Raw genomic sequence first — 42,676 nt, 5'->3', positions numbered from 1 at the left:
GTCCGCAGGCGGCCTTGGCGGTGCGGGTGGCGCCGGCGGCGCAGGCACTGCGACCGGCGGTGCAGGAACCGCGACTGGCGGTGCCGGCACGACCGGTGACACCACGGCGACCGGCGGCGCAGGCAGCGGCACCGGCGGCAATGGCGGTACGGCCACTGCGACCGCGGGCAACGGCGGCGCGGGTGGCACCGGCACGGGCGGCGTGGCGTCGAACGGCAGCGCGACATCGACGGCGACCAACGGCAGCGCAACCGGCGGTGCAGGTGCGGCCGGCGCAGCAGGCGTGGCCGGCGCGGAAGGCGCAACCGGAACCGGTGGGACCGGAACCGGTGGCGCTGGCGGTGCGGGCGGCGCGGCTGGCAGCAATAGCGTCAATGCCGGGACGTTCAACATGAGCAACACGATGACGGCAGCGGCGCAATCGGCGGCGGGCATCTCGGTGATGAACCAGACGACTGCTGCAGCTTCGCTTGCGCAACAGGCAATCACCGTTCAGGCGAATCTCACCGTCGGACATTGATCCGCGGACGCCTCGAACGTCGATGCCGAGGAGCGAGCCGCGGAACGTGCGTCCCCCCAGCACGTTCCGCGGCAAGCGCTCCGCGACCGGACGGGCAACGCAAGCCGGTTGCCTCGTCCGGCGCTGACCCTGGATCCGGTCCCGGCGCGGCGCGTGTCGCCGCAGCGGGACGAAGGAGATGCTCATGCAAGCGCGCAAGAGCTTTTCGTTGCTCGTCGTACCGATCATGCTCGCCGTGCACGGTCTCGCGTGCGCCGGCGATGGAACGGCGCCGGTGTCTTCGACGGCGCAAGCGGTCGCACCCGATGCAGCGGTTTCCGCCGCAGCCGACGTGCGGTCAGGCATGACGCCCGCGGCCGTTGCGCACACCACGCAAGCGCCGCAGGCCACACAGACGACACAGACGACACAGACGACACAGACGACACAGACGACACAGACGACACAGACGACACAGACGACACAGACGACACAGACGACACAGACGACACAGGCAACATCGCCGGCGCAGGACGACGGATTCGGCGTCGCGATGACAGAGGACGAACTGGACGCGCATCGCGGCGGCGACGCGCTGATCGGTCAGAACGACCTGACCGGTACGGTCCAGAACAATACGGCTAATCGCGTTGTGACCGGATCGAACTCGATCAGTCAGGGTTCCTTCGCGAATGCGAGCGGCTTGCCGACCGTGATCCAGAATTCAGGCGCGAACGTGCTGATCCAGAACGCGACTGTGCTGAACGTACGTTTCGGCGACTGAGTGGGCACGCTGCGATGATCCATCCCGCCCGTTTCGCGGCCTGGCCGACGGTCCTGCTCGCGTGCGCGCTCGCGCTCGCGCCCGCCGCGCGCGCGGACGACATTACGGTTGTCGATCCGGAAGGCGCGAACTTCGCGATGCACGTGACGAGCCTCAAGGAGGCCCGTTTCAAGCGGACGATCAAGCAGCAATATGACTTCAGTTGCGGGTCCGCCGCGGTCGCCACACTGCTCACGTACCAGTACAACTATCCGGTCAGCGAGCAGACCGCCTTTCAGGAGATGTTCCTGGACGGCGATCAGCAGAAGATTCGCCAGCAGGGCTTTTCGCTGCTCGACATCAAGCGCTTTCTCGAGCGGCGCGGTTTTATCGCGGACGGCTATGAGCTGCCCTTGCAGAAACTCGCGGAGACGAACACACCGGCGATCGTGCTGATCAGCGAGAGCGGATATCACCATTTCGTCGTGATCAAGGGATTGCGCAACGATCGCGTGCTGATCGGCGATCCGGCGACCGGCACCCGGCCGATACCGAAGGAAAGCTTTGAAAAGAAATGGGAAGACCAGGTTCTGTTCGTGATCCACAACAAGCCGGGCGTGGGCATATTCAATAGCCCGGCGGACTGGCGCGTCGCGCCGAGCGCGCCGCTTTATACGGGCGTCAATCGCGACGGGCTCTATTTCGTCGTGGTGCCCAAACACGGACCGGGCCAGTTCTGAGGCGATCATGGAGACGCAGACCTACAAGCTCGCGCGTATCGCTACTGTCGTGTGTGGAAGCATGGCGCCGTTTGCGGCGCACGCGCAACAGGTTGAACCCATCGCGGAGCCTGCGACGCAGACCGCTGGCGTGGCTGCCGGGGTGATCGCGGCGAGCGCGCAACCCGATGCGGAAAGCGTGCGCGAGTCGGCAAATTTGCCGATTGTCGATGCGACGCAAACGGATGCACAATGCGTGACCGATGCGGTGAATGCGCGCAGTGTACCGGTTTCGTATGCCGCGCCGATTGCCGTTCCAGGGCATACGGACACGGTTGCGGATATGAGTACACAGACAGCAGCACCGGTCGTCGCCGAGGCGCAGGCGAATGAACTGGAATGGGGCGAGCCGCGCGCCGACGCGGCGCAGCTGGCAGACGCCGGCGTGCCGTCTGCGGCGCAGCCCGCACCGCTCGAGGACGCCGCGCGTGTAGACGGCGCATCGGTCGCGCCGCATCACATCGAAGCTTCCCCGCCGCGCGCGACGCATGCGGACGAGCCGGCTCCCGCAAAACCGGTGCTGTTGCTGGATGTGCAGCGGCCAGTGCGCAAGGCGCCGGTTTCCTACGCCGTGCCGATAGCGGTTCCGGTTCACACGGCGCAGACGGCCAAAGCGAACGACGCCGAACCGAATGCGGCCGAAGCGGCGCCGTCATCGCGCGTTGTCGCGCGAACCGATGAACAAACCGACGCGCCAACCAGCAACGCAGCGCAGCGACGGCATGTGTCCTACGCGGCACCGGTCGCGGTGTCCGCGCACGGCAGCGCGGATGCCTTTTCTCAAACGCTTGAAGCGGCGCCGTCCTTCCCGCAAGCAAAGCCGTTTGCACTCGCGCACGTGAAATCGTCGGACGTGGCGATGCCGTCGCCTCGAGCCGATTCACGCGACACGTCGGCACCGGCCGCATTGCCGGCCCCGCAAGCGAAACCGCCGATATCGTACGCCGCGCCGATTGCGGCGCCATCGCGCAAGGATTCGTCCGCTACCGGGAACCAGAGGGCGCAACCCGCTCAGGCTGGAGCGAGCACCGAAGATCCGAAATGGTCGATGCCGGAGAAGGTCGCGATTAGCGACGAACGGCTCGACAAAATGCGCGGCGGCTTTGATCTGTCGTCCGGACTGAAAGTGTCGTTCGGCATTTCGAGAATGGTGGTCGTCAACGGAAATCTGGTGACGACGATGAGCTTCAATATCCCGGACATCAGCAACATCAACGCGCAGCAGGCGCAGCAGCTGGCTTCGATCAACGCAGGCGCGCTGATCCAGAACGGGCCGGGCAATGTCGTGCAGCCCGGCGCGTTGCCGGCGCTGTCGGGCGCGGTGATCCAGAATACGCTGAGCAATCAGCAGATCCAGGCACTGACGACGATCAACACGACCGTCAATTCGCTATCGATGTTCAAGAATCTGAATATTGGTTCGACGCTCAGCGGTGCGTTGATCAACTCGGTGCGCGGTCAATAGTACGATCGCCGATGCATGCGTGAGGCGGCACGCGCCGCATCGATCACGCGGCGCACAGCACGTAGCCATCAGAACGTGATCGGCAAGCGGAACGTGAGGGTGAGGTCCGGCGTATCGCGCGTGAGGCCCGCGCCGATCGAAAAGTTCAGGGTGGTCCTCGGCGACAGCCGGTACGAATAGCCGATAAGCAGCGTGCCGAGCACGACCCGTACTGAACCGGGAACGGTCTCGCCATTCTCCTTGGTCGGCAACACGATGCTCTGGTCGTAACCAATACTGACCGACGCCTTCTCGTTCAGCGCGAGGCCCATGCCGACGTTGAAGCCCCAGATATCGCCGGGTTGCACACGGCCGATGAAGTCCTTTTCGCCGTCGAGAATCGTCAGGCTCAGATCGCTGCGCCCGAAGCTGTGCAGATAGCTGAAGTTGCCGAAGAACACAACCGGATCGCTTGGGAACAACCACGTGAGACCAGGCTGGATCGCATAGAAGCCCGTACCGGTCGGCTGCTCGAGCGGCAGGCCGGTACCGGTCGTGTCGGCGACGCAGCGTGTCACACAGTCGGTCACGACATCGAACGGGCTCTTGCCGGTCGCAGTCTTGAAGCGCAGCCAGCCGACGTAGTAGAACTTGTCGGGGCCGCCATCGTTTAACTGGTAGCGCAGCGTCATTTCGACGTCGCCGATGTTGTGACCGCTACTGTTGAAGACGTTGTCCTGCGCGGTGCCGGTGAATATTTCGCGGCTGACGGTATCGTTGGTCGAGTACACATACGGCACACGGACTTCCACCTCCAACCGGTTCGTGATCCCGTAGCGTGCCGCAATGCCTCCGGTCAGCACGGTCGACTTGACCTCGCGTACATCGACCAGGCCGATCAGCAGCGCCGGGATGATCGTGTAGCCGACCAGCGCGACCTGGTCCGACGATGAATAGCCGAACTGAAACGACGGCTCGAGCACGAACTTGTTGCGCGGCGTGAGCACGCCCGGCTGATCGAAGATCGGCGCGACTGCGGGCGGCGCGGTGTCCGGCACCGGCGCCTGGCCGACCGGCTGTTGCGGTGAAGGTGCGGCGTTTTGCGCATTCTGCGCAGGGGTTGCAGCAGGTGCCGCGGCCTGCGCTGCGCCGGCCGTCCCGCCGGCCGCCCCGCTCGCATTCGTACCCGCGCCATTCACCGCATTCGTGCCGTTCGCGGCATCCGCAGCGCCACTCGCATTGCCGGCTGCCGCACCCGCTCCGGCTCCCGCATCCTGCGCGACGCCGGGCGTCGTCGCGCCGCCGGCACCCGGTTCGCCCGCGCCGCGCTTCGATTCGAGCATGCGTGCATCGAGTGCGTGGCTCAATTGCTGGAAATTCGCCTCCTCTTCGGCGAGTTTCCGCTTCAATACGTCGAGCTCTTTAATGCGGTTGTTCAATTCCTGCCGAAGCGTTGCAATGTTTTCCTGTGTGGTCTGATCGTCCAGCGATTGCGCATGCAATTCGGCATGAAAGAAAAACAATAAAGTCGCATAGCTGATCATGCGCAAATGTCGCAATGGCTCGCGCTTCATGGCTGGGTCTCCATGTCAGGCTTGCAGGTTCTACCGCGCACACTTCGACAACAGGCCAACCCGGTCGGCGGGGAACAGAGGTGCCGCCAGACCAGAAAATGATTGCAATTCGATAGAGGCTTGTATGCGCGCTACGTGAAAAAGCGGCATCTGAAGCGCTTGTCCAGTCGTGCGGAAAGCATCGGCATACAAGCCGCGCTTTACCAGGAGACGCTTGCGTTATGCGGATTCGCCGGGGAGCGACACACTCTAAGAGACTAGCGCATCATACGCAGGTTCGCTAATCAGAAGAACCCTGGCTGATATGTCAATTAACAAACGAAGCATCCCGAAACGATTTTAAAAATTCATGAAAAATTCATCACGCACAGGAATGCCTATTCGAATGCGCGGATTCACTCGCGAATAGATGCGGCGGTCGTTCGTATTTCCATGTGCGCATGCACACAGTGGCGTCACAAGCAGGGTGCATAATGCCCATCTATCGACGATGCAATGAATCGCCACCCGCCGTGGAGGACGTCATGCTAGCGAAGAACGAGGAAGCCGTCGCGCACCTGCTCAACGATGTCGTCGAATTTGCGCGGGGCCGATTGCCTGAACCGGCCTTTGCGATTGTCGAACCTTTCCTGCGGCACTACTACGATTTCGTCGATGCCGACGAACTGCAAAGCCGCAGCATCCCCGACCTGTACGGCGCCGCGATGGCGCACTGGCAAACCGCGCAACGCTTTGTGCCGGGCAGTGAACGGTTGCGTGTCTATAACCCGATTCTCGAACAGCACGGTTGGCACTCGGACCACACGGTGGTCGAGATCGTCAATGACGACATGCCGTTTCTGGTCGACTCGGTATCGATGGCGGTCAATGGCCTTGGGCTCGCGCTGCACTCGGTGCTGCACCCGGTATTCCGCATCTGGCGTGGCAAGGACGGCAGCATCGCGCGCGTAGCGGTCGGCGGTTCGATACCTGACGACGGCCAGTCTCAGCTCGCATCGTTTATCCACTTTGAAGTGGACCGTTGCGGCGATGCCGCGAAGCTCGACACGCTGCGCACGTCGATCGCGCGCGTGCTTGGCGATGTACGCGCCGCGGTCGAAGACTGGCCGAAGGTGGTTGACGCCGCGCGCAGCACGATCAAGGATCTCGCCGCGCGCGAATCCAGCGCGGACGGTGTCGAGGCGCGCGCGTTTCTCGAATGGATGGTGGCTGATCATTTCACCTTCCTCGGCCAGCGAGACTACGAGCTGGTGTCGCACGGCGGCGGTTTCGGCCTGCGTGCGATTCCGGGCACGGGCCTCGGCATCTTGCGCGAAGCATTGGGCGATGAACGCACGCCCGATGTGACGCCGCTGCCGCCCGCGGCCGCGGCGATCATCCATGGCGCGTGGCCGATTTTTCTGACGAAAGCCAATTCGCGCGCGACCGTGCATCGGCCGGGTCACCTCGATTACGTCGGCGTCAAACTGGTTGGGCCGGACGGCAAGATCGCCGGCGAGCGGCGCTTTATCGGGCTGTACACGTCGACCGCATATATGGTGTCGGCAGCGGAGATTCCGATCGTGCGCCGCAAATGCGCGAACATCGTGCGGCGTGCGGGCTTTCTGCCGAAAGGTCATCTCGGCAAATCGCTGGTGACCGTGCTTGAAACATATCCGCGCGATGAACTGTTCCAGGCCGACGAAAACGAGCTATACGACATCGCGATGGGCATCCTGCGCTTGCAGGAGCATCAGCGCACGCGGCTCTTCGTGCGTCGCGACCGTTTTGACCGCTTCGTGTCGTGCCTCGTGTTTGTACCGCGCGACAAGTACAACACCGATTTGCGCCGGCGCATCGCAAAGCTGCTGCTCGACGCGTTCAATGGCGCAGCGGTCGAATTCACGCCGTTGTTGTCCGAGTCGACGCTCGCGCGGATTCATTTCGTCGTGCGGGCGGAGCCCGGCGCGATGCGCGACGTCGATACGCGCGAGCTCGAAACGCGGCTCGTGCAGGTCACACGCCGCTGGCAAGACGATCTGGCCGACGCGTTGCTCGATGCGTTTGGCGAGGAACAGGGCAACCGTCTCTTGCAACACTATGCGGATTCGTTCCCGGCCGGCTATCGCGACGACTATGCGGCGCGCACGGCGGTGCGAGACATCGAATTGATCGAGCGCGTGCAGGCGTCGGGCCATCTGGCGATGAACCTGTACCGGCCGATCGAGTCGGCGCCGCGAGCGTTCCGCTTCAAGGTATACCGCGTCGGGCAGCCGATCGCGCTGTCGCGCAGCCTGCCGATGCTCGAGCATCTGGGCGTGCGCGTCGACGAAGAGCGCCCGTACCTGATCGAAGCGCCGCATGCGCAGCCCGCGTGGATTCACGATTTCGGCCTGGAGCTTGCCGACGAAACCGAGTTCGACATCGAACGCGTGAAGGACCTGTTCGAAGACGCGTTCGAACAGGTGTGGTGCGGCACGATCGAGAACGACGATTTCAACCGCCTCGTGCTACGTGCGCACCTGGCCGCGCGCGAGGTGACGATTTTGCGCGCGTACGCGAAGTACTTGCGGCAGGTCGGCTCGACGTTCAGCGATGCGTATATCGAGCGCGCGCTGACGGGTAACCCGGCGATCGCGCGCATGCTGGTCGAACTGTTTATCGCGCGCTTCGATCCGTCGCCGGGCACCGGGCGCGAAGCGCGCATCGACAGGATGCTGAAAGTGATCGAAGGGGCGCTCGATCAGGTGCCCAATCTCGATGAAGACCGGATCCTGCGGCAGTTTCTCGGCGTGATCAATGCGTCGGTGCGCACCAACTACTTTCGTCGCGATGCGCATGGCCGGCCGATGCCGTATCTGTCGTTCAAGTTCAACCCGGCGAAAGTGCCGGGGTTGCCCGAACCGAAGCCGATGTTTGAGATCTGGGTCTATTCGCCGCGCGTCGAGGGCGTGCATTTGCGCGGCGGAAGGGTCGCGCGCGGCGGACTGCGCTGGTCCGATCGTCGCGAAGATTTCCGCACCGAAGTGCTCGGGCTGATGAAGGCGCAAATGGTGAAGAACGTCGTGATCGTGCCGGTCGGCTCGAAGGGCGGCTTTGTCGTGAAGAACCCGCCGCCGCTGACCGATCGCGAAGCATGGCTGCGCGAAGGCGTCGCGTGCTACCAGACGTTCTTACGCGGGCTGCTCGATGTGACCGATAACCGTTCTGGCGCGGAGATCGTGCCGCCGCCCGAAGTGGTGCGGCACGATCCGGACGATCCGTATCTGGTCGTGGCGGCGGACAAGGGCACCGCGACGTTTTCCGACTACGCGAATGCGATCTCGCAGGAGTACGGATTCTGGCTCGACGATGCGTTTGCGTCAGGCGGCTCGGTCGGCTACGACCACAAGAAGATGGCCATTACCGCGCGCGGCGCGTGGGAGTCGGTGAAGCGGCACTTCCGCGAGATGGGTATCGACACGCAAGCGACTGACTTCACGGTGGTCGGCGTCGGCGATATGTCCGGCGACGTGTTCGGCAATGGCATGTTGTTATCGCCGCATATCAGGCTGGTTGCGGCGTTCGATCATCGTCATGTGTTCCTCGACCCGAATCCCGATCCGGCGACCAGCCTCGCCGAACGGCAACGCCTGTTCGGCCTCGAGCGATCGAGCTGGCAGGACTATGACCCGTCGCTGATCTCGGCGGGCGGCGGCATCTTCCCGCGCACCGCGAAGACCGTGCCGATATCCGCCGCGGTGCAGGCGGTGCTCGGCATCAGCGCGGCTGCGCTGACGCCGAACGAGCTGATCCGCACGATTCTTCAGGCGCCGGTCGACCTGCTGTACAACGGTGGCATCGGCACCTATGTCAAAGCGAGCCACGAAACGCATGCGCAGGTCGGCGACCGTACCAATGACGCGGTGCGCGTCAACGGCAGCGAGCTGCGCTGCAAGGTGGTCGCTGAAGGGGGTAATCTTGGCTTGACGCAGTACGGCCGTATCGAGTTTGCACAGCGCGGCGGACGGGTGAATACCGATGCGATCGACAATTCAGCCGGTGTCGATTGTTCGGATCACGAAGTGAACATCAAGATTCTGCTGGGTCTCGTGGTCGCGGACGGCGAGATGACCGAGAAGCAGCGCAACGCGCTGCTTGCGGAAATGACCGAGGAAGTGGGGCTGCTGGTGCTGCAGGACAACTACTACCAGACCCAGGCGCTGTCGATCGCGGGCCGCTACGCCGCGCAGATGCTCGATGCGGAGGTGCGGCTGATGCGCTGGCTCGAACGCGCGGGGCGGCTGAGCCGCGTGATCGAATTCCTGCCGACCGACGAGCAGATCAATGAACGGCACACGGCGAAACAGGGCCTCACGTCGCCGGAGCGGGCGGTGCTGCTCGCATACAGCAAGATGTGGTTGTACGATGCGCTGCTCGAATCGGACCTGCCCGAAGATGCGCTCGTCGCCGGCATGCTCGCCGAGTATTTCCCGCAGCCGCTGCGCCAGCGTTTCGACGAGCCGATGCATCGCCATCCGCTGCGCCGCGAAATCCTCGCGACCTACCTGACGAATGGGCTCGTCAACCGCGTCGGCTGCGCATTCGTGCATCGGCTGATGGAGGAAACCGACGCGCGGCCAGGCGATATCGTGCGTGCCTGCCTGATGGCGCGCAGCGTGTTCGATCTCGACGACGTCTGGCGCAAGATCGACGCGCTCGATAATCGCGTGCCGGACGACGTGCAGGCGCGCATGTTCGTCGAAATCACGCGCCTGCTCGAAAGCGCGGCGCTGTGGTTCCTGCGGCATCTGCAAGCGGGCGAGCTGAAGGAGGGCGGCGCCGCGGCGCTGATCGCGCGCTGTCGCGATGCGGCGCAGCGCCTCGCGCCGCAACTGCCGGCGCTGTTGCCCGCGGCCGATATCGAAGCGCTGTCCGAGCGGCAGCGCGTACTCGTCGATGCCGGTGTCGACAGTGAGCTCGCGGTACGCGTCGCAAGCGGCGAGATTCCGGCGGCGCTGCTCGATATCGCGGAAGTCGCGGCGACCAGCGGGCGCAGCCTCGAGCAGGTGGCAGGCGTCTATTTCGCGCTTGGCACGCAGCTGAACTACAACTGGATCAGCGAGCGTGCGGCCGCGCTGCCGACGCCGACGCACTGGGATGTGATGGCGCGTGCCGCGGCGCTCGCCGAGCTTGCGCGTCTGAAGCGCCAGCTTGCGACGAGCGCGCTGGCGCAAGCGCCGGACGCATCGGCGATGACCGACCCCGGCACGTTGGTCGACGCGTGGCGGACTCGGCGTGAGGCTGCGCTCGCGCGTTACGCGCAGTTGCTGGCCGATCTGCGTGCGGCGGGCGGCGCGAGTCTGTCGATGCTGCTGGTCGTCGTGCGCGAAATGGCGGCGCTGGAGCGCCATTGAGCGTGGTCGGCACGCGAGGACGCGAGCACGCGCCGGCGCTGGGGCCGACGCGGGTTCGCGGGTTCTTCGCGGGTTCGATGCGGGTGGCTCACCTGTTCCAGCCGGATTGTCGATAATATCGGTTGTTCCCACCACGGCATCCTGTCTGTCATGAATGAAACCGCTTCGACGAATCCGACCATTCCACGCCTGACGAGCCTGTCGCACGGTGGCGGCTGCGGCTGCAAGATCGCGCCGGCCGTGCTGTCGAACCTGCTCAGGCGCAGCATGCCGCTGCCGACCTTTCCCGATCTGCTGGTTGGCACCGAAACCGCCGACGATGCCGCCGTCTATCGGCTCAACGACGAACAGGCGATCATCGCGACCACCGATTTCTTTATGCCGATCGTCGACGACCCCTACGACTTCGGCCGCATCGCCGCGACCAACGCACTGTCGGACGTGTACGCGATGGGCGGCAAGCCGATTCTCGCGCTCGCGCTGGTGGGCATGCCGATCAACGTGTTGCCGCACGACGTGATCGCGGCGGTGTTGCGCGGCGGCGAAGACATCTGCATGGAAGCGGGCATTCCGGTCGCGGGCGGCCATTCGATCGATTCGGTCGAACCGATCTACGGGCTCGCCGCACTCGGCGTCGTGCATCCGCAGCGCGTCAAGCGCAATGCGGCCGCGCAGGCCGGCGATGTGCTCGTGCTCGGCAAGCCGCTGGGTGTCGGTGTGCTGTCAGCGGCACTGAAGAAAAACCAGCTAGGCGATGCGGGCTATGCGCAGATGATCGCGTCGACGACCCAGCTGAATCGGCCGGGCACCGAGCTCGCGTCGTTGCCCGGTGTGCACGCGTTGACGGATGTGACCGGCTTCGGCCTGCTCGGGCACACGCTCGAAATGGCGCGCGGCGCGGGGCTCGTCGCACGCGTGCGCTACGCGGACCTGCCGTGGCTCGACGGCGTCGATGCGTTCGCCGCGGCGGGCGTCTTCACGGGGGCGTCGGGCCGCAACTGGGCGTCATACGGCGAGCACGTGCAGCTTGCCGCCGGCCTGCCGGAGACCGCGCGTACGTTGCTGACCGATCCGCAAACCTCGGGCGGCCTGCTGGTCGCATGCGCGCCCGAAACCGTTGATGACGTGCTCGCGATTTTCCACGCGGACGGCTTTTCGCGTGCGGCGGTGATCGGCGAAATGACGAGCGGCACGGCGCGCATCGAAGTCGTTTGACACAGACGTCCAACCCCTCTTCTCTCGCACCGCCGATGAAGGAAGAATCGCCGAAAGCCATCTTCTACGCGCTGGCTGCCAACATGGGCATCGCGGTGTGCAAATTCGCAGCCGCGGCCTTTACCGGGTCCGGCGCGATGTTTGCCGAAGCCATTCACTCGAGCGCCGACTGCGGCAATCAGGTCCTGCTGCTGTTCGGGCTGCGCCAGGCGCGCCGGCCGGCCAGTCCGCTGCATCCGCTCGGCGCGGGCCGTGCGATCTACTTCTACTCGCTGATCGTCGCACTGCTGCTGTTCTTTGTCGGCGGCGCGTTCTCGGTTTATGAAGGCGTGCATCGTGTCCTTGTGCGCGAGCCGCTGTCGTATGCCTATGTCGCGCTGACGGTGCTGGGCGTATCGGTCGTGCTCGAAGCGCTGTCGCTGGCGGGTGCGATGCGCGAGATCCGCAAGACGAATCCGGATAAATCGCTGTGGCGGTGGTTTCGCGAAACACGCGAGTCCGAATTGCTGGTGGTCGCGGGCGAAGACATCGCGGCGCTGGCGGGCCTCGCCATTGCATTCGTCGCGGTGCTGCTCACCATGCTCACCGGCAACCCGTTATTCGATGCGCTCGGTTCGGTCGGCGTCGGCTTGTTGCTGATGGTGATCGCTTATCTCGTCGCGCGCGAAGTGAAATCGATGATCATCGGCGAATCGGCGAGCCCGGAGGTTCGGCGCGCGATCGATGCGCATTTGCGTGCGCGCAGCGAGATTCGCAGCGTTATCAATCTGATTACGCTGCAATGGGGACGGCACGTGGTGGTGGCCGTGCAGGCGGAAATGATCGAGTACGACAGCGGACGCGCGATGGTCGACGCGATCAATATCATCGAAGCGGAACTGCAAGAGAAGTTTCCGCAAGTGCGCTGGGTGTTCTTCGAACCGGATGTGCCGCGCGTGTGAGCTTGCCGCGCTTTAGCATCGCGGCGCCGGCAAAATTTAATCAACGTGTAGACGCGCGCCACTATACTGGGTCGCGCGTGGAGCCTGGCCAACGCCGTTGTCGCGACGCATTCCGCATTTCCTTAAGGGCGGCATATTCGCTGAAGCATCGCAATGGTTGAACGCATTGCGTTTGCTTACCGCGACCGCAGCGGGTTTTGTCACCGCTCTTGCGAAGCCGCTCGATCCGATCCGATCAGTACAGAATAAAGGAACGACGCTTGATGAACACTCGCCGCTCTTGCCGTTCGACCATTGCCCGCGCGTCGCGTGCATTCACCGCATTGGCTTTCGCAACCGCGGCCGTATGCGTGTCTTCGCTGCCCGGCGTAGTCGATGCGCAGACTCGTACGACGCCGCATGCCGCAAGAGCGGCTCATGCCACGCCGAAGATTCGCGCGCCGAAGGTGATGATCGTGTCGATGTTCGGCCCGGAGGGCCAGGTGTGGCTCGACAAGCTGGGCCCATGGCAGCCGATTCGCGTGGTGGGCTTGTCGCCGGACTATCCGGTGGTTCGGTGCAATGAGCAGGACGTCTGCGTGATGACGACCGGCATGGGACACGCGAATGCCGCCGCGTCGATGATGGCGTTGACGTTCTCGCCGGAATTCGACTTGCGTCACACGTATTTCCTGATCGCCGGCGTGGCCGGTATCGATCCGGCGCGCGGTACGCTGGGTAGCGCGGCATGGGCGAATTATCTGGTCGATTTCGGCATTCAATGGGAAGTCGACGACCGCGAAACGCCGCCGAACTGGACCAGCGGCTACCTGGGTATCTTCGCGAAGAGCCAGAGCGACAAGCCGCCGCTCGAATACCGGACCGAAGTATTTGAACTGAACCATCGGTTGACCGATGCGGCGCTCGCCTTGTCGCGTAACGTCGAACTCGCGGATGCGCCGCAAGCGCGGGTGACGCGCGCGAAGTACGACTATGCGCCGGCGAATCAGCCGCCGCAGGTGATTCAGTGCGACACGGCGACAAGCGATACGTGGTGGTCAGGTGACGCGATCGGCGAGCGCGCGCGTGAATGGACAAAAATCGTCACGGACGGCAAAGGCACCTATTGCACGACGCAGCAGGAAGACAATGCAACGTATGAAGCGCTCAAGCGTGCGGCCAGCGCGCAACGCGTCGATTTACAGCGTGTCGCGGTGCTGCGCACCGGCGCCGATTTCGACCGTCCGCCGAAGGGTCAATCGAGCGTCGACAATCTGCTCAACACCAATGAGCAGGGCGGCGGCGATATCGCGCTGGCGAACCTCTATCGCGCGGGCAGTCCGCTCGTGCAGGCGATCGTTGCGCAATGGGACAAATGGCGCGAGGGTGTGCTGACGCATTAATGCATCGGCACACCCTCTTCGCTGGCAGCGCTTGCGTAGATGCACGCGCTGCAATTCAGTATTGCTTTATCGGGAACGATACGGCGTCCACACAGGAACGCTCGTTTCCCAATGATCGAGTTCGGACGGGCTCATATTCGGCTCCTTGATCAACATTTCGCTTTGGCCGTGTGACTTCGCCACATCAAACATCGCTTCACACGGCATCGTGAACTTACTGACCGCTTACGCCATTGGCAGCGTGACCGCTTTGTGACGCGACCGGGTCGGCGCCGCCTACATCGGCGCTTTTCGCGCTATAACCGTGTGCTTCAGCGATCCCCGCCTTAACCTCGGCGCGCGGCACGCTGCTGCCTTGCGACCACCACGGCTGGTTGTAGCTGCCTGCGCGGCCGATTCCGCCGCCACCGGCTGCGAATGCGGACGTGCTAGCCAGTACCGACAGAACGAGGGCTGCGAAGAGACTGCGTTTCATGTTTCACTCCTGTCATTCATTTCAGCGCCGACGGTTAGCGCTGCGACAGGATGAAATGTAGGCGGGAGCGCGCGGTTGATAAATCCGCGAATTGCGAAATGAATTGTCACGAATGCGGAACAATCGCAGCGGGCGCCGCGATTGTTCATCAGACGATCATTACGCGACCCATTCGGTTATCACGGGCGTCTCGTGCGTCGTTGCGAATTCCCGCTGTTCGAACGTCCGTTCGGTACATGTCTTGTCGAGACTCGAGCGGCCACTGAGCAGCGGACAGCGATCGAACAGTTCGGCCACCCAGTCGACGAACACACGCACCTTTGACGACAGATGCTTGCTCGTCGGATAAACGACCGAGATCGGCATCGGCAGCGGTTTGTAGTCGGGCAGTACTTCGACGAGCTGACCCGAGCGCAGATGCGGCAGCACCATGAAGAGCGGCGGCTGGATCAGCCCGAAACCTTCGAGGCCGCAGGTCACATAGGCATCCGCATCGTTGACCGACACAATGCCCTTCATCTTCACAGGGACTTCCTTGCCTTCGACGAGAAATTCCCAGTCGAACGTGCGGCCCGTGCGGCTCGAAAAATAGTTGACCGCTTGATGACGCTCGAGGTCGTCGAGCGTCTGCGGGATACCGGCGCGCTCAAGATAGGTCGGCGCCGCGCACGACACCCCTTCGAACAGACCGATGCGGCGCGCGACCAGTGACGAGTCCTGCAGCGCGCCGACGCGCACCACGCAATCGACTCCTTCCTGCAGAAGATCGACCGGCCGGTCAGTCAAACCGAGCTGCAGGTCGATATCCGGATACAGCTTGTGGAATTCGCACAGCGCGGGAATCACCAGCAACCGCCCGAGCGAGCCGGGCATGTCGACACGCAGTTTGCCGTTCGGCTTCTTGTTGCCGCGCTGGAAACTCGCTTCGGTTTCCTCGACATCCGCGAGGATGCGCATGGCCCGCTCATAGTACGCGGCGCCATCGGGCGTGAGCGACAGCCGGCGCGTGGTCCGATGCAACAGACGCGTGCCGAGAAACGCCTCGAGGTTCTGGATGATGGTCGTCACCGAAGCGCGCGGCAGGTCGAGCGTTTCCGCTGCGCGCGTGAAGCTGTTCGTGTCGACGACCCGGGTGAACACTTGCATGGCCTGGAGCCGGTCCATTGCAAACCTCCGGAAGATTGGGTGCAAGCGGCGCGCGGTGGCAACAGGGGAAGCGGCGAAGCAGGCCTCACTGCGAACAACGGGATTTATTGTTCAGGCGCACCGAATTGTGTTGCCGGATTATAGGCATTTATTTGGAAGTTTGCAGAACGCACAATTCGCCCCGTCTGATTAATTTCGCGCATTGTCGCCGTTCAATATGGATTCATTCCACTCGCGTCACTCGCTGGTTCCTCCGGGCAGCGGCCCGGCAGGCGGTCATGCGTCGCTCGACGTCAGCGACGTGCGGATTGACGGGTACGCGCAGGACATCACGTTGCGGCTCTACCGGCGTACCGGCAAGTCCGGCCTGCCGATCCTGCTGTATTTCCACGGCGGCGGCTTCGTACGCGGATCGATCGAAGAGGCGGAGTTTGCGTCGCGCTACTTTGCTGAACACTTGCCGGCGCTCGTGGTGTCCGTCGGCTATTCGCTGGCACCGCAATATCCGTTTCCGGCCGCGCCGGAAGACGCGCATCGCGCCGTGCTGTGGGTGAAGACCCGGGCGCGCGCGTTTGGTGCGGACACGAAACGGATCGGCGTCGCGGGGTACGACGCGGGCGGCCAACTGGCGAATTGTCTCGCGTTCATCACGCGCGACCGCGGCGACGTGCGCATTCTCGCGCAGGCGCTGTTCGGGCCAATGCTCGACCCGAGCCTGACGCGGCTCGGCGACGAACGCACGCTCGGCTCGGACATCACCGCAAGCGAATGCGCGGCGTGCTACCGCGCGTACCTGCCGCAAGCGGCGCAGCGCATGCATCCGTATGCGGCGCCGCTTGAGGCGGTGCGGCTCGCGAACCTGCCCGACACGCTGATCGCAACCGCGGGCAACGACGTGCTGCACGTCGAAGCCGAGAAATACGCCGGCAATCTGATTGCCGCCGGCGTGCTGACCCAGGTAGTGCGCTTTCCGAATCTGTCACACGCGGCGCTGGCGGATCATCCGGCCGCGCTGCAGGAAGCGGTGCGGTTTTTCCGCTGCCGCTTCGATGCACGAGATGCACGCGACGCGCGTTGATACGCGCACGCCCAAAAAAACAAACCAACTTGAAACAATCAAACGGGAGTCCGTCATGTCATTGCTTCATCTCAAGCGTTCCAGGCTGGCGCTCGCCGCCGCCGCGGTTGTTGTTATCGCCGGACTCGGCACGCTCGGCGCGATGCGCGTCGATGCGCGTTCCGAGTCCGCGGCGGCGCCCGCTCCGCTGACCGAAGTCGACGTTGCCGCCGTCGTGCAGAAAACGATTACAGACTGGCAGTCGTATTCCGGCCGTCTCGAGGCGATCGATAAGGTCGACATTCGTCCGCAGGTGCCGGGTACGATCGTCGCGGTTAACTTCAAGGACGGCGCACTCGTGAAGAAAGGCGATGTGCTGTTTGTGATCGACCCGCGTCCGTACCAGGCGGAAGTCGATCGCGCGGCCGCGCAAGTGGCCGCCGCGCAGGCGCAGCGCCTCTACGCGCAGACCGATTGGGAACGCGCGCAGCGGCTGATCGGCGACAACGCGATCGCAAAACGTGACTACGAGGAGAAGCAGAATGCCGCGCGCTCGGCCGATGCCAACGTGAAGGCCGCGCAAGCGGCGCTGGAAGCCGCGCAGATCAACCTCGGCTATACGAAGGTGAGCGCGCCGGTGTCGGGCCGCGTGTCGCGCGCCGAAATCACGCTCGGCAATGTGGTGAGCGCGGGTGCGGGCGCGCCGGCACTGACCACACTGGTATCGGTCTCGCCAATCTATGCGTCGTTCGATGCGGACGAGCAGACCTACCTGCAATACATCAGCCAGGTGAAGAACAGCGGCAAGGTGCCGGTCGAACTGGGCCTCGCGAACGAAACGGGTTACTCGCGTTCGGGTGTGATCGATTCGGTCGACAACCGTCTCGATACGTCGTCGGGCACGATCCGCGTGCGCGCGCGCTTCGACAACGCTGATGGCACGCTGGTGCCGGGTCTGTACGCACGCGTCAAGGTAGGCGGCAGTACCCCGCATCCGGCGCTGCTGATCGACGATGCCGCGGTCGGCACCGACCAGGACAAGAAATACGTGCTGGTGGTCGACAAGAACAATCACGTGGTCTATCGCGAAGTGCAGCTCGGTCATCTGCAAGGCAACCTGCGTGTTGTCACGGGCGGCCTGCAGAACGGCGAGCGGATCGTCGTGAACGGCACGCAGCGCGTGCGTCCGGGCGAACAGGTGAAGGCGCACATGGTGCCGATGACGGGCGGCGATGGCAACCCGGACGATTCGTCGGTGGCGCAAGGTCAGCCTGCACGCACGAACGCGCAAAACAATTCGTGATGCTCGCGCGGCGCACCCCAGCGGTGCGCATCCGCCTCAATAAACAGAGCCTCCCATGAACATATCCAAGTTTTTTATCGACCGGCCCATTTTTGCGGGTGTGCTGTCGGTCCTGATTCTGCTGGCAGGCGTGATCGCGCTGTTTCAGTTGCCGATCTCCGAGTACCCGGAAGTCGTGCCGCCTTCGGTGGTCGTGAAGGCGCAGTATCCCGGCGCGAATCCGAAGGTGATCGCCGAGGCCGTTGCGTCGCCGCTCGAAGAGCAGATCAACGGCGTCGAGAACATGCTGTACATGCAGTCGCAGGCCAATAGCGACGGCAACCTGACGCTGACGGTGACGTTCGCGCTTGGCACCAACCCGGACCTCGCGACGCAGCTCGTGCAGAACCGCGTGAATCAGGCCTTGCCGCGTTTGCCGGAAGACGTGCAGCGTCTGGGCGTGACGACCATCAAGAGTTCGCCGACGCTGACGATGGTGGTGCACCTGATCTCGCCGAACGACCGTTACGACATGACGTATCTGCGCAACTACGCGTTGCTGAACGTGCGCGACCGGCTGCAGCGGATTCGCGGCGTCGGTGAAGTGCAGTTGTGGGGCGCGGGTGACTACGCAATGCGCGTGTGGCTCGATCCGACCAAGGTCGCGCAACGCAATCTGACCGCAACGGAAGTGGTCAACGCGATTCGCGAGCAGAACATTCAGGTCGCGGCCGGCGTGATCGGCGCATCGCCCTCGGTGCCGGGCACGCAGCTGCAACTGCTTGTGAACGCGCGCGGGCGCCTGAAGACCGAGAGCGAGTTCGGCGATATCGTCGTGAAGACCGCGCCCGATGGAGCTGTCACGTACCTGCACGATATCGCGCGGGTCGAGCTCGCGGCGTCGGAATATGGGCTGCGCTCGCTGCTCGACAACAAGCCGGCGGTTGCGCTCGCCATCAACCAGTCGCCGGGTGCGAATTCGCTGCAGATCTCCGATGAAGTGCGCAAGACGATGAAGGAACTCGCCGCCGATATGCCGGCAGGCGTGCAGTACAAGATCGTCTACGACCCGACGCAGTTCGTGCGTTCGAGTATCGAAGCCGTCATTCACACGCTGCTCGAAGCGATCGCGCTGGTGGTGATCGTCGTGATCGTGTTCCTGCAAACGTGGCGTGCGTCGATCATTCCGCTGATCGCGGTGCCGGTGTCGATCATCGGTACGTTCTCGCTGCTGCTCGCGTTCGGCTTCTCGATCAACGCGCTATCGCTGTTCGGCATGGTGCTCGCGATCGGTATCGTGGTCGACGATGCGATCGTGGTGGTGGAAAACGTCGAGCGGAACATCGAACGCGGGTTGACCGCGCGCGAAGCCACCTATAAGGCGATGCAGGAAGTGAGCGGGCCGATTATCGCGATCGCGCTCACGCTGGTCGCGGTGTTCGTGCCGCTTGCGTTCATGACCGGCCTGACCGGCCAGTTCTACAAGCAGTTCGCGATGACTATCGCGATTTCGACGGTGATCTCCGCGTTCAACTCGCTAACGTTGTCGCCGGCGCTGTCGGCGATGCTGCTGCGCGGCCACGACGAGAAGGAAGACTGGCTCACGCGTGCGATGAACCGGGTGTTCGGCGGTTTCTTCCGGGGCTTCAACAAGGTGTTTCATCGCGGTTCCGAGGCGTACGGCAAGGGCGTGACGGGCGTGCTGCGTCACAAGGGCCTGATGCTCGTCGTCTATGCGGTATTGCTCGCGCTGACGGCGGTCGTCTATCGCGCTGTGCCAGGTGGCTTCGTGCCCGCGCAGGACAAGGAATACCTGATCGCGTTTGCGCAGCTGCCGAACGGTGCATCGCTTGACCGCACCGAGAAGGTGATTCGCGATATGAGCGCGATCGCGCTGAAGCAGCCGGGGGTCGAGAGTGCGGTCGCGTTCCCGGGGCTGTCGGTGAATGGCTTCACGAATAGCTCGAGCGCGGGCATCGTGTTCGTGACGCTCAAGCCGTTCAGCGAGCGCAAGGGCAAGGCACTGGCCGCCGGCACGATCGCGGGCGCGCTGAACCAGCAGTACAGCACGATCAAGGACTCGTTTGTCGCCGTGTTCCCGCCGCCGCCGGTGCTGGGTCTCGGCACGCTCGGCGGCTTCAAGATGCAGCTGGAAGATCACGGTTCGGTCGGCTATGCGGCGCTGAATGACGCGGCCGAGGCGTTTGTGAAGAAAGCCGCGCAAACGCCGGAACTCGGCCCGACGTTCTCGAGCTATCAGATCAACGTGCCGCAATTGAACGTCGATCTGGACCGGGTGAAGGCGAAGCAGCTCGGGGTCGCGGTGACCGATGTGTTCAACACGATGCAGATCTATCTGGGCTCGCTGTACGTGAACGACTTCAACCGCTTCGGCCGGGTGTATCAGGTGCGGGTGCAGGCGGATGCGCCGTTTCGCGCGAACGCCGAGGACATCGGCCAGTTGAAGACGCGCAATGCGAACGGCGACATGGTGCCGCTGTCGTCGCTCGTCAGGGTGACACCGACCTTCGGGCCGGAGATGGTGGTCCGCTACAACGGCTACACGGCGGCGGACATCAACGGCGGCCCGGCGCCGGGCTATTCGTCGGGTGAGGCGCAGGCGGCGGCTGAACGCGTCGCGGCGCAGGTGTTGCCGCGCGGCGTGAAGCTCGAATGGACCGACCTCACGTATCAGCAGATTCTCGTGGGTAATGCGGGGCTATGGGTGTTCCCGATCAGCGTGCTGCTCGTGTTCCTCGTGCTCGCGGCGCTGTACGAAAGCCTGACGCTGCCGCTCGCGGTGATCCTGATCGTGCCGATGAGCGTGCTGTCCGCGTTGACCGGTGTGTGGCTCACGCAGGGCGACAACAACATCTTTACGCAGATCGGTCTGATGGTGCTGGTGGGCCTCGCGTCGAAGAACGCGATTCTGATTGTCGAGTTCGCGCGCGAGCTGGAACACGACGGACGCACGCCGCTCGCGGCGGCAATCGAAGCCAGCCGCTTGCGTTTGCGGCCGATTCTGATGACGTCGATCGCGTTCATCATGGGGGTGGTGCCGCTCGTCCTGTCGTCCGGCGCGGGTTCGGAGATGCGCCATGCGATGGGTATCGCTGTGTTCTTCGGGATGCTCGGCGTGACGCTGTTCGGCCTGATGCTGACACCGGTGTTCTATGTGGTGCTGCGTCTGATGGCGGGCGGCAAGATTCACGTTGCACAGAAAGATGCGCCGCATCTGGTTGCACAAACAACCGATGCATAAGGACGGGAATATGGAAAAAGACCAAACGATGCGCGGCCTGGGCCGCGCGGCAGCCAGCGCACTGCTGCTGATGCTGCTTGCGGCGTGCTCGGTCGAGCCGACCTACAAGCGGCCGGACGCGCCGACGCCGACTGCATTCAAGGAAGCCCCGGCGCTCGACGCGAAGGACGCCGGAACGTGGAAAACCGCCGAGCCGGCCGACGCCGCGCATCGCGGCGAGTGGTGGAAGATTTTCGGCGACCCGGCGCTCGATACCCTCGAACAGCAGGCGGCCGACGCGAACCAGGATCTGAAGGCGGCCGCGGCGCGCGTGCAGCAGTCGCGCGCACTGGTGCAGAACGCGCGCTCCGACTGGTATCCGACGATCGACGCGGGCTTCGGCCCGACGCGTCAGCGCCTGTCGCCGGCGTCGCAATTCCTGCCGCCGAATGCGAACGTGCCGGCGCAAACCTTGTGGCGCGCGCAGGCGACCGCGTCGTATGAGGTGGATCTGTTCGGGCGCATCAGCTCGAATGTTCACGCGACGCAGGCCGACGCGCAGCAAAGCGAGGCGCTGTTCCGCTCGGTACAGCTTGCGCTGCAGGCCGACGTCGCGCAGAACTTCTTTCAGCTGCGCGAGTTCGATACGCAAGTCGACCTGTTCCGTCAGACCGTCGCGTTGCGTGAGGATTCGCTGAAACTGGTCCAGCAACGCTTTGACGAAGGGGAAATCAGCGAGCTCGATCTGTCGCGCGCAAAAAACGAACTCGCGAGCGCGCGAGCGGACGCGGTCGGCGTTGCGCGTCAGCGTGCGATCTCCGAGCATAGCCTCGCCATTTTGCTTGGCAAGGCGCCGGCCGATTTCTCGTTCCCCGCGACGCCGCTCGTGCCGGTGACCGTGCGCGTACCGGCGGGCTTGCCGTCCGCGCTGCTCGAGCGCCGCCCGGACATTGCGGCGGCTGAACGCGCGATGGCCGCGGCGAATGCGCGCGTCGGTCTGGCGAAGTCCGCGTATTTCCCGCAGCTCGACATCACGGCCGCGGGCGGTTTCGAGGCGGGGACGCTGGCCGATCTGTTCCACTGGTCGAGCCGCGCGTTCCTGCTCGGGCCGTTTGCCGGCACCGCGCTGACCATGCCGCTGTTCGACGGCGGACGCCGCCGCGCTGGTGTAAATCAGGCTCGTGCGAAGTACGACGAAGATGTCGCGCAGTATCGCCAGCAGGTGCTGCAGGCATTCCGCGAAGTCGAAGACAATCTGTCGGACCTGCGTCTGCTCGACGATCAGATCCAGCAGGAAAACGAAGCGGTGAATGCGTCGCAACGGTCCTCGCATCTGTCGGCCACGCAGTATAAGGAAGGGCAGATTGCATATCTCGATGTGATCGATGCGGAGCGGCAGGTATTGCAGACGCAACTGCAGGCCAGCCAGCTCACGGCCGTGCAGGCAGTCGCGACCGTCAATCTGATTCGTGCGCTCGGCGGCGGTTGGGGCGATCTGAAGGCTGACGATGCGACAGCGGTCGGCATGAGCGACGCACAGCAGCAGGTGGCGAAGCAGTAGTTTCGGCGCGATCGGGCGCCGCTGTCTCCGCAGGTATCCCGCGATCCGGCTAGACTGTCGGCTCGACGGATACCGCTGGAGACAGCATGAACGACTCACAAGGCCGCGCGCTCGACCCTCATGACGCGCATCCGCCCGTGCATGATTTGCCCGCGCTTATCGAGGCACTGCGCGCAACCGCCGCGCAGCGCGATCGCGCCGGCGGCCACGCGGCGCGCGAAAAACAATGGATCGCTGACGCAGGCCTGCTGACCCTTGCGGTGCCGCGCGAATTCGGCGGCGCCGGCGCACGCTGGCGCGACATCTACGAGACCATTCGTGCGATCGCGAGCGTCGACAGCGCACTTGCGCATCTGCTTGGTTTTCAATGTCTGCAGGTGGTGAGCGTCGACGTCTGGGGCACGGACGAGCAGCGCTCCCGCTATCTGGGCGGCACCGTTGAAAACCGCTGGTGGTGGGGCAATGCGGTGAATCCGCTCGATACGCGTCTGGTTGCGACCGCAACGACCGATGGCGGTTACCGCCTCGACGGCGCGAAGGGCTTCTGTTCCGGCACGCGCGGCTCGCAGATGATGACCGTGTCCGCGCACGATACGGCGGCGGGCAAACCGGTGTTCGGCGTGGTGCCGACCACGCGCGCGGGCATCACGGTCCACGATGACTGGGACCCGATCGGCCAGCGCCAGACGGATAGCGGTAGCGTGTCGTTCGACCATGTGCGCCTCGAGCCGCACGAAGTGCTGCAGCGCTCGGAGGCGCCGCGCGCGACTCTGCGCACGCTCGTTTCGCAACTGGTGCTGACCAATCTGTTCGTCGGTATTGCCGCCGGTGCGCTGGATGAGGCGCGCCGCTATCTGATGCAGCACGGACGCCCGTGGATTACCGCCGGCGTGGCGCGCGCCGCCGACGATCCCTACCAGGTGCAGCGCTTCGGCGAGATGCGCCTGAAGGCGATCGGCGCCGAAGCGATGGCCGACCGCGCGGCCCGTGTACTCGACGACGCGTGGCAGCAGGGCTTCGAGCTCGATGCGCAAGCGCGCGCGCATGTCGCGCTCGCCACTTCCGAAGCGAAGGTGTTCGCACATCGTGCCGCGCTCGACGTGAGCGAAGCGCTGTTCGACGCATGCGGCGCCCGCGCGACCGGCGCACCGCTGGCGCTGGACCGCTTCTGGCGCAACGCGCGCGTGCATACGCTGCACGACCCGCTCGACTACCGCATTCGCGACATCGGGCGTTACGCGCTCGAAGGGACATTGCCGGACGTTTCTTTGTACACTTGAGGGAGTCGGCGGCGCACGGCCTCGTAGTGCGGCTCGGCTTCAATCAACTCGAGGGTCTCCGGCTTGCAGTTCAAACTACCGACAACGGCGACAGCGCCGTTTTGCCCGGCGGAAGTCCAGGGCTCCGTTGCCGTCACGCCCGGCGCGCCGTTCTGGAAACGGATACTGCAGTTTGCGGGTCCCGGCCTGCTGGTATCGATCGGCTACATGGACCCCGGCAACTGGGCGACCGATATCGAAGCCGGCTCGCGTTACGGCTATAGCCTGCTGTTCGTGGTCGTGCTGTCCAGCCTCGCGGCGATGGTGCTGCAGTGCCTGAGCATGCGACTTGGCATCGCAACCGGCAAAGATCTCGCCCAACTGTCGCGGGACCGCTATTCGCCACGCGTCGTGCGCGGCCAGTGGGTGCTCGCTGAACTCTCGATCGTTGCATGCGACCTCGCCGAAGTGCTCGGCGGCGCGCTCGCGTTTCATCTGCTGTTCAAAATATCGCTGACCTCCGGCGTGCTGCTTACCGCGCTCGATACGCTGATCGTGTTGGGTCTGCAGGGCAAGAAGTTTCGCGATCTCGAGGCGATCATCCTCGGGCTTATCGCGACGATAGGCATCGGCTATGTCATCGAGCTCATTCTGGTGAAGCCGGTCTGGTCGGAAGTGGCGCATGGCCTCGTGCCATCGCTGCAAGTGGTCAGCGGCCGTGAGCCGCTGTATCTCGCGATCGGCATTCTCGGCGCGACGGTGATGCCGCACAACCTGTATCTGCATTCGTCTGTCGTGCAAACCCGCGCGGTCAAGCGCAATTCGCGGGGTATCGGCTCGGCGATCTCGATGTCGCGGATCGACACGATCGCGTCGCTGCTGATCGCGCTGCTGATCAACGCGGCCATCCTGATTCTCGCCGCCGCCGCGTTTCATGCGACGGGCCACGACCAGGTGACCGACATCGAGAACGCGTACAAGCTGCTTGCGCCGATCGTCGGCACGGGTTTCGCGGCCATTCTGTTCGCGGTGGCGCTGCTCGCGTCCGGGCAAAGCTCCACATTCACCGGCACGGTCGCAGGCCAGGTGATCATGGAAGGCTTTCTCAACCTCAATATCCCATGCTGGCAGCGCCGGCTGATCACGCGCGCGCTCGCGCTGATCCCCGCGTTGATCGGCATCCAGATGTTGGGTAATGGCGCGGTGGGTGAGTTGCTGGTCGCAAGCCAGGTCGTACTGAGCCTGCAATTGCCGTTTGCGCTGTACCCGCTGATCCGGATGACGGACGATCGTGCGCTGATGGGCGAGTTCGCGAACCGCCTGCCGACACGACTCCTCGCGTGGGCGCTGTTTGTCGTGATCAGTGCCGCGAACGTGTGGCTCGTGTTTCAGACGGTGGGGTGGGTATAAAGGCGAGGCAACTGACGCGAGGAAACCGGCTCGGTGCAACCGGTGCGCCGCAGCGCACCGGCAACAGGGGGATCGGTCAGGCGGCGACCAGAGCGATAGCGGTGTCCAGCTCGATTTCGATTTCGGTAACCGGCTCGGCAACCTGCGGCACTTGCGGTTCGACCTTCGCGGCGGCTGCCTTCTTCGTTTTGCCCGCGCGCGATGGCGGCTGGCAGGCGCCGCACACGACGTTATGCTGCAGGTCATGCTTGTGCGCGACAAACTTGCCACTGCAGCGGCAGCAGCGCGTCAGTTGCAGAATGCTCGCGTCGAAGAAACGCACGAGCGTCCAGGCACGCGTCAGATCCAGCACCGGTTCGCTTTGCGCGTGCCGGCAATGCTCGAGATAGAGCCGGTAGCCCTTCGTCAGCGCGTCGAGGTGCGAGCAGCGCGCCTCGTTCTTCAGAAACAGGTAGGTGTTATAGAACAGCGACGCGTGGATGTTCGCGAGCCACGTCATGTACCAGTCGGCTGAGAACGGCAGCATGCCTTTCGGCGGCGACGCGCCCTTCACCTCGCGGTACAGCCGGATCATGCGGTCGCGGGACAGCGTCAGTTCGCTTTCCAGTACCTGCATGCGCGCGCCGAGTTCGATCAGCGCGATCGCGCGAAACACTTCCTGCGCGTCTTCGGTCAAGCTTCGCTTGAGCATGACAGTTCCTCGGTTAGGCGAACTGCTCTGCAGGCTGGCCGGCAAGCAGAATCGCCGCGTGCGTCGAAGCGACTTCCGCATGCTTCGCCGTTTGCGTCAACGCCGACAGCATCGTGTGATCGTTGAAGCGGAAAAAGCATAAAAGCTGGTCGGAAGAGGCCAGCTTGACGATCTGCGCGAGAGACAGACCGGCAAGCAAGTCGGCCAATTCCGACGACAGACCCAGCCGGAACATGCCGACTGGCTTGTCCTCGCGCAACATGCGTTGCGCAAGCATGATGTACGACAGGTTGATCTCGCGGATTGAATCCAGCGTCTCGCTGCTACGGTCCATTTTTTCGTTTCCCGAAGCCCCGATTGTTTGCCGGCCTTGAAGAGCCGTTATGGTCTTGTTGCGTCGCCGGAAACGTTTGCTCCGGTCGCGCCCATCGCTCTGAAACAACTGGCGACTCTTTGATACAGCTGGTTACATTTCGTAACAGCCCGGAGCGAATTGTATGAAGTCGTTTTGCGAAAAGCAATCTCTTTCTCAAAAAAATGTCTCAAAAAGCCGACGTAATTCCGGTAAGTTTTTCACAATGGCGTAATAGTCATTCGCCAATCAATAACAGCCCTGGCAAAGTTCGCTGAAAGCGTTGTCGCACAAGGATCGAGGAAAATTTTGCAGGTGTGGGCGAAGACATCTCGTGAGATGCGGCGGTACAAATTCTTTTAAGAAAGGGAAAAGCAAGGGATTGCGTTTCGCGGTAAAAACTGCGCGCATTCCGGAGCTTGCGTGAAAGGCCCATTTGTAACGACTATGCGCTTTGGATGTAACAGGTGCACGGGCATTTGTAACCGGTCAGCGCGCCGCGCCGCCACCTGGTCAAAACAGGGATGGATTCTCATCAAAAGATGTAACTGAGCAGCCTTCCCCGGCGGCGGGGCGCTACGGGCCGAGCTAGGCCTGAGCGCCGTCAGCGCCCGCCATGGCTTGGGTTGCGGCGAGCCGGCGCAAGGTGTCGGCGGTCTGCTGATCGGCCGGGAAGAACGCTTCGATTGCAAGTTCGGACAGCGTCACGTCGACCGGTGTGCCAAACACGGTGGTCGTGCTGTAGAAGGACAGCGCACCGTGCGGTGTAGAGAGCCGCAGCGGCACGGCAATCTGGTTGAGCGGCGTGCTGTCGTCGGGCGCGGCGCCAGGCGCGCCGGCGGGCGCCGGGTAGCGGGCCAGCTCCTCGTGCAGGGCCGCCAGCGTGGCGTCGCCGCTCACTTCTATTTGACGCTGCAGCCGCGCGAGCAGGTGCGCACGCCACGTATGCCAGTTGAGGATCGACGACGCGAGGCCGTCGGGATGCAGACTCAAGCGCAGCGCATTGACGGGAGGCTCGAGCAACGCCGGCTGCGCGGGCGCAATGAGTGGCGCGAGCGCGCGGTTCGCCGCGACGATCGTCCAGTGCCGGTCGACGGCGACGGCCGGATAGGGTTCGTGTCCCTTCAACACGCGATCGACCGCTTCGCGCGCGGCGTCCAGTTGCGGGTCGGACAGCGGCCGTTCGCGAAAGAGCGGCGCGTAGCCGGCCGCGACCAGCAGCGCATTGCGCGCCCGCAACGGCACGTCGAGCCGCTCGGCCAGATGCATGATCATTTCGCGGCTCGGCGTTGCGCGGCCCGATTCAACAAAGCTCAAATGGCGCGTCGAGATCTCCGCTTCGGAGGCGAGCAGCAACTGGCTCATCCGGCGGCGTTGCCGCCATTCGCGCAGCAGGTCGCCGACCGGGCGGCTCATCGGTGCGGCGCGCTCGCCAGCGGAGGTCGTGTACGTGTCCATGTCGCCGATGATAGCCAATGCACGCGAGGAATCCATTACCTCAGAGGTAATCTCGGATGCGAAATCGGGCTTCGCCCGCCAGCGCCATGACTCCAATCGCGAAGACCGAATCGCCTCGGGTTCGTTGAGCTTTCGCCGCGTGGTTGCCTCGTCGCGTTGCGCGGCGGTCGGAATACATCCGTTCGTACGGGTGTTTAGTACGCGTAGGCTGTTTCGATCTGCCGTCCTTATGCAGTGCGAGGGGTTTGTCGAACCCGCGCCGCTTCGCGGTGCGAACCCATTACCTCGCACGTAATCGACTTTCGGCTGCGCATCGCAGAACCTTCAGTCAGAGCTTGCCGCGACTCGACACCCGCGTGCAGGGCTCGACCGAATCCCATTCCACTGAAGGAGTCTGTGATGACCGCGCATACCGCTTTGATCGACCGCTATTTCGACATCTGGAACGAAACCGACTCGCGCCGCCGCCAGGTGCTCATTGAAAAGACGTGGGCAAGCGATGCGACCTACGTCGACCCGCTGCTATCGGCACAGGCGCATGACGGTATCGACGCGATGATCCGTGCGGTGCATGAGCGTTTTCCACACCACACGTTTCGCCGTACGACGGCCGTCGACGGGTTCGCGGACCGCCTGCGATTTTCGTGGGAACTGTCGACCCCCGACGGTGTTTCGATCGTCAAGGGTTCCGACTTCGGTCAGGTCGATGCAGACGGACGTCTGCGGGCGGTGACCGGTTTTCTCGACGAAGCGCCGGGCGTGGCCTGATCGCAGACCCACCATAACTGACAAGGAGAACTTGAAATGCATGAGCCCGCTACCGCGCCGTCCGCCGCAAAATTCGCGCGCGCGCTTGGCGTCGTCGATGCGTTGTCCGGTGCGATCGCGGGTTTTGCGCTATTCGCCGGAACGCGTGCCTTCACGTTCCTCGCCTTGGTCGCACTGCGCGAACCGGTGCTCGGCGGGGTCGGGCTCGTGCTGCTGGCGCTGGTCGGCTGGGTCAGATGGTTTTGCCGGCATGTGGTGATGGAGCGGCCGGCGATCCGGGGGCCAAGCAACCGCTGGCCGGCGAGCCACCACGACGGGCTGGACCCGCAATCCGATCCGGACGCGCCAGCATTGGCGTCGGACTACGCGGCCACATCCGATACCTCGTCGGTGGCGTAGCCGGACGGCGAGTCGCCCATTATTTCGAGCGCGAATTCCGCAAAGGCCATGACCTTCGGCGACAACTGCCGCACCGCCGGGTACAGAAGGTGAATGCTGCGCCGTGGCGTGCTGTAGTCCTGAAGAACCCGTTCGAGCCGACCCGCCCGCATATATTTGTCAGCGGCGTAGTCATGCACGTAGACAATGCCCGCGTCGGCGAGCGCCGCGTCAATCAGCGCATCGCAATGATCGAGCACCTGCCCCGCGTGTTCCCCCGCGCGTATCGCCCATTCATGGTTGCCGGACGCGAAGCACCAGTCGCGATAACGCCGGGTGCTTGCTGAAATCTGTGCAATGCAGTGGTGCTCGGTCAGATCGTCAGGCGAGTGGGGGCGTCCGTACTCCTTCAGGTACGCGGGGCTTGCACATGCGATCCAGTGCGCCGAGCCGAGTTCGCGCGCCATCAGCCTGTTCGAAGGAAGATCCCCGATGCGAATCGCGATATCGAAGCCCTCTTCGATGATGTCCTGGATCGCATCCGAGAAGCTCGCCTCGACGACGACTTCCGGGTAACGTCGCTGAAACTCGCCGAGCGCCGGCACGAATATCGACCGGCCGAATGCGATCGGTGCGGCGACTCTCAGGCGGCCTGACGGCGTCTGCGCGGACTGCAGCAGCGCGGCCTCGGCGTTGCGCAGCTCGGTGAGGATTTCGCGGCAGCGTTCGAAGAACACGGCACCCTCCGCGGTGAGCCCGACACTTCGGGTCGAGCGGTGCAGCAGCACGACGCCGGTTTGCGATTCGAGCCGCGTCACGGCTTTGCTGACGCCGGACGCAGTCAAGCCCATCTGCTTGGCGGCCGTGGTGAAACTTCTGAATTCGGCGGCGCGCACGAACGCCTCTACGGCGGAAAGATCCATCTTATCCTCGATAGTCGAAGGAGCCGGAGCGAACATGCTAAGCATGACGATCAATTGATCAGTCGTGAAAGGCGGCTGTCTCGACCGATGCAAAACGCAATTCTACGGACGGCCATTTCATTCAAAAACCCCATGCCGATCCACACAGTGATGACCGTGAATCCGCATCGGCACTCATCGAAAAAACGTGACAACATCTGCGCGAGAACGGGGGGCGTCAGTCTCTCTTCGTGCGATGTGCGTCGTCCTGATTCGACGTTTTCTGTCGACATGTCGACACGTGAATGCTGGTCAACCAAGTCATGAAGCAGAAGCATGGGCAAGCTCATCACTGTCGTTGCGCCCGGCAATAGCGCGTGTTCGATCGGAGACGATCATGCGCATTGACCCGGCAGGCCGCTCCGTGAAGATCGCCGAGGGCGCGATCGTGTATATCGTCGATGATGACGAGTCGGTGCGCGAGGCCGTTGAGGCGTTGCTAAGATCCGTTGGCGTCAGCGCCGAAACGTTTTCCTGCGCGCAGGATTTCTTTGCGTACCCGATGCCGGACGTGCCCGCCTGTCTCGTTCTCGACGTGCGATTGCGCGGTCAAAGCGGACTCGTCGTGCAGCAACAGATCGCCGCGCAACAGATGAGGATTCCGATCATATTCGTGACCGCGCATGGCGATATCGCGATGTCGGTCAGGGCAATGAAGGCGGGCGCCGCCGATTTTCTGGCGAAGCCGTTTCGCGATCAGGACCTGCTCGATGCGGTGACGCAGGCGCTTGCCGGCGACGTAGAGCGCCGTGCGGCCGACCGTTCGTTTGCGGAGTTGCGGCGCCGCTACGAACTCCTGACGCCGCGCGAACGGCACGTGATGGCGCGCGTCGTGAACGGCTTGCGCAACCGGCAGATTGCGCACGAGATGAATCTGAGCGAAAACACGACCAAGTTTCACCGCAATCAGGCGATGAAAAAGATGGAGTCGAAATCGCTGGTCGATTTCGTGTTGATGGGCGGTGTGCTCGGCTTGCAGGACGCACCGGACGCACCGTTGGCGCGAAGGCCGGTCAAGGATTCCGACGGCGCCTGAAGGGCAGGCGGCGCCGCGCGCCGTACGTTGCGCGAGCGCTGATAAGAAACGGGGCGGTCATACGACCGGCCCCGCTTCCGCGCAAGCAACGCGACCATGCCGGTTGGTCACGCGCTCAGTTCTTGACGACCGACGCCTGATAAATCTGGTCGATCGCCTTCGACAGCGTCGTATTGAACTCGCTGTCGCCCATCGGCTTTTTCAGATCATTGATCAGCGCGCGCGAGAAGCTCGCGATCATGCCGTCGTTCGACGCAAGCCGCTCGCACGCATCGTCGAGCGGGTAGCCGCCCGACAGCGCGACGACGCGCACGACGCGCGGGTGTTCGATCAGCGGCAGATAAAAGTCCGGCACTTCCGGCAGCGTGAGCTTGATCATCACGCGGCTTGTCTCCGGCAACGCGTTGAGGCCCTTGTGCAGCTCGGCCAGCAGGATCTTTTCCGCGCCGGCCTTGTCCGGGGTCTTGATCGACACTTCCGGTTCCAGAATGGGCACCAGGCCATGCTTGCCGATCTGCGCGCCGAACTCAAATTGTTGCTTGACGATCGCGGCGATCCCCGCCGACGAATTCTGATTGATCAGCGAACGCATCTTCGTGCCGAAGATGCCGAGCTTCACGGCGCGCTCGAGTAGCGTGTCGAGCCCGGGAATCGGTTTCATCAGACGCACGCCGTCCGCTTCTTCAATGAGGCCTTTGTCGACCTTCAGGAACGGCACGACACCGCGGTCTTCCCATAGAAACGACGGCACCGGCTTGCCTTGCACCTGGCCGTCCATTGTCATTTCGAACAGGATCGCGCCAATGATCTTGTCGCCAGTGAACGGGGGCGCGGTGATGATGCGCGTGCGCATCTCGTGCATCAGCTTGAACATTTCGGCGTCGCCGCTATAGGCGTCGTCCGGAATTCCGTATTGCCGCAATGCACCGGGTGTCGAGCCGCCGCTCTGATCGAGCGCCGCGATGAAGCCCGGCTTGTCAGTCATCTGAGCAAGCATTTTGTCGTTTGCCATGAGCGTTTCTCCGTAAGCCAATTAAAAACCGCTACAAAGCGCACCCTGGGAGGGTCCGTTGAATTCGTCCATATCAAAGTGTACTGGCATTGGCGGGCGCGCTTGTGAAAACGACGCTATACCGTGATCGGCGGGCTGCAAAGCAGCCAACCGTCCAATTTTGCCCGTGTCAGTCCGCAACGCATGTGCCCTGCGTTCCATTCGCTTCGCCACGCTGCGCGGCGTATTAGGTGAAAACCCCGAGGACCCTGCGCGCCACCGCGAAAGCCTTATACGACGGGACTTCGAGGTGCGCGGCAAGGTTTTTCGATCACATCGGAGATGAAATCAACGTAACGGCTCTTGTTACGATTCTCTCATTGACGTACGATTGGTTGCGAATAAACCATCAGCCGTTGCTGTGCATTGCACAAAACCGCGAACGTCTCATGCCTGAAGCTTCCACCTTGTCTTCCTCCATCGTTGCGCTTGCGCGCGGCGCGGCCGTTCATCCCGCGCGCAATCCCGGCACCCCGTTCGACGCGTCGTGGTTCGACGACCTGCGCGTCAATCAGTCAGCCGTCGAGCGGCGCACCGCGACACTCGGCACGCGCCGCACCGTCAAGAAAGATGCGCAGGCCGCGTGGCTGCTGAAAGCGATCACCTGCATTGACCTCACCACGCTGAACGGCGACGACACCGAGGGCCGCGTGCGGCGCTTGTGCGCGAAAGCGCGCCAGCCGGTGCGCGCGGAGATCCTTGCCGAGCTGGGTATTGCACCGCATGGCATCACGACCGGCGCGGTCTGTGTGTATCACCGTTTCGTCGCGGCCGCGGTCGACGCGCTGCGTGGCAGCGGCATTCCGGTCGCCGCGGTGTCGACAGGCTTTCCCGCAGGCCTGAATCCGCACGAACTGAAACTGAAAGAGATCGAGGCTTCGGTGGCGGATGGCGCTGAAGAGATCGACATCGTCGTGACGCGCGAGCATGTGCTGACCAGCAACTGGCGTGCGCTTCATGACGAAGTGCGCGATTTTCGCGCCGCGTGCGGCGCCGCGCATCTGAAGGCGATTCTCGCGACGGGCGATATCCGCACGCTGTCGAACGTTGCGCGCGCATCGATGGTGTGCATGATGGCCGGTGCCGATTTCATCAAGACCTCGACCGGCAAGGAAGGCGTCAACGCGACGCTCGACGTATCGCTCGTGATGGTGCGGATGATTCGCGAATACCACGCGCGCACCGGCGTGCTGATCGGCTTCAAGCCGGCTGGCGGCGTCTCCGATGCGAAGACCGCGCTGCTGTATCAGATATTGATGAAGGAGGAACTCGGGCGCGCATGGCTCGAACCGGCGCTGTTCCGCATCGGCGCATCGAGTCTGCTCGCCGATATCGAACGCCAGCTCGAGCATCACGCGAGCGGCCGTTACTCCGCCTTCAACCGACACCCCGTTGCATAACGTTGCATCCGCAAGCAAACCGATTCTCATGAGCGTAGCCGAGTATTTTTCATCGATGGAGTACGGTCCCGCACCGGAGGACGACCAGCCCGCGCGCGCGTGGCTCGCGCAGCACAGCGGCGTCTTCGGTCATTTCATTGGCGGCGCGTGGCGCGCGCCGTCTTCGGGCGAGCGTTTCGCGACGCATGAGCCGGCGTCGGGCGAGCCACTCGCGCAGATCGCACAAGGCGATGCAACGGATGTCGACGCGGCGGTGGCCGCCGCGCGCACCGCGCAACCCGCATGGCGCGCGCTGGGCGGCGCGGGGCGCGCGCGGCACTTGTATGCGCTCGCGCGCATGGTGCAGCGGCACAGCCGGCTATTCGCGGTGCTGGAAGCACTCGATAACGGCAAGCCGATTCGCGAAACACGCGACATCGACATTCCGCTCGTCGCGCGACACTTCCTTCACCACGCGGGCTGGGCGCAACTCCAGGACAGCGAATTCGCGGACTACGCGCCGCTTGGCGTGATCGGCCAGATCGTGCCGTGGAATTTCCCGCTGCTGATGCTCGCGTGGAAGATCGCGCCCGCGCTCGCAACCGGCAACTGCGTGGTATTGAAGCCGGCCGAATACACGCCACTGACCGCGCTGCTGTTCGCCGAGCTTGCGCAGCGCGCTGGCCTGCCGTCGGGTGTACTGAACGTCGTGACCGGTGATGGCCGCACGGGTGCCGCGCTGGTCGAACATCCGGATGTCGACAAGATCGCGTTCACCGGTTCGACCGAAGTCGGCCGGCTGATTCGCGAGGCCACCGCCGGCTCCGGCAAATCGCTGACGCTCGAGCTGGGCGGCAAGTCGCCGTTTATCGTCTTCGACGATGCGGATCTCGATGGCGCGGTGGAAGGCGTGGTCGACGCGATCTGGTTCAACCAGGGACAAGTGTGCTGCGCCGGTTCGCGGCTGCTCGTGCAGGAAGGCATCGAGGCCCGCTTTATCGACAAGCTGAAGCGGCGCATGGCGACGCTGCGGATCGGCCCGTCGCTGGATAAGGGCATCGATATCGGCGCGATCGTCGATCCGGTGCAGCTCGAGCGCATCCACGCGCTGGTCGAAACGGGACGCCGCGAAGGTTGCATGGTCTGGCAAGCGGCGGAAACGCAAATGCCGGGACAAGGCTGCTTTTATCCTCCGACGCTCGTGACCGGCGTCGCCCCTGCGTCGACCCTTGCACAGGAAGAAATCTTCGGCCCGGTGCTGGTGACGATCAGCTTTCGCACACCCGACGAAGCGGTTGCGCTCGCGAACAACACGCGCTACGGACTGGCCGCGAGCGTGTGGAGCGAAACCATTGGGCGGGCGCTCGATATCGCGCCGCGTCTTGCGTGCGGCGTGGTGTGGGTCAATGCGACCAATCTGTTTGACGCGGCGGTCGGCTTCGGCGGCTATCGCGAATCGGGCTATGGCCGCGAAGGCGGGCGGGAGGGCATTTACGAATACCTGAAGCCGAACGCATGGCTTAATCTGCCGCAGCGGCGTGCGAGCCAGCGCGTCGTCAGCGAAGCGCTGACCGCCGACGAAGGCGCTATACATGCGGACGACCCGTTCAATGTGGACCGCACCGCGAAGCTGTTTGTCGGTGGCAAGCAGGTGCGGCCGGACAGCGGCTACTCGCTGCCGGTGGTCGGGCCGGATGGCGCGTTGATGGGCGAGGTCGGCGCGGGCAACCGCAAGGACATTCGTAACGCGGTGGCGGCCGCGCGTGGCGCGCAGAAGTGGTCCGGCACGACCGCGCACAACCGCGCGCAGGTGCTGTATTTCCTCGCCGAAAATCTCGCGGTGCGCTCGCGCGAATTCGCGGCGCAACTGGTTGCGCGCACCGGTGTCAGCGAGGCGCAAGCGCGCAACGAAGTGGAAGCGTCGGTCAAGCGCCTATTTACGTACGCGGCGTGGGCCGACAAGTTCGATGGCGCGGTGCATGCGCCGCCGCTGCGCGGCGTCGCGCTCGCGATGCACGAGCCGCTTGGCGTGATCGGCATCGCGTGCCCGGATGAGGCGCCGCTGCTCGCGTTGGTGTCGCTGGTTGCGCCGGCGCTGGCGATGGGCAACCGCGTGGTCGCGTTGCCGAGTGTCGCGTGCCCGCTGGCCGCAACGGATTTTTATCAGGTTGTGGAAACATCGGACGTGCCTGCTGGAGTGCTGAATATCGTCACAGGTGAGCGTGGTCCGTTGCTCGACGCGCTTGCCAAACATGATGACGTCGACGCGCTGTGGTGTTTTGGCGATACGAGCGATTCGGCGAAGGTCGAGCGCGCATCGGTCGGTAACCTGAAGCGCACGTTCGTCGACCACGGCCGCCGCTTCGACTGGTTCGACCGATCGACTGAAGGCCCGGTGCTGCTGCGCCAGGCCGTGCAGGTGAAGAACATCTGGATACCGTACGGCGACTGATCCGCACACCGTGCGCATGCGCGAAGCACGCGCGACGGATCAGAAGCCAACCGAAACGGAGGAGACAACGTGCTGAAAAATGTAGACCCGCTGCTTAACGCCGACGTGCTGTACGCGTTGCGCGCGATGGGGCACGGCGATGAGCTCATTATTTGCGACGCGAATTTTCCCGCCGACTCTGTTGCGCGTGCAACGGTGTTCGGCAAACTACTGCGGATCGACGGTGCTGACGCGCCACGGGCGATCCGCGCGGTGCTGTCGGTGCTGCCGCTGGACACCTTCGTCGACGATCCGGCCTTGCGGATGGAAGTGGTCGGCGAGCCGAGCACGATTCCTGCCGTGCAGCGCGAAGCGCAGGCTGAAGTGAATGCCGCTGAAGGGCGTGAGCTGCCGTTCAAATCGATCGAACGCTTCGCTTTCTATGAGCGTGCGCGCCAGGCGTATTGCGTGATCGCGACCGGTGAGCAGCGCGGGTACGGCTGCTTCGTGTTCAAGAAGGGTGTGATGCTCGCGCCGGATGCACCAAGGAACCCGAATTCATGACCACGCAATCGCAATCTCAGGGCCGCGTGGTGATTCTCGGTATCTACGTGACCGATCTGACGTTTCGCGCGGAGCGCATGCCGTTGATCGGCGAAACGATCGCGGGCTCCGCGTTCGCGATGGGGCCGGGCGGCAAGGGCTCGAACCAGGCGGTCGCGGCCGCGCGCGCAGGCGCCGACGTTGTGTTCTGCACGCGCGTCGGCAACGACGCGTTCGGCCAGATCGCGCGTGCGACCTGGGACGCCGAATGCATCACGTCGCGCGCTACCGTGGTTGATGGCGCGTCGACGGGCGCCGCGCATATCTTCGTCGATGAAACGACCGGAATGAACGCGATCATCGTCGCGTCCGGCGCCGCAGGCACGCTGTCCGCCGCGGACGTCGACGCGATCGAAGCCGATATCGCCGGCGCACGCGTGTTTGTCACGCAACTCGAACAACCGATTCCCGCCGCGAAGCGCGGCCTCGAAGTGGCGCGCAAGCATCGCGTAACAACGGTGTTCAATCCGGCGCCGGCGTTGCCGCTTGACGACGATATCTTCCCGCTGTGCGACTACATTACGCCGAACGAGACCGAGACCGCGGCGCTCACCGGCGTGGCCGTGAACAACGTCGACGACGCGCGCCGTGCAGCGGATGTGCTGTTGAAGAAAGGCGTCGGCACCGCGATTGTCACGCTGGGCGAAGCGGGCGCGCTGTTGCATTCGGCGCATCAGTCGGTGTTCGTGCCCGCGTTTCGCTGCGGGCGTGTCGTCGAGACCGCGGGTGCCGGCGACGGCTTCACCGGCGGCTTCGCGGCTGCGCTTGCGCGCGGCGAAGATCCGGTGGCGGCGACGCGTTTCGGATGCGCACTCGCGGGCATTTCGGTCACGCGCGCGGGCACCGCGCCGTCGATGCCGACGCTCGCTGAAATCAACCAGGTTTTGAGTCAGTCCGGTTTCGCTCACGCGCTGTCCGCGTGAGCGAAGCTGCGACGTATCGCGAAGTCCGAAGGAGCTTGCCGTTACCATGAAGTTCTCGCTCAACGCGCAAAAGCTGTTCGCCGACCGGCAGCTGAACTTCCTGCTCGCCGTGAATCTGCTGATTGTCCTGGTGGCGATCTGGCTTTCGCATGGCCAGTTCGTCGGCATCGACAATATGCAGTCGATGGCCGCGCAACTTCCCGAAGTGGCGCTGCTTGCGCTGGGCATCATGCTGTCGATGCTGTCCGGCAATGGCGGGATCGACCTGTCGGGTGTCGGGCTGGCGAATCTTTCCGGCATGATCGCCGCGCTGATCGTGCCGAAAGTGGTGAGCGGCGACAATTCGCCGGCGCTGTTTACCGCGCTGTTCTGCGTGATCGTCGTGGGTTCGGGCCTGCTGGGCGGCCTGCTGAACGGCTTCATCATCGCGCGTTTGAAGCTCACACCGATCCTTTGCACGCTGGGCACGCAGTTGCTCTTTACCGGGTTTGCGGTGGCGCTGAGCAACGGCGCATCGGTTCACGTCGACTACGTCGATCCGCTTTCCGACATCGGTAACGGCACGTTCTTCCAGGTGCCCATCCAGTTTTGCATCTTTATCGTGGCCGTCGTGTTTCTTGGCTGGCTGCTCAGGCGCACGCCGTTCGGTCTGCGACTCTATCTGATGGGCACCAATCAGCGCGCCGCTTTCTATGCCGGCATTCCACGCGAACGGATGCTGATCCTGACTTACACGATGTGCGGCATTCTTGCGTCGCTGGCCGGTCTGGTGAGCGTGTCCCACACGCTTAGCGCGAAATGGGACTACGGCAATTCGTATCTGCTGATCGCGATACTGATCGCGGTGATGGGTGGCGTGAATCCGGCGGGCGGCTACGGACGCATCATTTGCGTGTTTTTTGCTGCGACCGTGCTGCAGTTCCTGTCGAGCCTGTTCAATCTGCTCGGCGTGTCGCAGTTCTTTGGCGATTGCGCGTGGGGCTTTCTGCTGCTGCTGTCGCTTGCGTTCGCGGGCGGCGAGCGGGTTCGCTCGATCTTCGGCCTCGGCGTGGGCAGACAGCAGAGCGGTGGCAAGCGCCCGGCGGGCGGCTAGCCAGTCAACCCGATGAAATCAGGCGGGCATCGTGCCTCGGGCGCCCGTCTTCGTTAATCGTGGGGCGTCAACGAAAAAGCAAGGAGACAACTCTATGAAACCCGTACGATTGGGCATTGTTCTGACAGCATGCGCACTCGCCGCCGGACTTGCGGCGACAGCCTATGCGGCAACCAATGAGACGATCGTCACTGTCGTCAAGGTGACGGGCATCAGCTGGTTCAACCGGATGGACGAAGGCGTCAAGCAGTTCGGCCAGGAAACGCCGGGCGTGACCGTCTACCAGACGGGTCCCGGGCGGGCCGACGCGGCGCAGCAGCTGAAGATCATTGAAGACCTGATCGCGAAGAAGGTGAATGCGATTGCCGTCGTGCCGTACGACCCGCCGACGCTCGAGCCCGCGCTGAAGAAGGCGATGGACCGCGGCATCAAGGTGGTCACGCATGAGGCGGACAACGAAAAGAACACAATGGTCGACGTCGAGGCATTCGACAATTCCGCGTATGGCGCCGCGCTCAACGATCGGCTCGCGTCGTGCATGCACGATGACGGCAAATGGGCGACGCTGGTCGGCTCGCTCGGCAGCCGCTCGCAGGTGCAGTGGGCCAATGGCGGCATCGACAATGCGAAGGCGAAGTACCCGAAGATGACGCTCGTCGAGACGAACCTCGAGACGAACAACGACGGCGAGCGCGCGTATGAAGTCGCGAAGGAAGTGCTGCGCAAGCATCCGGATCTGAAGGGCTTCCAGGGCTCGTCGTCGCTCGACGTGATCGGTATCGGCCGCGCGGTCGAGGAAGCGGGCCTGCAGGGCAAGATCTGCGTGTACGGCACGGGTCTGCCGACTGAGGCAGGCAAGTACCTCGAAAGCGGTGCGATCAACGGTATCGCGTTCTGGGATCCGAAGCTCGCGGGCCTCGCGATGAACAAGATCGCGAAGATGCTGATCGACGGTAAGACGGTCGAGAACGGCGCGAACCTCGGTTTGCCGGGCTACGAGAAAGTGACGGTGTCGAAGGGACCGGGCAAGGGCATCATCGTGCGCGGTCAGGGCTGGGTCAGCGTCGACAAGTCGAACTACAAGCAGTATTCGTTCTAAGTCGAACTGACCGGCGTTTTGAAGCTGGTTTGATGTTTGGTTGACCGTGCATCCGCGTCGTGAGTGATATCCCGGCGTGGATGCGCGCTTGAAGATAACGGCCTCGCACCATGAACTCACCCGTTTCCTCGACACCGTTTCTCGAAGTGGTCGGCGTGCACAAGCGCTTTACCGGCGTGCATGCGCTGCGCGGCGTGAGCCTGTCGTTCGAGCGCGGACAGATTTACCACCTGCTCGGCGAAAACGGCTGCGGCAAGAGCACGCTGATCAAGATCATTTCCGGCGCACAGCCGCCGGATGAAGGCGAACTCGTGATCGAGGGCGTGCGGCACGCGCGGCTGTCGGCGCTTGAATCGCTCGCGGCGGGCATCGAAACGGTGTATCAGGACCTGTCGCTGCTGCCGAACATGAACGTCGCGGAGAATGTCGCGCTGACCTCCGAGCTGGCCGAGCACAACGGGCGCCTCACGCGCACGTTCGACCGCCAGGCGCTCGCGGCGACGGCGCAGCGCGCGCTGCATGCAGTGGGTCTGCCCGGCGACGCGGAATTCCAGGCCACGCTCATCGAGCAGTTGCCGCTTGCGACGCGTCAGCTTGTCGCGATCGCGCGCGCGATCGCCAGCGAGGCGAAATTCGTGATCATGGACGAACCGACCACGTCGCTGACGCAAAAGGAAGTCGACAATCTGATCGCCGTGCTCGGCAATCTGCGCGCCCAGGGTGTGACCGTGCTGTTCGTGAGCCATAAGCTCGACGAATGCTATGCGATCGGCGGCGAGGTGATCGTGCTGCGAGACGGTCAGAAGATGGCGCAAGGTCCGATCGAGCAATACACGAAGGCGCAAATCAGCGAGTTGATGACTGGGCGCCAGTTGTCGAACGAGCGCTATCGCGAAGGCGGTGTTGGCAGCGAAGTGGTACTCGATGTGAAACATCTGACGCGCAGCGCGCAATTCGCGGATGTGTCGTTCTCGGTGCATCGCGGCGAAATTCTCGGCGTGACGGGGCTGCTCGATTCGGGCCGCAATGAACTGGCCCGTGCGCTAGCCGGCGTTGCACCGGCCGATAGCGGCACGCTGGTGCTTGACGGCAAGACGATCGCGGTGCGCACGCCGTCCGATGCGAAAGACCATCGGATCGGCTACGTGCCGGAAGACCGGCTCAACGAAGGGTTGTTTCTTGACAAGCCGATTCGCGACAACGTGATCACCGCGATGATCGCGAGTCTGCGGGACCGCTTCGGGCAGGTCGACCGTGCCCGCGCGCACGCGCTCGCGGTCGACACCGTGAAAGAGCTGCAAATCGCGACACCCGACGTCGACAAGCCGGTGCAATCGCTGTCGGGCGGCAACCAGCAGCGCGTGCTGATCGGCCGCTGGCTCGCGATCGATCCGCGCGTGCTGATTCTGCATGGGCCGACGGTGGGCGTCGACGTCGGTTCAAAGGACATCATCTATCGGATCATGCAGCGGCTGTCGCAGCGTGGGATCGGCATCATTCTGATCAGCGACGACTTGCCCGAGTTGCTGCGGAACTGCGACCGGATTCTGATGATGAAGAAAGGCCGCGTGGCGAACGAATACCGCGCGGATCAGCTGGAAGAAGCGGACCTGTATCACGCGCTGCTGTCGGAAGCCGCGTAGAGACCTTCGGGCGCTTCATCGGTTATAAAGGTTAAAGGAAGTCATCGATGTCATCGAGCATGAACCGGACCATGGCCACTCCCAACGTCGCTGAAATCGCACCCAAGCTCAGGCCGTCAGGCTGGCGGACGCGTCTCGCGCGCCAGCCGGAATGGTTCACGGCTGCGTTGATCGCCGTGATGTGCGTCGTCGTCGGCGTGATCAATCCGCGCTTTTTCCAGCTCGCGACGCTGTTCGATCTGCTGCATTCGGCGACGACCGTGTCGCTGTTCGCGCTCGGTACGCTGGTCGTGCTCGCGTCGGGCGGTATCGATGTGTCGTTCACCGCAATCGGCGCGCTGACGATGTATGCGATCACGAAAGCCGTGTTTGCGTGGTGGCCCGATGCGCCGTTCGCCCTGATTCTGCTGACAGGCACGGTGGGCGGCATTCTGCTCGGCGTGATCAACGGCGTGCTGGTTTATCGGCTCAAGGCGCCGTCGCTGATCGTGACGATCGGCACGCAATACCTGTATCGCGGGGTGCTGCTGACGTTTGTCGGCACGACGTTCTTTATGAACATCCCGCACAGCATGGATCACTTCGGCCGCATTCCGCTGTTCTTCTATCACACCGCCGACGGCTTGCGCGCGGTGCTGCCGGTGTCGGTGCTCGCACTCGTGCTTGCCGCGGCGCTCACGTGGTGGCTGCTCAATCGCACGATGATGGGGCGCGGCGTCTATGCGATGGGCGGCAGCCTCGCGATTGCCGAGCGGCTCGGTTACAACCTGCGCGCGATCCATCTGTTCGTGTTTGGTTATACGGGGATGCTGGCGGGCATTGCGGGCATTCTTCACGTGTCGAACAACCGGCTCGCGAATCCGTTCGACCTGGTGGGCACGGAGCTCGATGTAATCGCCGCCGTTATTCTGGGCGGCGCGCGCATCACGGGCGGCACGGGCACGGTGGCGGGCACGCTGCTCGGCGTCGTGCTCGTCACGCTGATCAACAACGTGCTGATTCTGGTGGGCGTGCCGAGCACCTGGCAGAAGGTGATTATCGGCGCGTTCATTCTGATTGCCGGTACGCTGTTCGCGCTGCAGCGAAAGCGCTAGGCGGACCTTGAGCCCTTCTGCGGGCTTCACCGTTGATGCCGCAAAACGCCGGCGCATTCATTTGCGCCGGCGTGCTTCCTGTCCCTTCTCGGTGATGATCGAGTCGAAGTCGTCGACCTGCGAAAAGCGCACCGCCTTGACCACGCCGAACTTGCTGCTGTCCACGACCAGATGGCTTTCCACCGAGCTTGCCATTGCTGCCTGCTTGAGCGCAACTTCGTGAAAATTCCAGCACGTGACGCCGTGTGCGACATCGACACCGCCCGCCGAAATAAACGCCTTGTTGATGCCCATACGACGCAGCATCTCGAT

General features: G+C 63.6%; 33 protein-coding genes and 1 pseudogene (1 of these 34 cut by a window edge). 25 read left to right on the top strand and 9 right to left on the bottom strand.

Translation table 11 applies throughout. The features are described 5' to 3' along the window. The 4 genes and pseudogenes from HV796_RS15215 to HV796_RS15200 all read left to right on the top strand — a co-directional run. Nucleotides 1-520 (top strand): annotated as a pseudogene (locus tag HV796_RS15215) (hypothetical protein); the annotation flags it as partial. A 184-nt stretch (nucleotides 521-704) separates the two neighbouring features. Next, nucleotides 705-1,283, top strand: coding sequence for a hypothetical protein (locus HV796_RS45835; protein WP_246355875.1), 579 nt, complete (start codon nucleotides 705-707; stop codon nucleotides 1,281-1,283). 14 nt (nucleotides 1,284-1,297) lie between these two features. Continuing rightward, on the top strand, nucleotides 1,298-2,002 hold the full coding sequence (locus tag HV796_RS15205; protein ID WP_175227327.1) for a C39 family peptidase: 705 nt from the start codon (nucleotides 1,298-1,300) through the stop codon (nucleotides 2,000-2,002). 7 nt (nucleotides 2,003-2,009) lie between these two features. Next, the gene (locus HV796_RS15200; RefSeq protein ID WP_175227326.1) at nucleotides 2,010-3,506 is read left to right on the top strand and encodes a hypothetical protein; all 1,497 of its coding nucleotides are present in this window, start codon (nucleotides 2,010-2,012) and stop codon (nucleotides 3,504-3,506) included. 68 nt (nucleotides 3,507-3,574) lie between these two features. Here HV796_RS15200 and HV796_RS15195 read toward each other — a convergent pair whose 3' ends face one another. Next, complete coding sequence (locus HV796_RS15195; protein WP_175227325.1) at nucleotides 3,575-5,059, bottom strand: acetate kinase; 1,485 nt, start codon at nucleotides 5,057-5,059, stop codon at nucleotides 3,575-3,577. A 524-nt stretch (nucleotides 5,060-5,583) separates the two neighbouring features. Here HV796_RS15195 and HV796_RS15190 point away from each other — a divergent pair. From HV796_RS15190 to HV796_RS15175, 4 genes are all read left to right on the top strand, one after another. Continuing rightward, complete coding sequence (locus tag HV796_RS15190) at nucleotides 5,584-10,434, top strand: NAD-glutamate dehydrogenase (RefSeq protein ID WP_175227324.1); 4,851 nt, start codon at nucleotides 5,584-5,586, stop codon at nucleotides 10,432-10,434. Nucleotides 10,435-10,584: 150 nt separating this feature from the next. Further along, on the top strand, nucleotides 10,585-11,649 hold the full coding sequence (selD, locus tag HV796_RS15185) for a selenide, water dikinase SelD (protein ID WP_175227323.1): 1,065 nt from the start codon (nucleotides 10,585-10,587) through the stop codon (nucleotides 11,647-11,649). A gap of 35 nt (nucleotides 11,650-11,684) precedes the next feature. After that, on the top strand, nucleotides 11,685-12,590 hold the full coding sequence (locus HV796_RS15180) for a cation diffusion facilitator family transporter (protein ID WP_175227322.1): 906 nt from the start codon (nucleotides 11,685-11,687) through the stop codon (nucleotides 12,588-12,590). Between the two features lie 263 nt (nucleotides 12,591-12,853). Further along, a complete protein-coding gene (locus tag HV796_RS15175) occupies nucleotides 12,854-13,972 on the top strand; it encodes a purine-nucleoside phosphorylase (RefSeq protein WP_175227321.1) in 1,119 nt (372 codons plus the stop codon). A gap of 214 nt (nucleotides 13,973-14,186) precedes the next feature. Here HV796_RS15175 and HV796_RS15170 read toward each other — a convergent pair whose 3' ends face one another. After that, nucleotides 14,187-14,447, bottom strand: a complete 261-nt coding sequence (locus tag HV796_RS15170) for a DUF4148 domain-containing protein (protein WP_175227320.1) — start codon at nucleotides 14,445-14,447, stop codon at nucleotides 14,187-14,189. A gap of 159 nt (nucleotides 14,448-14,606) precedes the next feature. Next, nucleotides 14,607-15,611, bottom strand: coding sequence for a LysR family transcriptional regulator (locus HV796_RS15165; RefSeq protein WP_175227319.1), 1,005 nt, complete (start codon nucleotides 15,609-15,611; stop codon nucleotides 14,607-14,609). A gap of 199 nt (nucleotides 15,612-15,810) precedes the next feature. Here HV796_RS15165 and HV796_RS15160 point away from each other — a divergent pair, with 199 nt between their 5' ends. The 6 genes from HV796_RS15160 to HV796_RS15135 all read left to right on the top strand — a co-directional run bounded on the left by HV796_RS15160 (nucleotide 15,811) and on the right by HV796_RS15135 (nucleotide 25,403). After that, nucleotides 15,811-16,671: an alpha/beta hydrolase gene (locus HV796_RS15160; protein ID WP_175227318.1), complete on the top strand. Its 861-nt coding sequence runs from the start codon at nucleotides 15,811-15,813 to the stop codon at nucleotides 16,669-16,671. Between the two features lie 55 nt (nucleotides 16,672-16,726). After that, nucleotides 16,727-17,953: an efflux RND transporter periplasmic adaptor subunit gene (locus HV796_RS15155; RefSeq protein WP_175227317.1), complete on the top strand. Its 1,227-nt coding sequence runs from the start codon at nucleotides 16,727-16,729 to the stop codon at nucleotides 17,951-17,953. 55 nt (nucleotides 17,954-18,008) lie between these two features. Beyond that, a complete protein-coding gene (locus tag HV796_RS15150; protein ID WP_175227316.1) occupies nucleotides 18,009-21,194 on the top strand; it encodes an efflux RND transporter permease subunit in 3,186 nt (1,061 codons plus the stop codon). Between the two features lie 10 nt (nucleotides 21,195-21,204). Then, nucleotides 21,205-22,734, top strand: a complete 1,530-nt coding sequence (locus HV796_RS15145; RefSeq protein WP_175227315.1) for an efflux transporter outer membrane subunit — start codon at nucleotides 21,205-21,207, stop codon at nucleotides 22,732-22,734. Between the two features lie 86 nt (nucleotides 22,735-22,820). Next, nucleotides 22,821-24,014, top strand: a complete 1,194-nt coding sequence (locus HV796_RS15140; protein ID WP_175227314.1) for an acyl-CoA dehydrogenase family protein — start codon at nucleotides 22,821-22,823, stop codon at nucleotides 24,012-24,014. Nucleotides 24,015-24,077: 63 nt separating this feature from the next. Continuing rightward, nucleotides 24,078-25,403, top strand: a complete 1,326-nt coding sequence (locus HV796_RS15135; RefSeq protein WP_175227313.1) for an Nramp family divalent metal transporter — start codon at nucleotides 24,078-24,080, stop codon at nucleotides 25,401-25,403. Nucleotides 25,404-25,479: 76 nt separating this feature from the next. Here the strand turns inward: HV796_RS15135 and flhC are convergent, their stop codons facing one another. The 3 genes from flhC to HV796_RS15120 all read right to left on the bottom strand — a co-directional run bounded on the left by flhC (nucleotide 25,480) and on the right by HV796_RS15120 (nucleotide 27,904). Further along, nucleotides 25,480-26,094, bottom strand: coding sequence for a flagellar transcriptional regulator FlhC (gene flhC / locus HV796_RS15130; protein ID WP_175227312.1), 615 nt, complete (start codon nucleotides 26,092-26,094; stop codon nucleotides 25,480-25,482). 13 nt (nucleotides 26,095-26,107) lie between these two features. Further along, nucleotides 26,108-26,428, bottom strand: a complete 321-nt coding sequence (gene flhD / locus HV796_RS15125; protein ID WP_134190201.1) for a flagellar transcriptional regulator FlhD — start codon at nucleotides 26,426-26,428, stop codon at nucleotides 26,108-26,110. 606 nt (nucleotides 26,429-27,034) lie between these two features. Next, the gene (locus HV796_RS15120; RefSeq protein WP_446687025.1) at nucleotides 27,035-27,904 is read right to left on the bottom strand and encodes a helix-turn-helix domain-containing protein; all 870 of its coding nucleotides are present in this window, start codon (nucleotides 27,902-27,904) and stop codon (nucleotides 27,035-27,037) included. Between the two features lie 399 nt (nucleotides 27,905-28,303). On the opposite strand from HV796_RS15120, the gene HV796_RS15115 reads away from it, so the two are divergent. Both HV796_RS15115 and HV796_RS44150 read left to right on the top strand, forming a co-directional pair. Further along, nucleotides 28,304-28,672, top strand: coding sequence for a nuclear transport factor 2 family protein (locus tag HV796_RS15115; RefSeq protein ID WP_175227310.1), 369 nt, complete (start codon nucleotides 28,304-28,306; stop codon nucleotides 28,670-28,672). A gap of 36 nt (nucleotides 28,673-28,708) precedes the next feature. After that, a complete protein-coding gene (locus tag HV796_RS44150; protein WP_246355874.1) occupies nucleotides 28,709-29,071 on the top strand; it encodes a hypothetical protein in 363 nt (120 codons plus the stop codon). Here the strand turns inward: HV796_RS44150 and HV796_RS15105 are convergent. Further along, complete coding sequence (locus tag HV796_RS15105) at nucleotides 29,035-29,973, bottom strand: LysR family transcriptional regulator (protein ID WP_175227309.1); 939 nt, start codon at nucleotides 29,971-29,973, stop codon at nucleotides 29,035-29,037. The two genes, HV796_RS44150 and HV796_RS15105, sit on opposite strands and share 37 nt — an antisense overlap. 376 nt (nucleotides 29,974-30,349) lie before the next feature. On the opposite strand from HV796_RS15105, the gene HV796_RS15100 reads away from it, so the two are divergent. Then, entirely contained in the window at nucleotides 30,350-31,048 is a 699-nt protein-coding gene (locus HV796_RS15100) for a response regulator transcription factor (protein WP_175227308.1), read from the top strand. Nucleotides 31,049-31,163: 115 nt separating this feature from the next. Here the strand turns inward: HV796_RS15100 and HV796_RS15095 are convergent, their stop codons facing one another. Next, the gene (locus HV796_RS15095) at nucleotides 31,164-32,060 is read right to left on the bottom strand and encodes a fructose bisphosphate aldolase (RefSeq protein ID WP_175227307.1); all 897 of its coding nucleotides are present in this window, start codon (nucleotides 32,058-32,060) and stop codon (nucleotides 31,164-31,166) included. Between the two features lie 428 nt (nucleotides 32,061-32,488). On the opposite strand from HV796_RS15095, the gene deoC reads away from it, so the two are divergent. The 8 genes from deoC to HV796_RS15055 all read left to right on the top strand — a co-directional run bounded on the left by deoC (nucleotide 32,489) and on the right by HV796_RS15055 (nucleotide 42,364). Continuing rightward, entirely contained in the window at nucleotides 32,489-33,499 is a 1,011-nt protein-coding gene (gene deoC, locus HV796_RS15090) for a deoxyribose-phosphate aldolase (protein WP_175227306.1), read from the top strand. A 28-nt stretch (nucleotides 33,500-33,527) separates the two neighbouring features. Beyond that, nucleotides 33,528-35,930, top strand: a complete 2,403-nt coding sequence (locus tag HV796_RS15085; RefSeq protein ID WP_175227305.1) for an aldehyde dehydrogenase family protein — start codon at nucleotides 33,528-33,530, stop codon at nucleotides 35,928-35,930. A gap of 69 nt (nucleotides 35,931-35,999) precedes the next feature. Then, a complete protein-coding gene (locus HV796_RS15080) occupies nucleotides 36,000-36,473 on the top strand; it encodes an RbsD/FucU family protein (protein ID WP_175227304.1) in 474 nt (157 codons plus the stop codon). Next, nucleotides 36,470-37,435, top strand: a complete 966-nt coding sequence (gene rbsK / locus HV796_RS15075) for a ribokinase (protein WP_175227303.1) — start codon at nucleotides 36,470-36,472, stop codon at nucleotides 37,433-37,435. Before HV796_RS15080 ends, rbsK begins: the two co-directional genes overlap by 4 nt. Before the next feature lie 46 nt (nucleotides 37,436-37,481). Then, on the top strand, nucleotides 37,482-38,528 hold the full coding sequence (locus tag HV796_RS15070) for an ABC transporter permease (RefSeq protein WP_175227302.1): 1,047 nt from the start codon (nucleotides 37,482-37,484) through the stop codon (nucleotides 38,526-38,528). 94 nt (nucleotides 38,529-38,622) lie between these two features. Further along, nucleotides 38,623-39,627, top strand: coding sequence for an autoinducer 2 ABC transporter substrate-binding protein (locus tag HV796_RS15065; RefSeq protein WP_175227301.1), 1,005 nt, complete (start codon nucleotides 38,623-38,625; stop codon nucleotides 39,625-39,627). Between the two features lie 110 nt (nucleotides 39,628-39,737). Beyond that, nucleotides 39,738-41,270 (top strand): sugar ABC transporter ATP-binding protein, encoded by a 1,533-nt coding sequence (locus HV796_RS15060; protein WP_175227300.1) that lies wholly within the window; start codon nucleotides 39,738-39,740, stop codon nucleotides 41,268-41,270. Nucleotides 41,271-41,317: 47 nt separating this feature from the next. Then, nucleotides 41,318-42,364, top strand: coding sequence for an ABC transporter permease (locus tag HV796_RS15055; protein WP_175227299.1), 1,047 nt, complete (start codon nucleotides 41,318-41,320; stop codon nucleotides 42,362-42,364). A 57-nt stretch (nucleotides 42,365-42,421) separates the two neighbouring features. Here the strand turns inward: HV796_RS15055 and HV796_RS15050 are convergent, their stop codons facing one another. Further along, nucleotides 42,422-42,676: the 3' portion of a DeoR/GlpR family DNA-binding transcription regulator gene (locus tag HV796_RS15050; RefSeq protein ID WP_175227298.1), read on the bottom strand. 471 nt of this gene lie beyond the right edge of the window; 255 of the gene's 726 nt are visible here — the last part of the coding sequence; its start codon lies off the right edge, out of view — the gene reads right to left on this strand; it ends in the stop codon at nucleotides 42,422-42,424.

This window comes from Paraburkholderia humisilvae, from assembly GCF_902859855.1.
Classification (GTDB): Bacteria; Pseudomonadota; Gammaproteobacteria; order Burkholderiales; family Burkholderiaceae; genus Paraburkholderia; species Paraburkholderia humisilvae.
Note: the sequence above shows the minus strand (reverse complement) of the source record. Positions and strands in the feature narration are given on the sequence as shown.

Coding starts and splice junctions, on each gene's coding strand:
- HV796_RS45835 (WP_246355875.1), top strand. CDS start 705: ATGCAAGCGCGCAAGAGCTTTTCGTTGCTCGTCGTACCGATCATGCTC.
- HV796_RS15205 (WP_175227327.1), top strand. CDS start 1,298: ATGATCCATCCCGCCCGTTTCGCGGCCTGGCCGACGGTCCTGCTCGCG.
- HV796_RS15200 (WP_175227326.1), top strand. CDS start 2,010: ATGGAGACGCAGACCTACAAGCTCGCGCGTATCGCTACTGTCGTGTGT.
- HV796_RS15195 (WP_175227325.1), bottom strand. CDS start 5,059: ATGAAGCGCGAGCCATTGCGACATTTGCGCATGATCAGCTATGCGACT.
- HV796_RS15190 (WP_175227324.1), top strand. CDS start 5,584: ATGCTAGCGAAGAACGAGGAAGCCGTCGCGCACCTGCTCAACGATGTC.
- selD (WP_175227323.1), top strand. CDS start 10,585: ATGAATGAAACCGCTTCGACGAATCCGACCATTCCACGCCTGACGAGC.
- HV796_RS15180 (WP_175227322.1), top strand. CDS start 11,685: ATGAAGGAAGAATCGCCGAAAGCCATCTTCTACGCGCTGGCTGCCAAC.
- HV796_RS15175 (WP_175227321.1), top strand. CDS start 12,854: ATGAACACTCGCCGCTCTTGCCGTTCGACCATTGCCCGCGCGTCGCGT.
- HV796_RS15170 (WP_175227320.1), bottom strand. CDS start 14,447: ATGAAACGCAGTCTCTTCGCAGCCCTCGTTCTGTCGGTACTGGCTAGC.
- HV796_RS15165 (WP_175227319.1), bottom strand. CDS start 15,611: ATGGACCGGCTCCAGGCCATGCAAGTGTTCACCCGGGTCGTCGACACG.
- HV796_RS15160 (WP_175227318.1), top strand. CDS start 15,811: ATGGATTCATTCCACTCGCGTCACTCGCTGGTTCCTCCGGGCAGCGGC.
- HV796_RS15155 (WP_175227317.1), top strand. CDS start 16,727: ATGTCATTGCTTCATCTCAAGCGTTCCAGGCTGGCGCTCGCCGCCGCC.
- HV796_RS15150 (WP_175227316.1), top strand. CDS start 18,009: ATGAACATATCCAAGTTTTTTATCGACCGGCCCATTTTTGCGGGTGTG.
- HV796_RS15145 (WP_175227315.1), top strand. CDS start 21,205: ATGGAAAAAGACCAAACGATGCGCGGCCTGGGCCGCGCGGCAGCCAGC.
- HV796_RS15140 (WP_175227314.1), top strand. CDS start 22,821: ATGAACGACTCACAAGGCCGCGCGCTCGACCCTCATGACGCGCATCCG.
- flhC (WP_175227312.1), bottom strand. CDS start 26,094: ATGCTCAAGCGAAGCTTGACCGAAGACGCGCAGGAAGTGTTTCGCGCG.
- flhD (WP_134190201.1), bottom strand. CDS start 26,428: ATGGACCGTAGCAGCGAGACGCTGGATTCAATCCGCGAGATCAACCTG.
- HV796_RS15120 (WP_446687025.1), bottom strand. CDS start 27,904: ATGGACACGTACACGACCTCCGCTGGCGAGCGCGCCGCACCGATGAGC.
- HV796_RS15115 (WP_175227310.1), top strand. CDS start 28,304: ATGACCGCGCATACCGCTTTGATCGACCGCTATTTCGACATCTGGAAC.
- HV796_RS44150 (WP_246355874.1), top strand. CDS start 28,709: ATGCATGAGCCCGCTACCGCGCCGTCCGCCGCAAAATTCGCGCGCGCG.
- HV796_RS15105 (WP_175227309.1), bottom strand. CDS start 29,973: ATGGATCTTTCCGCCGTAGAGGCGTTCGTGCGCGCCGCCGAATTCAGA.
- HV796_RS15100 (WP_175227308.1), top strand. CDS start 30,350: ATGCGCATTGACCCGGCAGGCCGCTCCGTGAAGATCGCCGAGGGCGCG.
- HV796_RS15095 (WP_175227307.1), bottom strand. CDS start 32,060: ATGGCAAACGACAAAATGCTTGCTCAGATGACTGACAAGCCGGGCTTC.
- deoC (WP_175227306.1), top strand. CDS start 32,489: ATGCCTGAAGCTTCCACCTTGTCTTCCTCCATCGTTGCGCTTGCGCGC.
- HV796_RS15085 (WP_175227305.1), top strand. CDS start 33,528: ATGAGCGTAGCCGAGTATTTTTCATCGATGGAGTACGGTCCCGCACCG.
- rbsK (WP_175227303.1), top strand. CDS start 36,470: ATGACCACGCAATCGCAATCTCAGGGCCGCGTGGTGATTCTCGGTATC.
- HV796_RS15070 (WP_175227302.1), top strand. CDS start 37,482: ATGAAGTTCTCGCTCAACGCGCAAAAGCTGTTCGCCGACCGGCAGCTG.
- HV796_RS15065 (WP_175227301.1), top strand. CDS start 38,623: ATGAAACCCGTACGATTGGGCATTGTTCTGACAGCATGCGCACTCGCC.
- HV796_RS15060 (WP_175227300.1), top strand. CDS start 39,738: ATGAACTCACCCGTTTCCTCGACACCGTTTCTCGAAGTGGTCGGCGTG.
- HV796_RS15055 (WP_175227299.1), top strand. CDS start 41,318: ATGTCATCGAGCATGAACCGGACCATGGCCACTCCCAACGTCGCTGAA.